Genomic DNA, 52,587 nt, shown 5'->3' on the forward strand with positions numbered 1-52,587 from the left:
CGCCCCAATCGCCGCACGGCGGGTCGGGAACCTCATTGGGATCGGCAAGCGCTTTCAGTTCTTTCGCATAGGCGGCGTCTGGGCTGAAAGTGTAGCGTTTGACGCCGGCGGGCACGGTTCCCTCGGTGTAAGGCGCCAGCACGCAGCGGGCGCTGACGGTTTTGTCGGTCTTTTCCAGGAACAGCCGCTGCAATGCTGCCTCGGCGGTCTCGCCGGGCTGGATGTCGAACAGTTCGACCAGAGGGTCGGCCGCGCCGCCGTCGCTGTATTTGATGGCGAGAGCGTTGCCGGCGAACTCGAAATGGATCTGGCGGAAGCCGAAGTCGCAGCGCTGCACCCAGGCGGCAAGACCGATCGTTTTGTCGGCCAGTCTTTCCCAGGCACATTTGTCGACCGGCGGGCGCGACGGCGCCGGCTCGTCCGCACGTGCCATGGCGGATATCGTCAGGGATGCCAACAGGGCGCTGATCCAGCTGATCGATCTCATGGCGCTATTCATCGCTGCAACCTGTCAAGGTGAAGGCATCCCACGCCGAGCCTTCCGGATTGGCCTTGGCGAAATCGGCCCCTTCGGTGAAAGCTGCGCCGAAATCGGGCAACAACAGCCCTTTCGGCGCCGGTGTCGCTTCGCGCGAATTCAACTGCTCGGCACCGCCGCCGGTCAAGGCATAGACCTGCCCATCCCATATCCTGCACAGTCCGCTGCCGTCCTCCAGTCCCGCTTCGCGATCCTCGTCGGTGCAGGTGTGGCGGATGGTGCCGAGCGGAAACGAATTCTTGCCATTGGTCCAGGTGATGTCGGCCGGCAGGCGGATATCGGTATGCGGCACGGTCAGTGAAAACACCTCGGACGTCAGGGCCGCCGGTTCGTTATCGAGCGGCCGGAACTGCATCACCGCGCCCGAGCGCGGTTCCCGATAGGTGGCGTGGCTCAGCAGGCAGTTCTTTGCGCCCGCTGCCTGCGTCGGGCCGAGCAGCCCCAGGAAAACCAACGCCAGTCTGCGAATGATCATCAATTTCCCTGGGAAAGCGTTATGCGGCCTGGGTGCGTGCTGGCTATACAGTCGCATCAATCCGCGCAAAAGCATAAGCGAAATCCGGAACAGCTGCGTTTGTCGCACCTCGAACGAAACTTGCCCGCACGGACCCCAACAGTCTGTATGGTCGAGCACAGTGGCCCAAGGAGACAAATGATGCGGCGTTTGGTGATGACGATGGCAATGTCCGCATTCGCGGGCGGCACGGCACTGGCGGCGCCGCCCTATGTCGGGACATGGTCCAGCGAACGCCTGAACTGCAGCGCGGCAGCGGATGTCCAGCGCCAGACGGTCTTCACCGTGGATCAGTCGGCCCTGTCGCTTCCCGAATTCGGCTGCGAGCACGCGACGTTTCACAAGTCCGCCACCGGCTGGGTGGTGCATGCGAGCCAGTGCTACGGCGCCGACCCATCGCTCGCGGAACCGTTTTCCCGTATCGTCCATATGGTCAGGCACGGCGCCAGGGTGCGGTTCACCTGGCCTGGCTTCGACAGCGGCCCTCTCGCCCGCTGCTGAAGGAAGCCGGCCTCAGACCAGCCCGACCAGCAAGGCAGCGCCGCCGAGAAAGCCGACGGAACAGACCCAAAGCACCCAGAGCCCGCGCACCCGGCATTCGAGCACCGCCGAGGCGGGGTTGGCGGGATCATAGTGCACGTCGACCTTGCCGCCCTCGACATAGCGCGCCGCCTGGCCGCCGACGAGGCCAGGCAGCGAAGCCGTCACGGTGGCGCCGAAGGCGACGCGGTCGGCGCTGTAGCGCTGGCCGGCGACGCCATAGCTGTAGACGATGCGCGACTTGAAAACAGTGCGCCAGGGTCGATAGCCTTCGAACCGGTCGCGGGTCTTGATTGCCTGCAGGCCCGACGCATCGATGCGGCCGGCGGCGACCGGCCATTTCGCCGCCTGCTCGGCCATCGCTTTCTGGACGAAGCCCATGCGCAGCACGAACAGGCCCATAAACAGCAGCAGCGCTGCCGCGCCGAGGTTTTGCGGCTTGGGCAAATGCGGGCCGATTGCCTCCAGCACACCGCCGACGGAGAACACCAGCACCAGCGCGCCGATCACCAGCCCCGCCGAAAGCTGGACCATGAACTTGAAGGCGCCGTCCGGCATGGTGCGCTCGATCACCGCCTTGGCCGGATCGGACGGGTTATAGAAGACGGTCACCTTGGCGCCGCGGGGAAACCGCGCCAGGGTCTCGGTGACTTCGAAATTCCCGAGGTTCTCCTGCACGCTGTAGTGCGAACTCTGGAAAGTCTTGCCGCCCACCTTGTATTCGTAGGTGATCGCCGGAAAATTCCTGATCTCGGTGGCATCGCTGCTCTCCGAGCCGGAGCCCGAGCTTCGGACCTCGCGCGCCTCGACGCGCGAGGAGATGATCTTCCCCGGCGCCGGCAACCAGCGGCTGACCGCCTTCACCTCTCGCCATTTCAGGAAAGTAACGATCGACAGCCCGCCGGCGACCGCGCAGGCAAAGCCGACCAACAGGAACTTGAGCTCCACCTCGTCTCCAATGCCCCAGGGAGTGCAGGAGCCTGCACATAGACAGCAAGGCGACGGCAATGTCTTGTCCAATCGCAAAGGCCGCACTATTCGGTTGATCCAGGTCAACGCGCATCGAGCGCTCGTCCTGTCTCCTCGGCAATCCTCGGCAATCCTCGGAGGGAGAACAACATGTCGACTTACGACCTCATGGTTACCACCGCTGTCCTGCTCAGTTTCGGGTCATTTTCCGCGGTTCTGGCCTATGCCACCATCGACGAGTCGTACCGCCGGCAACCAAGATAGGATCCGGCCGTGGCGTTGGCAGCGCTGCTAACGTCGGATTGCGCTGTTTCAGTTGGCGTCGGCGACGGTCGTTTGTCCGCCGGCGAAAGCGCGCCACTGCCGTTCATCGCCCTGGAAGACGTTGAGATCGATGCGGCCGGTGACGCCATGCGACAGGCCGGAGCCGGAATACTGCCAGAACAGCCACTTGCGGCCGGGATAGACCTTTGACGGGTGCGCCGCCACCGCGCGCAGCCAGAACGGGTAGTCGAGGAATTCGCCCCTGAGATTGTCGCGATAGAAATCGGGCGAGGTGTAGATGATGGGCCTCTGGCCGTAGTGGCGCTCCAGCTTGTCCATGAACACCTGCATCTTCTCCAGCACCTTTTCGCGCGACGGCCGCCGCTTGCAGCTCGATTCGCCGTTCCACTCGACGTCGATTACCGGCGGCAGCGCGCCATCCATCTTCGGCACGTTGCGGATGAACCAGTCGGCCTGCTCGCCCGCCGTGCGGCACCAGTAAAAGAAGTGATAGGCGCCGCGCTTCAGGCCGGCGGCGTCGGCGTTGCGCCAGTTCTTCATGAACATCGGATCGAGATGGTCGCCGCCATCGGTCGCCTTGATGTAGGCGAAGTTGGCGCCTTGCGCGCGCAGCTTTTCCCAGTTGACGTTGCCTTGCCAGCGCGAGACGTCGACGCCATGAACGGCGAGGTGCCGGGGCGAAGCCTTGCCGAAATTGATCGGCTTGGCGTCGCGAAAGCCGTAGCGGGTGAGCGGCCCGGCAAGCATTGGCGGGGCGGCGCGGCTCAACAGCCTTGGCTTCGATACCGCCGCGGCCGGCTCGACCGGCAGCCCGCCGACATCCGACACTTCAGGCGCCGGAAACGCCACCGTCTCTTCCTCCGCCAGGCCGAAAGGCCGTGCATTGTCGTCCACCGGCGCCTTTTCGGCCCTCGGCGCCCTGCTGGCCATCGCCGCCGGGACTGACGTCAGCGGTGCCGGCGGGCGCACCACGGAACTGGTGGTCTCGCTCGACGGTTTCTGCAAATCCAGTGCATCGATGCCGGCCGTCGACGTGCAACCGGCAAGGCAAAGCCATGCGATCAAGAAACTGATGACGCCCGGTATCCGCATCTGGACCTGTACTCAAAACACAACAGACCGAGGGCAAAACGGCAGCCGACGGACAAACCAGATCGAGTTATGAACGAGAAATTACCAATAAAGTTTGAATCAAGTTTTTTCGTGCATGCCGGGCGGCGAAATCCGGCCTTCGGCACCAACGGCCAAGCCAGCCTTGACAGCGCCACGATGTCCCTGTTGAGACGATACGCACCGTCTCGCGCTTGCCGCCGACACGATCCCCGCAAAGGCACCCGATGATTGCATTGCAGCGACTGGACCCTGCCCTCCTGCTCGCCATCCCTGCAGGCGCCTGCTCGACAGTGGCAGCTGAGTAGCGTTTTCATCACGGAGCCGGCGTGCAATCCTTCATCGATCAAAGTGTTTCTTTCATCGAGACGCACCAGGCCTGGGCCGGTGTCATCGTAGGGCTGCTGGCTTTCGGTGAATCGCTGATCCTGATCGGCATCTTTTTGCCTGGCACCACCGTGCTGGTGATCGTCGGCGGCTTGGTTGGTGCAGGCATCGTCGCGCCGTTGCCCGTTCTGCTCGCCGCAATGATCGGGGCAGCACTTGGCGACACTATCTCCTATCTTCTCGGCAAATGGCTGGGACGCGGTGTCGTCCACAAATGGCCGCTCAACCGCTACCGCCGCGAGATCGCCAGGGCACGCCTGTTCTTCCGGCGCTATGGTTTCGCCGCGATCTTCGCCGGCCGCTTCTTCGGTCCGGTGCGCGCCACCGTGCCGCTGGTCGCGGGCATGATGGGCATGAACCGGCGCCTGTTCCAGATCGCCAACATCCTGTCGGCGATCATCTGGGCGCCGGTCGTGCTGTCGCCGGGATGGCTGGTTGCCAAGGGCGCCGGCGGTTTCGCGGAGCCCGGCGCGACCAGCCGGTTCGGCATGGCGGCGATCGCGGCCGTGACGGTGATCATCGTCGCCGTGGCCGTCGTCAAGCTCCGCGGCAGGCGCGACGCGCGACACTAGCCCTTCCTGAAGACACCGATCATCGGCCCCAGGTTCCAGTAGTCATCGTTGCGGCCGATCGCCGGCGCAAGCAGGCTTGATATCGTGCCGTCGAGGAACAGCGCGTTGTCGCAGCCGAGCGCATCGCGAAACAGGCGGGCGAACGCATGGAAGGTCACCGTGCCGTTCGAAATCGCGAAGATGGCGACACCGTCCTTGCGCACCCCGACACCGTCGCGGATCTTGCGCGAGGCGCTGTCGGCCAGGAACTTTGGATGCAGACGGCCATCGATCACCAGCATCGGCCCGGATTGCGTCGCGTAGTCGACGGGCGGCCGTGCTCTGAGGAAATCCCTGGTCGAACGGACCGCGGCCTTGCCGCCGCTCATGTAGAAAATGCCGTTCGGCTGCATGGAAAAATTGCCACGAACCGACCTTCGCGGATGTGATTTCCTGGCCATGCTCGACATAGAGACCAACCGGATCAAGGTTCGGGTGATACATGCCGGCATTGATGGCAAACAGCATCGTGCGCCCTGCCGCCTGTTGCGAGGCATGGAGATTGTGCAGCGACTGAAAGGGCTTGCCCGCCGGATCCTTCCAGAACAGTTCGATCGCATAGCGTTTCGGGTCGACCTCGCAAACAAGATAGCTGGTCGCCTCAAAGGCCACGTCCCGGCATGGCGGCAGCGAGGCGACCCATTGGCCAAAGCCCATGCCGAGTGCCGCCACCGACGGCAGCGCGCCCTTGGCCAGCGCCAGCAGCAGCGGCATTGATTGGAGGAGGGTCAAGAGATCCATGCGCGTACCGGGATCGAACTTCAGGGTCCGGTACGGGTATAGCCCGTTTCAAGCGATACTGTGGAAGCCCTAGACGAGCCACCCCATGGCGACGCTCAACAGCAGGACGACACCAAGCACGCCGCGATAGATGACGAACGGCCAGGCCGAGAAGCGCTCCAGCACGCGCATCAGGCCCCATATGGCGAAGAAGGCGGAAACCGAGGCGACGACCAATCCCACCGACAGCACCGACCAGCCGTGGGCGTCGAGATGGACCTTGTGCAGTTCCCAAAGTTCCTTGAGACCGGCGAGTGCAATGGCGGGCAGCCCGAGCAGGAACGAGAAACGCGCCGCCTCGGCCCGCTTGAAGCCGAGCCCCAGTGCTGCCGTCAGGGTCGAGCCCGAGCGTGAGACGCCGGGAATCAGCGCGCCGATCTGGGCGACGCCGACAAGCAGCGCATCGGTTAGCGACGCTTCGCCGATGGTGCGCCGGTGGCGGGCGAAAATCTCGGCCAACGCCAGCAGGATCGCCATCGCGATGCAGGCCCAACCGATGACCGTCAGGCTGCGCAGCGGCGAATTGCAGGCGTTGAGCACGCCCGACAGCGCCACTCCGGCGATAACGATCGGGATGGTCGCCAGCACGATCCACAGCGCCAGCCTGAAGTGCTGGTTGGCGAAATCGCGTCGCGTCAGAGCGTTGAGCGAACCAAACAGGATGTCCCTGACATCGCTCCAGAAATAGCTGACCACCGCGGCAAGGGCCGCCAGCTGCATGGCGGCGGAAAAGGCGGAACCCGGATCCTGCCAGCCGAGCACGGCCGGCACGATGCGCATATGGGCGGTCGACGAAATCGGCAGCAATTCGGTGATGCCTTGCACCACGCCGAGAAACGCCACCTTGGCGAATCCCAAACCGACGAAGCCGGTGTCCACGCCTTGAGTACACATTCCGGCCATGTCGAATTCCGTGCGAGAGATCGAACTTGCGCGGGACCAACCGGTGCCGGTCAGCCCCGCGGGAGCCTTACCGTCATGCAGCGGAGAATCAATTTACGGATTTGTAAGCTTGGCGCCGCCGCGCCGAAATACGCGTCATTCCACAGCGGAGGCCCACGGGCCGGCCGTGTTTTCATTGGGGGACAATCGCAACGCGATTACGGGCACAACCAGAGTTTCTGGCAGGTCCTGGCGATCACATGCGCCGGCGGCACAACCGGCTCATCGACGGAAGGCCGGCGAACCCGTTCGAGCAGCATGCGCACCTGTTCCGGGCGCACACGGTCGCGCTCCATCACAAGCAGGACCATCGGATCGCTCAAAAGCTCGTCCAGGGTGCTGATGCTGTCGTTCATCCGTCGTCTCCTCGAATGCCGGGCCCGCACCTGCTAGATAGGGAGACAATGATGGCCCGCCAATGACGCTTTGCCGGCTATCTCGTGTCTCTTTGGATCAAATTTTGGTCAGACTTGCGCGCTCCCTTCCCACCTCGCGAGAGAAAGCAAGAACCTAGTTCGGCGGCGGTGCGCCGTCATATTGCGGCAGGCCGTCATCGAGCATCACCCAAGGCTGCTTCGAAGCCGTGAAAATATGCATTTGCGGCTTGAAGACCGTGGGATCATCGAGCGAACCGGTGGTGATGCCGATGATGCCGACGGAATCGCGCCGGGAAAACATCGTTGTGCCGCAGCTTGGACAAAAGCCCCGCTTGAGGTCCGGCGACGTGTTCACCGTCGCCAGCGGCCCCTCGATCGTCACATCGTCGATACGAAACAGCACGCGCGCGTTGAAGGCGGCGCCGATCGCCTTCTGGCACAGCCGGCAGTGGCAGATGCGTTCGTTGATGGGGTCGGCGTCCGCGCGATAGCGCACCGCCTTGCACAGGCATCCGCCCTCATATCTTGCCATTGCCCGGATCCATTGGTGGAGTGAATGAGCGGCAAGGTAGCGGCGGGGCCGATTGGGTCAATTGAAAAGCTTTGATACAACGTCATCGATTATCGTGATGCGGAGGACCTGAAGCCATGACGCCAGACATCGAAACCTTGGGCATCGCAGCCCTGTTCGGGCCGCCCTCGCCCGCCCGCGACCACACCGACGCCAGGATCATGGCCGCCGCCGCTGGCATCGGCTTCATGGCGGTCCGGAACTTTCCCGGCGATGACTGGCTGACGCCGGACAAACGAGCACAATTGCTGCGCATCTTCGCGCTTCCCGACGCGGAGAAGCAGAAATTGCTGCGTTGGAATTTCGACCGCACGAAGAAGAACGTCTATCGCGGCTGGTTCCCGCTGCAGCCGACGGCCGTTTCCTACAAGGAAGGAATCGACATGGGACCGGATCTTGCCCATGCGGCTGATATCCTGGCGTCCGACGATCCGCTCCGCGAGCCGACACCCTTGCCGGCCGAAGAGGCCCTGCCCGGCTGGCGCACGGCGGCGGCGGATTACTATCGCGCGATGGAAGCGGTCGGCAACGCGCTGATGCGCTCGATCGCCCGCGGGCTTGGCCTGCCGGAAACGATCTTCGATGGCTATTTCGAGCACGGCATCTCGACGCTGCGCCTGATCCGCTATCCCCTGCGTGACGCCAACGCGGGCGTCGATACCAGCGGGCCGGAATTCTCGATCGTCCACAAGGGCGAGACGCGCACCGTCATCGGCCGCGAGCATGCCGATTCCGGCTTCGTCACGTTGCTTGCGCAGGACGGCGTCGAGGGTTTGCAGGCAAAGAACCTGGCCGGCGAATGGATCGACGTGCCGCCGGCCGACGGCACGCTGGCGGTCAATTTCGGCCAGTTGCTGGAGCGCTGGACCGGCGGGCGTGTCCGGGCGACGCGGCACCGGGTGATTGCGCCGAAGACAGCGCGGTTCTCGATCCCGTTCTTCTACGAACCGCGCGTCGACGCCGAGATCGCGCCGTTGCCGCTGAGCGATACGGAGCCCTTCGAGCCGTTTCTCTATGGCGACTATCTCTGGGACTCGGCGACGAACTTCGTCGAGATGAGTGGCATCAAGCATCTCAGGCAACCGCGCCGCGCCAAGGCTTCCTGAGCCGGGCGCGGCCGTCGGGGCAGTCCTGTATCAAAGCGTTCTGGCGAGCTCTTCAAGCTGGTCCGTGCACTGGCCCCAGCCCACGTGGAAACCCATCTTCTCGTGCTGTTCGCGGTCAGCCACGCTCCAATGCCGAACGCGGGCGACGTAGCGGGTCCTGCCCTCGCCTTCATCCTCGAAGGTCAGCACGCCGGTCATGAACGGGTTTTCCGATGGTTCCCAGGCCTGGGTGTAGGCATCGGTGAACACGATCTTCCTGCCGGGAATGACGTCCAGGAAGACGCCGGGATTGGGAAACTCATTGCCGTCGGGGCCAGCCATGACGACAAGGCTCGAGCCGCCGGTGCGCACATCCATTTCGGCGCGCGGCGTCGTCCATGGTTTCGGCGCGAACCACTGCGTCAGGAGCCTGGTGTCGGTCCAGCAGCGATAGACGTTCTCGCGCGGCGCATCGATGATGCGGGCGAGAACCAGTTCGCGATCATTGGCAGGGGCGATGTCGAGCTCGGTGGTCATGACGGTATCCTCGTATCTGGTTGACCTGGCTTGCGCCCCAAGGACGAGCCGACAAAACGCGAACCGACACCGTCAGCGAACAAATTTCGCGACAACATCCTTGCCGCGTCGATCTGGTGGGGAAGAGGGAAGCGTCAGTGGCGCTTGGCTTGCACCAGGTAAGCGTCGATCTCGGTCTCGCCGAGCCACTTGGCCGCTTCCAGCCGATGCAGGCCTTCGACGAGGATATGGCGCTTGCCGTCATGGCGGACCTGGATCGGCGTCTTCATGCCATTCTCCAGCATGTCCTCGGCCAGATGCCGAACCGTCTCCGGATGCAGCGTCTTCTTGCGCGCTGTCGGCACGTAGATATCGTCGACCTTGACCTTCTGGACTCTGAGCATGCCTATCCCCGTGGCGGAAAACGCCGCCCCTCTGAGATAGTCCGTTTGCGGGAGCCGGCCAAGGGCGCGGCTAACGAATACCTAGCCCATATAGTCGGTTTGCCTGTCGTCGCGCATTTCGATATTGCGTGTCCGCAATCGCGGACGGCACGATCCGGCATGGCCACGGAGCAATCCCCATGAGCAAATCTCTCGTTACCTTCGTCGGCGTCGCCCATCCCTGGATGTGCGATGTGATGGGGCACATGAATGTGCGTCACTACGCGGCGATGTTCGACGATGCCAGCTTCCAGCTTCTCGGCCATATCGCCGGGCAGGACGGCAACCAGCCACCGCAAACCGGATGGGCCGATGTGCGCACCGAGATCGACTATCGGCATGAAACGAAGGCCGGCTCGCTCATCACCATCCGTTCGCATATCGTCAAGATCGGCCGTACGTCCGTCACCTTCGAACAGGTGATGTCGGGATCGCTCGACGGCATTGTCCATGCCTCGAGCCGGACGACCTGCGTGCGCTTCGATCTTACGGCGCGTGCCTCGGTGGCGCTGGACGAGCCGATGCGGAGCCGCGCGGCGGCCTTCCTGATTGAGCAGCCAGAAGTTACGGCCGGTCAACCGTTGTAGATGCGGTCCTCGATCGGCGTTTCGGCGATCAGCGCCTGCAGTCCTGACAGCAGCGCCTTCTCGGCGCGATTCATCGCCTTGTCGGGATTGACCAGCAGGAAGATGTCGATAGCGGGTGGCGCGTCGTAGGGCGGCAGCCGCCACAGCGTCCCGTCGGCCACGTCGCGCCGCGCGACATGCAACGGCAGCGGACCGATGCCGAGCCCGGCGACGATCATTCGCCGTACCTCCTCCAGGCTGGAAGACACGCCGACAACATCGGCGTTCAGCCGGGCCTCGCTGCGCAGCAGCGCGACCGGCCGCAGCGCGTCCGAAATATGGTCGGTCTGGAACGATACGGAGGGCTCGCCCCGCAGATCCGCCAGCGTCAGTCCGGTTTGCCCGTAGAGCCTGTGCTGCGGACCGCAGAAGAAGCCGAAGAACTCGCGATACACCATTGCGTATTCCAGCGCCGGATCGCGCTGGCTGACCAGGCAGATGCCGAAGGAGGCGCGGCGCTCCCTCACCTGCTTGGCCACTTCGGTGCTTGCCGCGACCGAGATGGTGATGCTGGCGCGCGGGTAGTTGCGGTGAAACTCCGAAAGCGCCTGGTCGAACAGCGGCGAAACGACATGGCTGGCGGTGGCGATCATGACGTGGCCGGTGACGTCGTCGCTTATGCCCCGCATCAGCAGCGGCAGCTGCGATATGGTGCCGAACACCTCGACGCTTTGCTCATAGAGAAGCCGCCCGACCTCGGTGAGTTCGAAGCGTGTCGCATCGCGTTCGACCAGCCGCCGGCCAACCCGGTCTTCCAGCCGCCGTAGCGCATTGCTGACGCTTGGCTGCTTGAGGTTCAGCCGCTCGGCGGCGCGCGTGATGCTCTTTACCTCGGCGATGACAACGAATGTCCGCAGAAGGTTCCAGTCCAGATCCCAGACCAGCCGTTCGGGGCGAGGCAAAGCCATTCCTGATATCTATGCTCCCTATTCCCATTATCTATTTGCGCAATGCATGCGCAAAGGCAATCATTGAAGTCAGGAAAGCGTCCCCGCGCCTCCCAAGAACAAGACTTCGCGCTCCATCCAGAGGACAAGGACACCAGATGAACAGAGTATTTTCCGGCATCGCGGTTGCGGCACTGCTGCTTGCGTCGACCTTCACGACAGCGTCGGCCAGGGCCGACGACCTTGAGAAGATCAAGGCGGCGGGCGAACTGAAGATTTCCATGAGCGGCCAGTATCCGCCGTTCAACTTCGTCAATGACCAGAATAAGGTCGTCGGCTTCGACGCGGATATCGGCAAGGCCATCGCCGAGCGCATCGGCGTCAAGGGCACCATCATCACCACGGCCTGGGACGGCATCATCGCCGGGTTGCTTGCCAACAAGTACGACACCGTCGTCGGCTCGATGACGATTACGCCAGAGCGCGAGAAGGTGGTCGATTTCGTCGGCCCATACTACCACGCTGGCCGCGCCGTTTTTGTGAACGAGGATTCCAAGGTGCAGGGCCTCGACGATCTCAAGGGCAAGACCCTTGGCGTGACGCTGGGCGAGACGCATGAGAAATGGGCCCGCGAACAGGGTGGATGGGACATCCGCACCTACAAGGGCCTGCCGGAACTACTGCTCGAATTGAAGGCCGGTCGCGTCGACGCCATCGTCGTCGACAACATTCCGGTCATGGTCGCCGTCAAGGAGACGGGCGAGAAGGTCCGCAAGCTCGACACGCCGAACATTGAAGGCGGCAGCGTCGCCATCGGCATCGCCATCCGCAAGGACAATCCGCAGCTGAAGGCGGCCATGCAGAAGGCGCTGGACGACATGATGGCTGACGGCACCTACAAGAAGATCTCCACGCAGTGGGTCGGCAGCGACATCCGCTGACCCCTATGGGCTCCTGGCGGCCCCAAAGCCGCCGGGAGCACTCCTCTTGCTGGGCTATTCCATGGATTTCTCCTTGATGCAGCGCGTCTTCCCGTTCTTCGTGGAAGCCGCGCTGGTGACGATCGAGATCACAGTGCTGGCCCTGATCCTGGGCCTAGCAGCCGCGGCACTGGCCGCGGCCGCCAAGATGTCGAGGTCCGCGATCCCGCGGGCCATCGGCACCCTCTATGTCAGCCTGTTTCGCGGCACGCCCTGCCTGATCCAGCTCTTCGTGCTCTATTTCGGCGGCCCGCAAATCGGCATCAATCTGGATCCGTTCGCGGCAGGCGTCATCGGCCTCGGCCTCAACATCGGCTCCTATATGGCGGAATCGATCCGCGGCGCGCTGGTCGCGGTCGACAGAGGCCAGACCGAAGCCGCGCGCACAATCGGCTTCAGCCGTTTGCAGACGTTGCGCAAGGTCGTGCTGCCGCAGGCCGCGCGGCTGATGATACGGCCGCTCGGCGTCAATACGGTCGCTCTGTTGAAGGGATCAGCACTGGTGTCGACAATTTCGGTCGTGGAACTCACCTACACGGCCCAACGCTTTATCGGCTCCACCTATAAGCCGTTCGAGATCTTCGGCGTTGCCGCCCTGCTCTACATGATCATGGTCTACGCCGTCTCCCGCATCGTCGATTTGCTCGACAAGCGCTTCGCAATCGTCTGATCGGAGAGCGCGATGCAAGGTCTCGATTTCACCGTCGTCGCGCCCTACTGGGACCTCTTGCTGACTGGCGCCTGGTGGACCGCGCTGCTCACGGTCTCGGCAGGAGCGCTCAGCTTCGTCTTCGGTATTCTGTTCGCGGTCACAGTGCTCTACGCGCCGTTGATCGTCGCCTATCCCGTGCGTGTCTTCATGTGGGTCTTCATGGGCACGCCGCTGCTGCTGCAGCTCTTCCTGATCTATTTCGGCCTGGTGCAGATCGGCATCGACATTCCCGCCCTTGCCGCCGGCATCGTCGGGCTTGGCCTGCATTTTGCCGTCTACAATGCAGACGTCATCCGCGCCGGCATCGTCGCCGTCGATGTCGGCCAGACGGAAGGCGCACGCAGCATCGGCTTCGGCAAATGGCGGACGCTGCGCTACGTCGTGATACCGCAGGCTATCCGCAACACGGCCCCGCCGATCGGAAGCAACCTGATCGCGCTGCTGAAAGAATCCTCCATCGTCTCGGTCATCGGCATCGCCGAGCTGGTTCATTCGGCCCAGCAGGCGATCAGCGAAACGTTCCGGCCGTTCGAATTCTACATCACGGCGGCGGCGCTCTACTATATTCTCAACCTCGTGCTCGAAGCAGGTCTGCGTCGGTTCGAACGGAACGTGGAGGTTTCCCGATGAGCTTGCGCCAGCCAATGGTCGAGGTTCGTGGCGCGCGCAAATCGTTCGGCGCCGTTGAAGTCCTCAAAGGTATCGACCTGTCGGTCGAGCGTGGGCAGATCGTGGCGATCATCGGGCCAAGCGGCTCCGGCAAGAGCACGCTGCTGCGGTCCATCAACCATCTGGAATCGCTCAACGGCGGCGAAGTCTGGCTCGACGGCGTTCAGGTCAACCAGCCGCTTCGTGGCCAGGCTTTCGAACGGCACATCAACAAGGTGCGCCAGCAGATGGGCATGGTGTTTCAGCACTTCAACCTGTTCCCGCATCTGACCGTGATCGAGAACATCACGATGGGACCAGTGATCCTGAAAGGCATGCCGAAAGCCGAAGCCCGTGCGCTGGCGCTTGCTCTCTTGTCCAAGGTCGGGCTTGCCGACAAGATCGACGCCTATCCCTCGCGGCTTTCGGGCGGACAGAAGCAGCGGGTGGCGATAGCCCGTGCGCTGGCGATGCAGCCCAAGGTGATGCTGTTCGACGAAGCCACCTCGGCGCTCGATCCCGAACTCGTCGACGAAGTCAACGCGGTGATGAAACAGCTTGCCGCCGAACACATGACCATGCTCATCGTAACGCATGAGATGCGCTTTGCCGGCGAAGTGGCGGACAGAGTACTGTTCATGGACGGCGGCGTGGTGGTGGAAGAAGGCCCGCCGGCCGACATCTTCCGCGCGCCGCAGAAAGAACGCACCCGCACCTTCCTCAAGAAATACCTTTCCGCCTGAGTACGATGATGACCAGATTGATCACGGAATTTCCCGATTTCGGACTGACGCCGGAGCAGCGCCGGCACGCGGTACGCGGCCACTATTATGAATGGCCGGGCATGGATGGCGAGCGCGGCGAGATCTGGTGCTACAGCGACCGCTTTTCCTATCGCGCTGGCGAAACGGTGGCGTTGCATGTCAGTTCAACGGCACCGGCGTTCAGCATGACGATTGTCCGCGACGGCGGCAGCGAAACCAGGGTGTTCGAGAAAACGGGCATCGCTGCGCGCTGGCAGGACACGCCCGACCAGTGCTCGGCCGAGGGTTGCGGCTGGGAAGTTTCGTTCGAATTTCCCGTCGGGAGCGATTGGCCGTCCGGCGCCTACCGGGTGACGCTGACCGCCGATGGCCGCGACGGCAAGCCGATCCAATGCCACCATATTTTCATCGTCGCTCCCCTGCCCGGCAAGAAACCCGGCCGTGTGCTGCAAGTGGCGGCGACGGGAACCTGGCTTGCCTACAACACCTGGGGCGGCTCCAACCACTACCAGGGCATTACCGGACCGGATCGCAACCAGTATTCGCCCATCGTGTCGACGCAACGCCCTTGGTGCCGTGGCTTCGTCGTGCTGCCGAAAGATGCACCGCGCGTGCCGCTGGAAGTCGCCGTGCCGCCGAAGACGATACCGCGCTATCCGCATATGGAGTGGGCGCTCGCCACCGGTCATTCGAAGAAATACGCCTCGTCGGGCTGGGCCAGCTACGACAGCCACTTCTTCCGCTTCGCCGAACGGGCTGGCTATGCCGTCGATCTCGTCAGCCAGCACGATCTGCATTTCTCGCCTGATATTCTCGACGGCTACGACTGCGCGGCTTTCGTCGGTCACGACGAATACTGGACATGGGAGATGCGTGATGCCGTCGACCATTATGTCGAACGCGGCGGCCATGCGGCGCGCTTTGCCGGCAATTTCATGTGGCAGACGCGGCTGGAGGACGAGGGCCGTCGGCAGGTCTGCTTCAAATACCGCGCCCGTGCCGAGGACCCAGCCTATCTCCAAGGCGGCGACGTCACCCGCGCCACCAATTCCTGGGAGGCGCCGGAAATCGGCCGGCCGGGTTCGGCGACCTTCGGGCTCAACGCGACGCGTGGCGTCTACACCGGCTGGGGCGGCTGTGCGCCGCGCGGCGTGCGCGGCTTTCCGGTCTACAGGCCGGAGCATTGGGCCTTCGCGGGCACCGGCATCTATTATGGCGACCTGCTCGGCTCCGACAGCCATGTCTATGGCTATGAGGTCGACGGGCTCGACTTCGAGATCCGCGGCGGCCTGCCCTACCCCACCGCCACCAGCGGTGCTCCGGATGGCCTGCAGGTTCTCGCCGTCGGCATGGCCAGCCAGGTGGAGGAAAGCGCCGATATCCCGATCGAGGACCAGTTCCTCACCGACGAGGATGGCCGCTTCACCGCCGAGACGCTGTTCGGCGAGGCGAGCGACGCCAACCTGGAAAAAGTCAAACGCGGCAATGGCATGATCGTCAATTTCCCGCGCGGCAAGGGCGAGGTGTTCCATGCCGGAAGCTGCGAATGGGTGGCGGGCCTGCTAAGACAAGATCCGATGGTCGAACGCGTCACCCAGAATGTCCTCGATCGTTACCTCAGAAAGTCCTGACATGTCCAAAGCCCTTCCCCAGACCGCCGCCGCCAACACCGACGCCCGGCCACCTTCGCATCTGTTCTACCTGTCCAGCCTGCGCCGGCCGCTGATCGACCGCGCCGAAGGCATCTATATGTGGACGCAGGACGGCCGCCGCTTCATCGACGGCTCGAGCGGCCCGATGGTCGCCAATATCGGCCATTCCAACCGCAACGTGCTCGACGCGATGAAACGGCAGATGGATCGTGCCACCTTCGCCTATCGGCTGCATTTCGAAAACGAGCCGGCGGAGGAATTGGCGCGGGAACTGGCCGGCAAGCTGCCGGAAGGCATGGACCGTATATTCTTCGTTTCGGGTGGCTCGGAAGCGACGGAGTCCTGCATCAAGCTGGCGCGGCAGTGGGCGGTCGCCACCGGCCGGGCAAGCCGCTGGAAAGTGATCACGCGCTTCCCCTCCTATCATGGCGGCACCTTGGGTTCGCTCTCCATTACCGGCGACGATGCGCTGGCCGAGACCTTCACGCCGATGATGCGGGTGATGCCGACCGTGCCGGCGCCGACCGCTTGGCGTGACCGCGACAATCTTTCGATGGAACAGCGCGGCATCCGCTATGCCGACATGCTGGAGGAGAAGATCCTGGCCGAGGGTCCAGACAGTGTGGTTGCCTTCATCATGGAACCGATCGGCGGTGCGGCCACCGCGGCGCTGGTGGCGCCGGACAGCTACTATCCGCGCATTCGTGAGATCTGCGACCGCTACGGCATCCTGCTGATCCACGACGAAGTGATGTGCGGCGCCGGCCGCACCGGAAAATTCCTCGGTGGCGACCACTGGAACTGCAAACCCGACATCGTCGCACTGTCGAAGGGGCTGGGCTCGGGCTACGCGCCGCTTGGCGCGCTCGCCGCACCGATGCGGCTGGTGCAGCCGCTGCTCGCCTCGGGCGGATTCCAGCACGGCCACACCTACGCCGGCAACCCGCTGGCCTGTGCCGCCGGGCTTGCCGTGCTCGGCGAAATGGATCGGCTCGACCTGATCGCCAATGCGGCTGCCATGGGCGACGTGCTGATGGACGGGCTGAAGGGGCTGGCGAAGCGGTTTCCGTTCATCGCCGACGTGCGCGGCAAGGGCCTTCTCACGGGCGCCGAGATGGTTGCCGATCCCGAGACCTTGAGACCGATCGACCAGAACAAGAAAGCCACGCAGCGGCTGCTCGACCTCGCCTATGAGCGCGGACTGATCATCTACGGCCGCAGGGTCAAGGGCGGCGTCGACGGCGACAATTTCATGGTCGCGCCGCCGATGATCGTCACCACGGAGCAGGTCGGCGAGATCGTCTCCATTATCGGCGACTCGCTGGAAGTTCTGGCCGCCGAACTCGACCTGCCGGTCGCAGGCCAGGGGTAAGAAATGGCGCCGCGTAAAGTCATCATCACCTGCGCCGTTACCGGCTCGGTGCACACGCCGTCGATGTCGCCGTATCTGCCGGTGACGCCGGACCAGATCGCCACCGAGGCAATCGCCGCCGCCGAAGCCGGTGCCTCCATCCTGCATCTTCATGCCCGCGATCCCAGGGATGGGCGGCCGACCGCCGATCCGGACGTGTTCATGCAGTTCCTGCCGCGCATCAAGCAGGCTACCGACGCGGTGATCAACATCACCACCGGCGGCTCCTCGCTGATGACGTTGGACCAGCGGCTGGCGGCGCCGCTTCGGGCCGAACCCGAAATGTGCTCGCTCAACATGGGCTCGATGAACTTCGCGCTGTTTCCGATGCTCGACAAGCCAAGGGAATGGCAGCATGAGTGGGAGCCGAAGCTGCTGGAAGCCACGCGCGACACCATCTTCAAGAACACGTTCGCCGACATGGAAGGCGTTCTCGAGAGGCTGGGCAAGGGCTGCGGCACGCGCTTCGAATTCGAGTGCTACGATGTCGGCCACCTTTATTCGCTGGCGCATTTTCGCGACCGGGGGCTGGTGACAGGACCGCTGTTCATCCAGTTCGTGCTGGGCATTCTGGGCGGCATCGGCGCCGATCCGGACAATCTCGTCCACATGAAGCGGATCGCCGACAAACTGTTCGGCGACAGCTACCAGTTCTCGGTGCTGGCCGCCGGCCGCAATCAGATGCCGCTGATCTCGATTGCCGCGGCAATGGGCGGCAATGTCCGTGTCGGGCTGGAGGACAGTCTCTATGACGGCCGCCAGTTGGCGAAATCCAATGCCGATCAGGTGCGCCGCATCCGTGGCATTCTCGATGGTCTGTCGCTGGAGGTTGCCACGCCCACCGAAGCGCGCGACATGCTGGCTCTCAAGGGTGGCGACCGGGTGGCGTTCTGAGATACGATCGTGATCAAACCAACATCCAATGACGTCCTCATCCGCCCCGGCCGGATCGACGATGTCGAAACGATCCACGCGGCGATCCTGAAACTCGGCACGCACATCGGCGCGCCCGAGGAAATCATCTCGACAGCGGACGATCTCAGAACCTACGGCTTTGGTGAAAAACCGGCCTTCTCGACACTGATTGCCGAAGTCGGCGGCGAATTCGCTGGCCTGTGCCTCTATTTCCCGATCTTTTCGACCTGGATGGGGCGGCCTGGCGTCTATGTGCAGGACCTCTATGTCGAGGACCGGTTTCGCGGCCGCAAGATCGGCGAGCGCCTGCTGCGGCGCGTCGCGGCGCAGTGCCGAGAGGAAGGCGGCGTTTATCTCCGACTGTCCGTCGACAGCGACAATGAGGGCGCCAAGGCCTTTTACGAAAGGCTGGGCATCGCCTGGTCGAGCTATGAGCAGACGCAGAAGATCGTCGGCAAGGCCTTTTTTGCCTTCGCCGACGCGCCGGAGAATGGGGAGCAGGAATGAAAGCCTTCTATGCGGAGGAGCAAAAGCGCCATGACCCCAAGGCGTTCCTTTCGAGCGGTGCCGCGCAGCCCAATCCCGAAAAACCGGAGCGGGTCGAAAGATTGTTAGCCGGTGCAAAATCCGCCGGCTGCACGATCGAGCGGCCGCGCAGGCACGGGCTCGGTCCGGTCGCGGCGGTGCACACGCCGGAGTATCTCGATTTCCTCGAACACATCTATACGCGCTGGCAGCGCATCGAGGGCGCGTCGGCGGAAGTGATCCCCAACATCCATCCGATCGCGCGCAGTGGCTCCTACCCGGCCTCGGCAGTCGGCCAGGCCGGCTACCACATGGCCGACACCGCCTGCCCTATCTCGGGAGAAACCTGGCAAGGCGCGCTGTGGAGCGCCTGGAGCGCGGTCGAAGCCGCTGAAGCCGTGATGGCAGGCGCACCGGCCACCTATGCGCTGTGTCGCCCGCCAGGCCACCATGCGTTTGCCGATGTCGCCGGCGGCTTCTGCTTCATCAACAATTCGGCGGTTGCGGCCCAGGTTCTGCGCAAGACGGCATCGCGCGTGGCGATCCTCGATGTCGACCTGCATCACGGCAATGGCACGCAAGGCATCTTTTATGCACGGCCGGATGTGCTCACCGTCTCGCTGCATGCCGACCCGGTGCGTTTCTATCCATTCTTCTGGGGCCACGCCGACGAACGCGGCGAAGGGCCGGGCCTCGGCTACAATTTCAACCTGCCTCTGCCGCGCAAATCTGCCGACGCCGCGTTTCTCGGGGCGCTTGAGGTTGCGTTCCAGCGCATCCGTGCCTTCTCACCAGACGCGCTGGTCGTGGCGCTCGGTCTTGACGCGTTCGAGGGCGACCCGTTCGGCGGGCTTTCCGTAACCACGCCAGGCTTCTCGCGCATCGGCGAGGTCATCGCCAAGCTCGGCCTGCCGACGGTCATCGTGCAGGAAGGTGGCTATCTCTGCGACGAACTCGGTGACAACCTCACCGCATTCCTCACCGGCTTCGGCGGCAAGGCGCGGTGAAGATCCAAGCTGGCCTCAGGAGCGCTGCTGCCTGAGCATGGCGATCACCCGGTGCACGCTCTCCAGCGTCTCGTCGATTTCGGCTGCCGTGTTGTAGTGGGCGATGCCGATGCGCACGACGCCATGCTCGGCCGGGATGCCGAGCTGGTGGACGATCTCCCACGCGTAGTTATGGCCGGACCACAGGAAGATGTTTTCGGCGTTCATCTGCCGAACGATCGTCTCCGGCACGATGCCGTCGACGGTGAAGGAAACGGTCGGTACGCGATCACTGACCCGCTTCAGATCGGTGATGCCATGGATGGTCAGGCCTGAAATATCGGACAGGCCATCGATCAGCCTTTGCGCCAGCGGGTTCTCGTAGGCGATCGACACTGCGAACGCCCTGGCAATCTTCTGCCTTCGCGATCCCTTCTCGCCTGCCGCCGCGCCCAACTCGGCAAAATAATCGACCGCGGCCGTGAGGCCGGCCATCAGTTCGATCTGCGGTGTTCCGAGTTCGAAACGCTCTGGCAGGCCGTTTGACGAGCAGCGGCATTTGTAGGGCTTCAGACCATCGATGATGTCACGCCGGCCCCACAATATGCCCATGTGCGGACCGAAGAATTTGTAGGCCGAGCAGATCAGGAAATCGCAGCCGAGGTCCTGCACATCGATCAGGCCATGCGGCGCGAACTGCACCGCATCGACATAGACCAGAGCGCCTGCCTGTTTTGCGATCGCGGTCAGCGCCTTCACGCGATTGATCGAGCCGGTCAGGTTGCTGGCATAATTCAAAGCGACCAGCCGCATCTTCTGCGACAGCAGCCCGGCCAGCGCCGCCTCCTCGACCTGCCAGCTCCTTTCGTCGAAAGGCAGCCAGCGCACGACGAGACCAAGGTCCTCGGCAAGTTGCAGCCAGGGCGACACATTACCCTCATGGTCCATGCGGGTGAGGATGATCTCGTCGCCCGGCTTCATCGTCCGGCCGAGCGTACGCGACATGTGGTAGGTCAGCGTCGTCATGTTGGCGCCGATGATGATTTCCTCGGGGCTCACCGCACCGAGGAAATCGGCCATCGCCTGATGCGCCTCGTCGACGACAGCTTGAGCGGCGATCGTCGTTTCGAAATAGCCGCCGAGATTGGCATTGGTGGTGAGCAGGCAGCGCGACACCGCATCGGCCACCGCCTGTGGCACCTGCGTGCCGGCGGGGTTGTCGAGGTAGATGCGCCGCCGTCCTTTGTCGTTCAGGGAGAGAGCGGGAAACTTTCCACGCACTGCCTCGATAGGAAAGTCCACCATTGTCTCCACCCCTTTGTTACTCCTCTTCAATTCCGCACTCTGGTCCGATCAGGGACAGGGATTGCCGACCCGCTGGTGAATGGCATCCACCGCCTTCTGCATCTCTTCGGTCCAGGCGACGTCCACGGAAGACAGCGCCATGTCGAGCTGCTCGACACTGGTGGCCCCGACAATGTTCGACGTGACGAAGGGCCTGCTCGACACATAGGCATTGGCAAACAGCGCCGGTTCCAGACCAAAGGAGCGCGCCAGTTCGTTGTACTCAAGCTGTGCCTCGGCGGCATTCGGCGTCTCGTAGCGCTGGCCGCGGTTGAACAGCTGCGAACGCGAGCCCTGCGGGCGCGCGCCATGGTCGTATTTGCCGGTCAGGTAGCCCTGCGCCAGCGGCGAATAGGCGAGCAAGGACACCCGTTCGCGCTCGCAGACTTCGGCGAGGTTCACCTCGAAGGTGCGGTTGACGAGATTGTAGGCGTTTTGGATCGACGCGACGCGCGGACCGATCCCTTTGTCGGCCTCGGCAAGAAACCGCATCACGCCCCAGGAGCTCTCGTTCGACAGGCCGAAATGACGGATTTTTCCCGCCTTCACCAATTCATCGAAGACGGCAAGCGTCTCGGCGATCGGCGTTTCGTTGGTCGGGGCGCCGTCGGCATCGGCGCGCCGAGCCACCGCCCCGACACGCGTCGGATTGGCGCCCCAGGGAATATCCCGTTCCGGCCAGTGGATCTGGTAGAGGTCAAGATAGTCGGTGCCGAGCTTGGCCAGCGACTTGTCGATGGCATCAAAAATATCCGCACGCACCAATTGCGAGGGTCGGTCGCCACGAAACCAGCTGTTGGCCGTGCGGCCGACGACCTTGGAGGCAAGGATCACCTTGTCGCGATTGCCCTTGGCCTTCATCCAGCTGCCGATGATCCTTTCCGTTCGCCCTTGCGTCTCCGCCTTGGGCGGGATCGGGTAGAGTTCGGCGGTATCGATGAAGTTGACGCCGCGCGAGAAGGCGAGGTCCATCTGGGCGTGGCCTTCGGCCTCGGTGTTCTGCTGGCCCCAGGTCATCGAACCCAGGCATATCTGGGTAACAAGGAGATCGGTCCGACCGAGACGGCGTTTGTGCATGGAATTCTGCTCCGGAGGGAAGGCTGGCGCGGCTGCGCGGGGAGGAAGCCGCACCTTACAGGAAAGCAGAGGCGCTCTCCAAGCCTTGGCAAGCCGACTTTTGCGTGAACCGAAGCGTTTAGCGGCGAGTGCCGGCCAGCGCGCGGCGCTTGGCCTCGTCGATCAGCATGTTGGCCACCTGCATCCGGATCATAGCGCGCTGGCGCAGATGCGGCGCGACACGATCGGGGTGGTTGGCGAAGGCAAAGCTGCGGCGCATGCGGCCGAAATCGGCGAGCTGTTTCGGCTGATCAAGGCCGAGTTCGACGGCGATCGATTCCGGATCGATCGGCGGCAATTTTTCCTCGGGCTTTGATTCTTCGCCTGCGAGAGCCAGCTTGGCGTGGTCGAGCAAGGCGGCGAATTCGGTCGCCAGATCAGCGCCAGCCTCGCGATATTCGGTGGTAAAGCCGCTGCCCGAAACCTTGATGCGGCCGGAATGGAGCTCGTCGGCAACGGAGAGATAATCGAACGGGATCGACGGACGAGCGCCGGCCTCGTCGCCCTCAATCGCCTCGCTCTTGTCGGAGGCGACGAAGAGGTCGTCGAGCAACGAAGCGAAATCCCGCTTGGCGGTGGTAGCGATGTCAGCCTCCCTCTAGCCCGACCATGCGAGCTTCAGAGCATAGAACCGGCTCGTTAAAAATGCATGCCATCGATGTTGACGAATTTAGCCGTCCCCAGACCGCTGCTCGGGCAGTTGTCGTCCTCTAACAAAAAGCCGGACTGCATTTTCATGCAGTCCGGAATTCGCCAGGAGTGGCGAGGAAAAGCCGGCCATGTGCCAGCGTTCAAGCCTACGGTCCGTGCCGGGCAAAAGTTTCACTCGGTCGCGCAAATACGGCCGAAAAAAATCACCAGCACATGGCAGGCATGCAAATGCTGCACTGCACAATTGTCACGATTCATCTATATTGGCAGCCGTGGAGGACCAATCAGGAGCCTGAATCATGGGTTTCTTCACTGAAATGTTCGCCCGGCCGCGCCCGCAGGAACATCTTAGGTATCGCGCGGCACTTGCGTTGCTTCATTCGATGAGCAACGCGGACCGTGCCGACATCGGCATCAAACCCGCCGATTTTCCGCGCATCGCACGCGCAATGTCCATTCGCTAGACGCTTGCCAGGGTTTCCCGGCTGTTGCCGGGAAACCTCGACGGCCCGCAATCGTCAGCGCGTTCCCAGGAATGTCGCCTTGCCCAGCGGTACGCCATTGTGGCGAAGGATGTCGTAGGCGGTGGTGAGGTGGAAATAGAAGTTGGGCATGGCCAGATGCAGCAGATACTGCATGCCAGCCATCGAGGTTTCGCGTCCGCCAAGCTTCAGTTCGATCACTTTGTTATCGGAGCCGTCGATGTCGGCGGCCGAAAAAGTCGCCAGATGCGCGATCGTCTTGGCGATCCTCGCCTCCAGATCGGCGAAGCTCGCTTCATTGTCCTCGTATTTCGGCACTTCGCGGCCGGCCAACCGCGACGGTGCCCCCTTGGCATGGTCGGTGGCGATCTGCACCTGCCTGGTCAGGGCGAACATGTCGGGCGCGAGCCGCGCCGTCAGAAACACCTGCGGGTCGATCTTGCGGTCAAGGGCATTCTGTTCGGCTGCCGCCAGCACGTGGGAAAGCGCTTTCAGTCTTGCCGAAAACACTGGCACGGAGGCCTCGTACATCGATATCGTCACGTCAAATCTCCTGTCCGGTCGGAACGCCGGAGGACAGGACCTAGCGCCTTCATGCACGATTCTTCAAGCGCCCTGACACCGCGTCACCACGCTGCCGCAATCGCCATAGTAGAGTCTCCCTATCGAGCGGAGATTCCCGATGAGACGCGCCCTTTTCGCAGCGACTGCCTTTCTCTCCCTTGCCACCATCGGCCAAAAAGCACTCGCCGCCGAAGATACTACCGAAGCACCCTATGTGGACGATCGGTCGAGCGCCGACGCGGTCATCCGGTCCCTCTACAGCGCCATCAACCGGCATGAATTCGCTCGCGCCTGGGGTTATTTCGGAGAGACCAAGCCGGCGAAGGACTTCGACAGTTTCGTCAAGGGTTATGACGGCACCGACAAGGTCGAGGTCGAGACCGGCAGCGTCTCCGACGAAGGCGCGGCCAGCAGTATTTTCTACAACGTGCCTGTCGCCGTCCGTGCCACGGACAAGACCGGCGGCGAAAAGGTCTTTGCCGGTTGCTACACGCTGCGCCAGGTGAATGCGCAGATCCAGGCGGCGCCGCCCTTCGATCCGATCCACATCGAAAAAGGGGCGTTGAAACCCTCCACTGCCGATTTCGAGGCAGCTCTGCCACCGAGCTGCGGCGACGGGCCACCGCCACCGAAGAAGGACGCGGCGCTGGAGCAGGCCAAGAAGGCCTTTCTGGCGACCTATGGTACCCAGTGCGACAAGAACCTTCTCGCCAATGAGCCGGATACTTTCTCGATCAAGTACAAGGACAAGGATGCGGCGGCCAGCGACCCCGAAAGGGAAACACGGCTTTTCCATTTCTCCTGTTCGGCCGCCGCCTACAATGAAAGCTCCATCTACTACATAAGCGACGATATATCCGGCGTAAGGCAGTTGCAGTTCACCGAACCGGAGATGGATATCCGCTACGTGAACAACGACAGCGAAGGCAAGGTCGAATCCATGCATATCATCGGCTTCCAGACGACTGGCTGGGCGACCAACTCGGACTATGACCAGGATGCGCACACGATCACCACCTTCAACAAATGGCGCGGCGTCGGAGATGCCTCGTCATCGGGCACCTATCTGTTCCGCAATGGCGATTTTTCGCTGGTTCAGTACGATGTCGACGCATCCTATGATGGCGAGGAGAACCCGCAGACGGTCGTCGACTACAACACCGCGCCCTGAAGGTCGGACGGGGCTTCCGGGCAGCGTTGGTCAGGGCGCCTTCGACAGCATCCAGTTCAATGTGCCGCGCCAGTCGGTCATGCGGATCGGCGTGCCGTGCGTGCCCGTCTCGAAACGGACGAAGCGGGTCGGGTAGCTCTTTGTCTTGGCCAGTATCGAGCGAAAGAATGCTTCCTGGGTTGCCACGGGAAAAACCACGTCATGGCTGCCCTGGCCGAAGAACACCGGTACGCGGCGCTTGAAGGCGGGACTGGCGAAAAAACTCTCGTCCCATAGCGAGCCGAGCAGCAGCAAGCCGTTGATACGGCCACCGGTGTCCTTGCGGGCGGCGAGCTTCCAGCATAGAGCGCCGCCCATCGAGCCGCAGGCGACGAAGATTTTCGCGCCCGGCGACTGATGGGCATAGTGATCGATCAGCGCCGCGACCTGCGCGGCGCCGGTATCGCCGAAATCCGGAAAGTCAGGTGACAGATAGAGGCCGCCATTTTCGGCCATCAGGTTCTTGAGGCGATTGAAATTGCCACCGAAGGTGAAGTCGTCGACGCCTTGCTTGCGGCTGCCACCCTGCCCATGCAGATAAAGCACGATGATGCCGGCACCCTCGGTCTTGCCAACGGCAACATGTCTGACATCGCCGGCATCGGTCTTTAGCAGCAGATCCTGCTGCACCTTGCGCACGCCGGTGTCGGTGTATTGAGGGTGCACGCGGCGCTCGGGCACCTCGTCGCGCTGGTTGATGTCGCGCATCTCGCGATAGTCGATGACGGTGTAGGCGCCGTTGGTGTCGGACGAGAGCATGGCCGGATAGGCGAAGAGATCGTCCTTGAAGGGTTTTAGCGACAGCGTCTGACCTTGGGCGGCCGACGACACCAATGCTGCCGCGGTTGCAAGGACACAGAAAAATCGGAACCGGAAAGACATCCAGCAGGCATGCGTAATTCGGCTTGGGTTTGTCAATCCTGTAGGACGCCGCCGGCACCTTCGAGCGCTTCGCGGGTATCGACGTCGACAGACGCCGCTTCGCCGATCTCGACGTCGATGACATCGAGCCCCTCGGCCTCGACCAGATGCCGCGCGCCGGTATCGCCTTCGAGATGGGCGATCGCCGGAAACAGCGAGCGTGGCAACAGCACCGGGTTGCCGCGCTTGCCCTGGTGCGAGGCGCGGACCACCGAATTGCCTCCGGCCTTGCGGAACGCATCGACCAACCTGTCGAGGTCATCAGACGAGACACCCGGCATGTCACCGAGAACGATCATCACGCCGGCGGAGTCTTCAGGCAGATAGGCAATGCCGGCTTTCAGCGATGTGGACAGGCCGTCGGCAAAATCGGGATTGTCGGCGAAGGTCAAATCCAGCCCCGCAAGCGCCGCGCGCACCCGCTCGCGCTGATGGCCGGTGACGACGATCGTGCCCGAAGCCTTCGAGCCGAGTGCGCGCTCGGCGGTGCGGCGCACCAGCGGCTTGCCGTCGAACAGCGCCAGGAGTTTGTTCGGCCCGCCCATGCGGCTCGACCGCCCCGCCGCCAGCAGCACGATCCCGACCTTGAGCTGGCTTTTTTGCGGCAGCGGTTCGCGCGGCTGCGGCCGCGTCGGGATTTCCATCAACAACCCGCCGACGCCCATGCCGGCGATGTCGCTCGCGGTGACGTCGAGGCCGGCAACCAACCGGTCGAGCACCCAGTCGAAGCCGTTCTCCTTCGGGCTGCGGGCGCAACCGGGCGCGCCGATGACGCGCTTGCCGCCAAGCGTGCCGAGCACCAGCAGATTGCCGGGATCGACGGGCATGCCGGCGCGGATAACAGTACCACCGGCCCTTTCGATCGCCGCCGGAACGACGTCGGAGAAATCGCTCATCGCCGAGGCGCCGAAAATCACCACCAGGTCGTTGTCGCGCGCCAGCGAGGCCGCGGCCTCCGCCACCGGTGCGATCTCATGTGGCGTGCGGCGCTCCGCAGTCAGCCTGCCGCCGGAGCGCGCCAGCCGCGCTTCGGTGACGCGAAGCGTCTTGTCGAGCACACTCGGCTTGATCCCCGGCAGCACCGTCTGGATGACGCCGACGCGCACTGGTTGATAGGCGTTGACGGCAAAGATCTCGCCCCCGGCGCAGATTTTCATGACCGCATCGACCAGGGCAGAGCCGACGGCGAAGGGAATGATCTTCACAGTCGCGACCATCTGGCCTTTCTCGACCGGCGCATGCCGAGCCAGCGTTGCGATGGTGATGGTCGGATCGACGGCGTTAATGGCGTCGATCATCGCCACGTCGACGGTGAAGATGCCGGCCGCCTCAGCATGGAGGTTAACCCGGCCGGTGGCCGCGGGCTTTGCCTCGACATTGCGATGGCGCATGCTGGCGGCGATCTTTTCGGCTGCCGCATCCTCGCCGAGATCATCGGGGGCAAGCACGGCGGCGACGACTTCGGTGATCCCGGCGGCTTTCAGCTCCGACAAATCATCCGCGCTCAGGCGGTGCGCCTTGCGGAAGCGCCGCTCTCCGGCGGTGGTGGCATGAGCCAGCACCGCCCCCTCAGCCGCCTCAATCGGTATCGGGCCGAATTTCACGCCGCCGCGCCCTTGACGTCGAGGCCGCGCGAGCGGAAGGCATGGATGGTCTGAGCGAGAACGGCGACAGCGATCTCGGCCGGGCTGGCGGCACCAATGTCGAGCCCGATGGGGGCGTGAATACGGGCGATCTGGTCGGCGGTCGCGCCCAGCGCCAGCAAGCGTTCGACGCGCTTGGCGTGTGTCTTGCGGCTGCCAAGCGCCCCGACATAGAAACAGTTGGCGTCGAGCGCCGCCTTCAGCGCGAAATCGTCGATCTTCGGATCATGGGTGACGGCGGCAAGTGCCGTGTAACTGTCGAGCGGCTGGCGCTTCAGCACATCCTCCGGCCACTCGGCATGCAAGGCAATATCGGGAAAGCGCTCGGGCGTGGCGAAGGCCGTGCGCGGATCGATGATCTCGACAGGGTAGCCGGCGATTTTTGCCATCGGCGCCAGCGCCTGGCTGATATGGACCGCGCCGATCACCACCAGGCGCGGCCGCGGCAGGTGCGCATTAAGAAAGAAGGTCCGCCCTTCGGCCCCGACCGAACCGGAATTACCGGTGCGGAACGCCTTGGCGATCGCGGCGCCGAGATCACCGGCGACCTGATCGCCTTCGCGCACGATGCGGTCGCGTCCATCACCAAGGTCGGTGACAAGGATCGCCGCGCGGCGGGCGCGGCGTTCCGCGTTGAGGGTTTTCAGCGCATAGGGATCCATCGCAGATCAGCCCAGTCTTTCCACGTACACCTTGATGCGGCCGCCACAGGACAGGCCGACCTGCCATGCGGTTTCATCGGCAACACCAAATTCCAGCATCCTGGCCTTGCCGCTGTCGATCACGTCGATCGCTTCGGCCACCACCGCGCCTTCGACGCAACCGCCCGAAACAGAGCCGTGGAAATTGCCGTCGGCGTCGATGACCAGATGGCTGCCCACGGGGCGAGGCGCCGACCCCCAGGTCTCGACCACCGTGGCGATGGCCACGTCCTTGCCGTCCTTCATCCAGCCCTCGGCTATGACAAGTGGGTCGCGGGCTTCATCGAGATAGATGCTGTTTTCCATGACCGTTTCTCTAAGAGTCTGTTTTTCGGGTAGGAAAGATATGGCTATGCGGCGTGCCTCGCGCCAGCGTCCATCCATCGGCGTGGATCCACGGATTGCGCCGATGTCTTGTCGAGCGACGCGCAGAGATCGGCAAGCGCATCAAGGTTGTGCACCGAGCGGAATTCGTCGACATGCGGCAGCATCGCCTTGACGCCGCGGGCACGTGCCTGGAAACCGTCAAAGCGCAGCAACGGGTTCAGCCAGATCAGCCGCCGGCAGGACTTGTGTAGGCGCTCCATTTCTTCCGACAGGCCGGCGACATCGTCGCGTTCCAGCCCGTCGGTGATCAGAAGCACCACCGCGCCCTGCCCCAGCACACGCCGCGACCACAGCCGGTTGAACTCGGCCAGCGTGTCACCGATGCGCGTGCCGCCCGACCAGTCCTTCACCGCCGCCGAACAGTCGGCAAGTGCGGCATCGGGATCGCGGTGGCGCATCTGCCGGGTCAGATTGGTCAGCCTGGTGCCGAAGACGAACGTGTGCACGCGCCGGCGCTTTTCGGTCAGCGCATGCAGGAAATGCAGGAAGATGCGCGTGTATTGGCTCATCGAGCCGGAAATGTCGGCCAGCACAACCAGCGGCGGGTGAACTTCGCGCGGTGAGCGGAATTTCGGCAGGATCAGGTCGCCGCCGGTTCGCGCCGCCGAGCGCATCATGGCGCGCGGGTCAATGCGGCGGCCATGCGCGTCGGCTTTGAAACGCCGGGTCCTCACCATGTCGAAGGGCAAGCGCAGCCTAGCGATTGCCTTCCTGGCATCCGCCATCTCGGCGGCGTTCATTTGGGCAAAGTCCTTGCCGCGCAGCACCTCGTTGCCAGAGAAGGTGAAGCGGGCATCGACCTCGATCTCCGGGATTTCCTGGGCCGGCTGGTTCTTCTGATGGCCCTCGAACATCGCCTGGCTGACGCGATTCTCGGCGGCGCGCGGCTTCTGCTTCTCCCTGACGTCAGGCGCCACCGGCGAAAACATCGCCAGCATCTTTTCGATCAGTTCGCGTGACTTCCAGAACAGCCGGAAGGCTTCATCGAAAATGGCGTGATCCTCGTGCCGCGAAACAAGCACGGCGTGCAGCGTCCAGTAGAAATCGTCGCGCGAGCCGATGCCGGCAACCAGCACCGCCTCGATGGCGTCCTTGACCGAAGCCGGCCCGACCCGCATGCCGGCCTTGCGCAAGGTGCGGGCGAAATAGACGATGTTGTCGGCGATACGTCCGTCCGGCCGGGCTTCCTTGGGTTCGGGGCGGGACACCGGCATGGCGCTACCCTATTCCGCCGCCGAAAGCTCGGCCTTCACCTCGTTGAGGATGCGCCGGCCTTCGCCCTGTTCGATGCGGGCAATGTCGTCCTGGTATTTCAACAGCACGCCGATCGTGTCGGACACGGTTTCCGGATCGAGCGCGACCTTGTCGAGTTCGGTCAGCGCGCCGGCCCAGTCGATGGTTTCGGCGACACCCGGCACCTTGAACAGTTCGATCTGGCGCAGCTTCTGGATGAAGGAAACCACCTCGGCCGAGAGCCGCTGGTTGGCTTGCGGCACCTTTCGGCGCACGATCTCCAATTCGCGCTCGGCGTTGGGATAGTCGACCCAGTGATAGAGGCAGCGCCGTTTCAGCGCGTCGTGGATCTCGCGGGTGCGGTTGGTGGTGATGATGACGATTGGCGGCTCTTCCGCCTTGATGGTGCCGAGTTCGGGCACCGTTACCTGGAAGTCGGACAGGATTTCCAGCAGGAAGGCTTCGAAGGCCTCGTCGGTACGATCCAGCTCATCGATCAGGAAGACTGGGGCAGCACCAGCCTTGCCGGTGAGCGCATCGAGCACCGGACGGCGGATCAGGTATTTTTCGGAGAAGACGTTGCGCTCCATGTCGGAGCGATCGACCTTGCCCGCCGCCTCCTCCATACGGATTTCGATCATTTGCGCGGCGTAATTCCACTCGTAGACGGCGGACGAGACGTCGAGGCCTTCATAACACTGCAGGCGGATCAGGCGGCGGCCAAGCGCCTGCGCCAGCACCTTGGCGATCTCGGTCTTGCCGACGCCGGCCTCGCCCTCGAGGAACAGCGGCCGTTTCATGCGCAGCGACAGGAAAAGCACGGTCGCCAGCGACCGGTCCGCCACATAGTCCGCACCGGTCAGGAGATCGAGTGTCTCGTCGATCGTCCGCGGCGCGGCGCGCGGTTTCAGCTCGCTCATTCTTTCTCCGTGAACGCCGCCGCTCCGCTGTCCAGAACGTGGTAGCCGCGGGCGTGGTAGATCAGCGGCCGCAAATTATCGCCCATACGCAGACCTGTCACCTTGCCAAAAAGCACACGATGGGTGGCCAGATCCTTGGTGTCGATCAGTTCGCAGTCGAAAACGGCGAGCGCACCCTTCAGCGTTGGCGCGCCGGTCGAGATCACGTCCCATTCGCCGAGCGCAAAACGCTCTTCCACCGACAGTCCGGTGATACCGGAAAAGCCGATCGACAGTGGCTCCTGATGCGACGCCAGCGTGTTCAAGGCAAATCTGCCATTCTCCACGAACAGCTCATTCTTGGCATTTTCGCGGTTGAGACAGACCAGAATGGTCGGCGGCGTGTCCGACACCGAACAGGCCGCGATGACCGTCGTACCACGCTTGCCGGCCGGCCCGTCGGTGGTAACCACATGGACGTGGCCGGCAAAATGGCTCATCGCGTCGCGATAGGCCTGTGGCCCAATGTCGTTTTTCTTCAGCACCGGAAATTTTCCACAGCCAGAACCCTACCGCTATATATGGCTAGACATGACATGCCACAAGCGAAGTGCTTGGCCCATCTCCTGAAATTCGCGTGTTGCACCAAGGCCAGCCAGCCTTTAGGTCTTGGCGGGAACTGGCGCCAGCGAGATGTCGCCAGCTTGGAGGAACTCTTCAACAGGATGCGATCCGGGGCAACGATATCTGCCGCACTGGTCTGGCTGTTCCTGGCCAGCGCCGCCAGCGCCCAGACGCTGCTGGTCGGCGTCGCAGCACCCTTGTCCGGCCCATCGGCAATCCTCGGCAAGCAGATCGAGGCCGGCACCAGCCTGGCGGCCGAAGCGAATGGCATCGAGCTCAAGATCACGGATGATGCCTGCACCGCTGATGGCGGCAGCGCCGCGGCTAAGGAATTCGTAGCGGCCAAGGTCAATGTCGTGGTCGGCTTTCTCTGCACCGATGCGATCGAGGCAGCAATGCCGATCCTGAAGGACGCCAACATTCCGGTCATTACCGTTGGCGTACGAACAGAAAGCCTGACCGACCGCCGCGCCAAGACCGGCTGGCCGATCTATCGCCTCGGGCCACGCGGCGACGATGAGCGCAATGCCGTCGCCTCTGCCCTCACCCGTCTGTGGCAGAACGAGCTGTTCGCCATCACCGACGACGGCACCATCTATGGCCGCGAGATCGCCGAGACGCTGCGGGCGGCGGCCGAACAGGCGGCGCTGAAGCCGGTGTTCGTCGACACGTTCCGACCACAGCTCGACAACCAGATCGGGATGGTTGGCCGCCTGAAGAAGGCCGGCGCGACGCATGTCTTCGCCGGCGGCGACGGCGAGGACATCGCCATCATGGACCGCGATGCCGCGCAACTCTCTGCCGGCATCGTCTTTGCCGGCGGCGAGAATTTGCGCACGCCACCCGGCGACGTTCCATATGCCACCGGCACGCTGATGATCGCTCCGCCTGAATGGGCCGATGTCGCCGATCCAAAAGTGCTGGAACGCTTCTCTGCCCGAAAGATCGTGCCGGACGGTTACACGCTACCGGCCTACGCGGCGGTCGAGATCGCCAAGGCGGCGTCAAGCCTGTCCGAAACCTCGGGCAAGCCGCTGACCGAAGCCCTGACCGGACCGGATTTCACCACTGCGATCGGGCCGGTCCGCTTCGACGCGAAAGGCGACCTCAGCCAGAGCCCCTACCGCGTCTTCCGCTTCGATGGCACGCGTTTCGTCCCCTTGGAAAGCAACTGATGTTTCGCACCGGCCCGCGCAATCTGATCACGGACGTTGCCGGCCTGCGCGTCGGCAATGCTTCCGATGCGAGGCTGAAATCCGGCGTCACGACCATCCTTTGCGATGAACCGGCGGTGGCCGGAGTGCAGATCCTGGGCGGTGCGCCCGGCACCCGCGAAACCGATTTGCTGGAACCGCACAATTCGGTCGAGGCGGTCCACGCCGTGGTGCTTTCGGGCGGTTCGGCTTTCGGCCTCGACGCGGCGTCCGGAGTGCAGGCGGCGCTGCGTGAACGCGGCATCGGTTTCGAGGTGGGCGGCTTCCGCGTGCCGATCGTGCCGGCGGCGATCCTGTTCGACCTGCGCAATGGCGGCGACAAGGATTGGGGCCGCTATCCACCCTATCGCGACCTCGGCTATGAAGCAGCGCAAACCGCCAACGCCGATTTCCAGTTCGGCACGATCGGCGCCGGCACCGGCGCTTTGACCGCGGGACTGAAGGGTGGCCTCGGCTCGGCCTCGACGCTGCTGGAAAGCGGCGTCACGGTTGGCGCACTGGCCGCCGTCAACCCGACCGGCTCGGTGACCGTCGGCCGAACCCGTTATTTTTGGGCGGCCCCGTTCGAAATCGGCGACGAATTCGGCGGACTTGGCTACCCCTCGCCAATGCCGGATGACGCCAAAAAGATCCTGCTGAAATTCCGCGACAAGGATCTCGGAAGGCAGATGGAGACCGGCGGCAGCACCACCATCGCCGTCATTGCCACGGACGCGGTTCTCACCAAGGCCGCCGCGAAACGCCTGGCGATATCAGCGCATGACGGCTTCGTGCGCGCCATCTGGCCGACACATACGCCGGCCGATGGCGACCTCGTGTTCGCGCTGGCAACCGGCCGGAGTGGCGTCGAACTCACCGCCGACGCGGCAATCGATCTCTATGCCGCGGCCGGTGCCACCATGGCGCGCGCCATCAGCCGCGGTGTCCACGCGGCGAGGCCAGCCGACGGCGACCTGTTTCCCGTCTGGTCGTCACGACTGGGGTGAAGTGGTCGATCAGACCGGACTTTTCTTCCTCGAACGTCACCGCGACATCCGAATTCGCGGACAGCCACACCTTCTTGCCATCGACCTCGGCAACAAGGCTCAGGGGAATGTAGTGGTGATGGCCCTTGTGGGCGCCCTCGCCGCTGTCGACCTTGGTCAGTTTGATGCGCTTGCCATCGACCTTGTCGACGGTGCCGACATGCACGCCGTCGGCGCCGACGACTTCCATATGCTCACGAATTTTGCTGGTGTCGGTCATGGTGGTTCTCCATTGGGACTGCCGACAATAACAAATGACGGGCCGATTGGATGCATCGGCTTTCAGACCGCACGACGTTTTGATTCCGTCGTGGTAGGGGGATCGCAACGATCACCGGCTGCCGGAGTGACGAATCGATGCGAATGCTTTTTCTGTTTGCCGTTTTCCTGCTTGCGCAGCTTACGACGTCGGTCGCCGGCGATGTCGCCGAGCTGGAGATCCTCGGTTTCACCAAGGATGGCGGTGTGTTCGCCTTCGAGGAATACGGCGTGCAGGACGGCTCTGGCTTCCCCTATGCCAACCGCTACTACATCGACACCAGCACCGACAGTTTTCTCAAGGGCACCCCGATCCGGGTCCGGCTCGACGACGAGAATGCCAAGCTCGACGCGGCGCGCCTTCAGGCACGGCAGAAAGGCGAGGCCATTGTCAGCGAGGCGGAGTTGACCGCCAACAAGGGCATCACCGCAGGTTTCAACCCGGTGACCGAGCTTTCGGCCGATCCGCATCGGATGGCGGTCAATCCGCGTCCGATCTTTTCGCCGGTCGACCCACCCCTCGAGTTTCGACTCGATGAGATCGGCATGAACAACACTGGAGGCTGCGAGAGCCAGGGCGAGATCAACGGCTTCCGGCTGCTGCGCATCGAGGCGCAGGATGGCGGCGCGACCAAGCTGCTGCACGAGGACAAGTCGATCCCCAAGAGCCGGGGATGCCCGAACGGCTACCGGATCGGCGCGGTGCAGACGTTTTCAATGAACAGTCTCAGCGCCTATGCGGTGCTGATCGCGGTGCGCCAATATGGCTTCGAGGGGCCGGACTTTCGCTGGATCGCGGTGACTGGCCGCCTGTGACACCGCACGCCGCCATTCCCAGCCGCGCCCCGAGCTACATCCGCCGCGCCTTGCCAGGGTGGCGGACAGCGTTTTTCGGCGCCTTGTTGTGGGCCATGACGATGGGCGCCAGCGTGCTCGTCAACCTGGACGCCTGGGAGACGCCGGAGAAAATCCGCACCGTGTCGTTGCTGTTTGCTGGTGGCGGAGCCCTCGCCTTTCCGGTTGGCCTGTTCGCCGCGCGGCTGGTCTCACTCGGAAGGCACTGGGAGGTCGCCTTCGCGGCGGCATTCGTGTGCCTTGCCGCCGCGACCATCGGCCTGACTAGCGGACTGTTTGCGCTGCAATACCGATCCTACTATGCCGAATGGCATGCGCCCGCTTTCACCCTCACCTGGGTCTTCCAGTTCGTCTTCACGACGCTGGTGGCGCTCTACCAGTTTGTGGTGCTGGGCATCCGGCTGTATTTCCCGACTGGTTTCGTCGCCTTGTTTGCCGCGAGCGTCTGGTTTGCGCGGCAGCAGCGTTGAGCATTTTGTCTGCCTCTGTTAGGACGCGGGCAAACTCCTCGACACGTCAGGACTGACCGATGATCCCACGCTATTCCAGACCGGAAATGGTCGCCATCTGGTCGCCGGAAACCCGGTTCCGCATCTGGTTCGAGATCGAGGCTCATGCCTGCGACGCGCTGGCCGAGCTCGGTGTCATTCCGAAAGAGGCCGCGAAGACCATCTGGGAAAAAGGTGGCGCGGCAAAGTTCGACGTCGCGGCCATAGACGAGATCGAGCGCGTTACCAAGCATGACGTCATCGCCTTCCTCACCCATCTTGCCGAATTCGTTGGACCGGACGCCCGCTTCATCCACCAGGGGATGACCTCGTCGGATGTTCTCGACACCTGCTTTGCCGTACAGCTCACCCGGGCCAGCGACATCCTGCTCGCCGACATCGATGGCCTGCTTGCCGCGCTCAAGCGCCGAGCCTTCGAGCACAAGGACACCGTCACCATCGGCCGCAGCCACGGCATCCATGCCGAGCCGACCACCTTCGGCATCAAACTGGCGCAAGCCTATGCCGAGTTCTCGCGCTGCCGCGAGAGGCTGGTGCATGCGCGTGAGGACATTGCCACCTGCGCGATTTCCGGCGCGGTCGGCACCTTCGCCAACATCGAACCCTATGTCGAGGAACATGTCGCGGCAAAGCTCGGGCTCAAGCCGGAGCCGGTGTCGACGCAAGTGATCCCGCGCGACCGCCATGCCATGTTCTTCGCCACGCTCGGCGTCATCGCCTCGTCGATCGAGCGGCTGTCGATCGAAATCCGCCACCTGCAGCGCACCGAAGTGCTTGAGGCGGAAGAGTATTTCTCGCCGGGCCAAAAAGGCTCGTCGGCGATGCCGCACAAGCGCAACCCGGTGCTGACGGAAAACCTCACCGGCCTTGCCCGCATGGTGCGGTCCATGGCGCTGCCGGCGATGGAGAATGTGGCGCTCTGGCACGAGCGCGACATTTCGCACTCCTCGGTCGAGCGCATGATCGGGCCGGACGCCACCGTGACGCTCGATTTTGCCTTGTCACGGCTGACCAGTGTCGTCGACAAGCTGCTCGTCTATCCCGAGAACATGCTGAAGAACATGAACAAGTTCCGCGGCCTGGTGCATTCGCAGCGCGTGATGCTGGCGCTGACGCAGGCCGGCCTGTCGCGGGAAGACTCCTACCGGCTGGTGCAGCGCAACGCTATGAAGGTGTGGGAGCAAGGCGCTGATTTTCTTGAAGAACTGCTGGCAGACAAGGAAGTGACCGCTGCCTTGCCGGAAGCCGAGATCCGCGAAAAATTCGACTTGGGCTACCACACCAAGCATGTCGACACGATCTTCAAGCGGGTGTTTGGCGAAGCTTGAGCCACCCCAGAAAAGAGGCCCGTCCCGGCCACTGGCCGGCGGGCCTCTTTGCTTGGTGTGGTCAGGGCCCGATCAGGCCTTGCCGGGAACGGTCCTGATCACCGTACCCCACGGGTCCTCGCGGGTCGTTTCGCCGGTCACATTGTCCGAACGCATCTCGACCCAGGCCAGGCCCGAGCGAGCGGCGTCGCGGCGGCCGGCGCCGGCGCTCTGCCAGGCATTGGCGCCGATGTGGTGGTGATAGCCGCCCGACGACAGGAACACCGCCTGGCCGCCATATTTCGCCACCGTGTCGAAGCCGAATTCCTTGTTCCACCAAGCTTCGGCGTCTTCCGGCCTGCCAACACGCAGGTGGACATGGCCGACAATGCTGTTTTCCGGCGCGCCTTGCCAACCAGCGTCACCCGCCGGCACTTCGGCGACAACGGCCGGGATGTTCAGCCGCTCCGTCGCCATGGCCACCTTGTCGCCATTCCATTTCCAGTCCTGCGGACGGCGGTCTGAATAGATCTCGATGCCATTTCCCTCGGGGTCGGTCAGGTACAGCGCTTCGCTGACCAGATGGTCGGATGCGCCATCGATGGCGATCTTGTTGGCGATGGCATGGTTGATCCAGCGGCCGAGATCCGCGCGGCTGGGCAGCAGGAATGCGGTGTGGAACAGGCCGGCGCCGCGCGGATCGTCGGGCTTCGCCGAAGGATCCGGCTCGAGGACGAGCAACGGCCGGTTGGCGGCGCCCAAGGTGATCGCGCCATCGGTACGGCTAAGCTCCTGCAGTCCGACGACTTTGCGATAATAGGCGGCCATACTTTCGGCGTCGCGCGCCTTCAACCCGACGCGGGCAACGCTGACCGGGGTGGTGGCGGCAAAAGGCAATTCGCTCATCAAATGCTCCGTTCGGCCGGTCCGCGGTGAAACTCCCAAGGCCAAGAGTCCCGCGCCGCCAATCATCCTACGTCGTGCCGGTCACAAAAATCGGGGTTTTCGCACACGGCTGTTTCTTTTCCTTACGACAAATCGTCCATCGGCATCGTTCACACAAGATGGCAAGAAGCGAACATCGTGTTCACCATTGTGATCAAGAGCGTGACCTATGACCGTTGCACGAAGCGGCGCCGCTCGCTATCTCAGCGCCATGAAGGTCAAGGAAGCAGATATTCTCATCGTGCCGGGCTACACCAATTCCGGTCCCGATCATTGGCAAAGCCGCTGGCAGTCGAAATTGTCAACGGCGCGCAGGGTCGAGCAGGCGGAGTGGTCGAAGCCGGTGCGCGACGACTGGACGGCGAACGTGGCCAAGGCGGTCAACGAGGCCGAGCGGCCGGTTGTCATCGTCGCTCACTCGCTCGGTGTCGCCGCGGCGGTGCAAGCCATTCCGCAATTCAAGAAACCGGTCGCAGGAGCCTTTTTCGTGGCACCGCCCGACGTCGCCAATCCCGATATGCGCCCCAGGCACCTGATGACCTTCGGCCCTTACCCGCGCGAGCCGCTGCCGTTTCCTTCCCTGGTGATCGCCAGCCGCAACGACCCGTTCTGCGCGTTCGATGTCGCCGAGGACATTGCCGGCGCGTGGGGCTCGCTGTTCATCGACGCCGGCGAGACCGGTCATCTCAACGCGGATTCGGGCTTCGGGCCGTGGCCCGAAGGCTCGATGACATTCGCCAAGTTCCTGACGGATCTGAAGGCCTGAGTTGTCTGGCCAACGGCTCCCTCACTCAGGAGCCGATCGAATCCCTGACGCTCTTCAGCAGGGTTTTGGCACCGAGCCCGATCAGTGCGTGTTCGGAGCCCATGGCCAGCAGCCGGTAGCCCATCGACACGACGCGGCCGGCGATCGCTGGCTCGACAACATAGATCGCGGCGTGCTTGCCGGCCTTGCGGGTGCGCTCGGCGACCGAGGCGACGGTCTCCATCATGCTTTCCAGCGTTGAATTGACCGTGGCGCCGTTGCTCCACGCGATCGAGAAGTCGGAGGGCCCGAGGAAGATTCCGTCGATGCCCGGCGTGTCGAGGATGCCGTCGAGCGCGTCGAGAGCCGCGCGGGTCTCGACCATGGCGAAGGCCATGGTGCGCTGATTGGCGTCGCGCAACCATTCGGCCTGGTCGCCCTTGCCATGGCGCGGAAAGGCATAGGTCGGCCCCCACGAGCGCTCGCCGAGTGGCGGATATTTCATGGCGGCGGCGAACAGCTTCGCATCGGCCACCGAATTCACCATCGGCGCAATGACAGCCTCGGCGCCGAAATCGAGCGCGCGGCTTGCCATGTCGAAGCGGCCGACGGGAATGCGCACCAGCGCCGGTTTGCCTGTGGCGAGCACCGGCACGAGGCCGCGCAAGACGCTGTCCTCGTGGTGGCCGCCATGCTGCATGTCGAGCGTGACGGCATCAAAACCCTGCTTGGCGACGATCTCGACAGTCAAGGCATCCGGCACGCCGGACCATGCGGTGAACAGCGTTTCATCGGCCGCAAGACGGGACTTCAGGGACATCTAATCTTTCCTTTGTTAACGCCAGCAGTTTCAGCCGGAAACCGCTGCAAAGGCAAAGAAAAACCGCCTGGATAGCCCAGGCGGTCGATTGGTCCAGCGTGTGGTTGGATCAGGTGTTCTTGATCTGCTCGATCGCCTGCGCCATCAGCTCGTCCATGGTGCGGCGGATCTGATGGTCCGACTGCTCGACACCGGCCGCATCGAAATCCTTGCGGATCTTGCGGAACACGTCGTGGTCGCCGGCTTCCTCGATGTCGGAAACAACCACTTCCTTGGCATAGGCATCGGCATCAGCGCCCGACTTTCCGAGTTTTTCGGCGGCCCACAGGCCGAGCGCCTTGTTGCGGCGCGCCGCGGCCTTGAACCGAAGTTCCTCGTCGAATGCGAATTTGCGCTCAAAGCCCTCTTCGCGGTCCTTCATGCTGCTCATGGCATCCCTCCGATGGAAATCGATTCGCTGGTGATGATCTATATGTGTTGACGAAGCACAAACCAAAAGGTCACGAGCCGGTCAATATGCTTCGTCGCATGCTGCGCTGCGGCATTTCGGTCCCGAAAGCGGTTGATTGGAAGGATTTGCCGATTGAGCAAATGGTGTGATTGGGATAGACCCGGCATTGAACCCTACCGTAGCCGCACTATTTCAGGCAGACGGACAGGAAATGGTCGCTTGCCGCCTGTCCGGAAATCCAGAGAAAAATCAGATGAAAAATCGCCGCCGCATTTATGAAGGCAAGGCCAAGATCCTCTATGAGGGACCCGAGCCGGGTACGCTCATCCAGTTCTTCAAGGACGACGCAACCGCGTTCAACAAGAAGAAACATGAGGTCGTCGACGGCAAGGGCGTGCTCAACAACCGTATTTCCGAGCACATCTTCAACCATCTCAACCGCATGGGCATCCCGACCCACTTCATCCGCCGGCTCAACATGCGCGAGCAGCTGATCAAGGAAGTCGAGATCATTCCGCTAGAAGTGGTGGTGCGCAATGTCGCCGCCGGTTCGCTGTCCAAGCGCCTCGGCATCGAGGAAGGCACCGTCTTGCCGCGCTCGATCATCGAATTCTATTACAAGGCCGACGCGCTCGACGATCCGATGGTGTCGGAAGAGCACATCACGGCGTTCGGCTGGGCGAGCCCGCAGGAGATCGACGACGTCATGGCGCTTGCCATCCGCGTCAACGACTTCCTCTCCGGCCTGTTCATGGGCGTCGGCATCCAGCTCGTCGACTTCAAGATCGAGTGCGGCCGCCTGTTCGAGGGCGACATGATGCGTATCGTGGTCGCCGACGAGATTTCGCCGGACTCCTGCCGCCTGTGGGACGTGGCGACGCATGACAAGCTCGACAAGGATCGTTTCCGCCGCGACATGGGTGGCCTCGTAGAAGCCTACCAGGAAGTTGCCCGCCGCCTCGGGATCATGAACGAGAACGAACCCGTGCGCCCCACGGGTCCGGTGCTTGTCGCCTCGACCGAAGGCGTCAAAGGCAAGCCGCACTGATTGCGGCTTGCGCCCCGATACCCAGAACAGGAGCATGTCCAGCGTGATCAAGGCCCGCATTACCGTCACCCTCAAGAACGGCGTTCTCGACCCGCAAGGCAAGGCGATCGAACACGCCCTGTCCGGTCTGGGCTTTGGCGGCGTCGGCGCGGTGCGGCAGGGCAAGGTGTTCGACGTCGAACTGGCGGAAAGCGACAAGGCCAAGGCCGAGGCTGACCTGAAGGCCATGTGCGACAAGCTGCTGGCGAATACGGTTATCGAGAATTACGCGGTGGAGATTGCCTAACGTGAAATCAGCCGTCGTTCTTCTTCCTGGCCTCAACCGTGACCGCGACATGATCGCGGCGCTGACCAAGATTTCGGGAAAACCGCCGGTCACCGTCTGGCAGACCGACACCGAGATCCCGGATGTCGACCTGATCACCATTCCGGGCGGCTTTTCCTTCGGCGACTATCTGCGCTGCGGCGCGATCGCCGCGCGCATGCCGGTCATGCGGGCGGTTGCCGAAAAGGCGGCCAAGGGCGTGATGGTCATCGGTGTCTGCAACGGCTTCCAGATCCTGGTCGAGGCCGGCCTGCTGCCTGGCGCCTTGATGCGCAACACCTCACTGAAATTCGTCTGCCGGCAGGTCAAGCTGCAGATCGCCAACGCCAACACCATGTTCACCCGCCGCTATCAGCCGGGCCAGATCATCCGGTCGCCGGTCGCGCACCACGACGGCAACTACTTCGCCGACGCCGAGACGCTTGCCCGTCTCGAAGGCGAAGGCCAAGTGGTGTTTCGTTACGCCGAAGGCACCAATCCGAACGGCTCGATCAACGACATCGCCGGCATCATCAACGAGCGCGGCAACGTGCTCGGCCTGATGCCGCATCCGGAAAACCTGATCGAAGCAGCCCATGGCGGCAACGACGGCCGCGCGCTGTTCGAGAGCGCGCTCGGCATTGCCGCCTGACATCGTCGAGGCGAACGCCTTGAAAACAGCCGGACATTCCAGCCCGCTTTATTGGGCAAGTCCGCTTCATTGGGGAGAGAGACGGTCATGAAACTCTATTCGCGGCCGTTGTCGCCCTATTCGTCGATCGTGCGGGCGCTGGCCTACATCAAGGACGTTCCGCTCAAGATCATCGCGCCGCCGCCGGGCTTTCCGATCCCGGAAGAGTTTCGCGCCATTTCACCGCTGAACCGGATTCCGGTGCTGATCACCGGTTCTGGCGAAACGATCCTCGAATCCGTGGTCATCGCCGAGTATCTCGAGGAGCGGTTTCCGGAACCGGCGCTGCTGCCGCCCGATTCCAAGGATCGCGCGCTGGTGCGCATGTTCGCCCGTATCACCGATCTCGATGTGCTGACCCCGACGATGAAGCTTTTCGAGCTTCATTTCGTGCAGAAGCGAAACACTACCGAGATCGAAGCCCAATTCGCCCGCCTGCACCACGGACTGGCGGCAATCGAGGCGCGCATGGCGCAAGGCCCCTTCGCGCTCGGCAACGACATCAGCTTCGCCGATGCCTGGCTGACGCCGACGCGGTTTATCTTCAACAATTTCCGGGCGATGACAGGCCGCCACGACCTGCTCGACGCCTATCCCAAATTCGATGCTTACGAACAAATCGCCTTGCAGCACCCGGCATTGTCGCGGGTGTGGGGCGAGATGACCGACGGCTTGAAGATCTTTCTGTCCGAACTTGAGATGGGTGCCGCTTGATCAAGAGCAAGACGATCGCCTTCGTCGCCGCGGCGGGCTTTGCCCTGGCGTCCTGCCAATCGACCCCAAAGAGCGCGCCTGTTCCCTCGGGCAAAAGTGCGGCGCTGCTGGCCATGGAACAAGTGGCGATATCAGCCCATAAATGCTGGATCGCCAGCAAGGACCCGGCCTTCAAGCAATACCAGATGGCCAACGAACTGAACTCGTTCAGCGGCACGCCGCGTTTCCTGCTGGTGCCCGCCAAGCATTATGGCGGCAAACCATTGCTGGTCGTGCAGGCGCAAGGCAATTCAAGCCGCGTCGACGCGTTCGGACCGCTGATGAACGACCCGCTCGGCGCGCGCATCGGCTCGGACATCGCCCGCTGGCAAGCCGGCAACCCGGCCTGCGCCGCGACCGCCTAGCCATGGGTCGCTTGCTGCAGCTAGCGGGCCTGGTCATAGGTCTGGCCGGGCTCGTCCTGCAGTTCTGCATCACCATTCCGGCATCGATGGAAGCCGGCCGCAGCCTGCTCGGCTCGATCGTCTTCCTGTTCAGCTTCTTCACCATCCTGACCAACATCGGCGCGGTCTTGGTGCACACATCGCTGTTGTCGTCCACCGGCTATGCCTGGCTGCCGGCCTTCGCCGGGCCACGCATGCGGGCGGGTGTCGCGGTTTCGATTGCTTTGGTCTTCATCGTCTATGCGACGGTTCTGGCACAGCTCTGGCAGCCGCAGGGGCTGTTCCTGCTCTGCGATGTGCTCCTGCATTATGTGACGCCGGTGCTGTTCGTTCTGTGGTGGCTGACATCAGGCGCCGACGGCAGGACACGGTGGAGCGATATCTCCTGGTGGATGCTCTATCCCGTGGCCTATCTGGTCTATGCGCTGGCGCGGGCGCCGCTTGCCGGCGAGGTGCCCTACCCCTTCCTCGATGTCGCCAAGAACGGCCCAGCCAGCGTCGCCATCTCGGCGCTTGCCATCACCGGGCTTTTTCTCGTGCTGTGCATCATCGCAGTCCTCGCGGACCACAGCGTTTCACGCCTGCGCGCACCGGGAGGCAAGCGTTAGCTGATGTTCCAGTTCGAGATGATGGCTTTTCGCTCTTGGCGATGGTCTTTTCGAAAACCCGTTCGCGCTAGTCCCAGAAAGGCCTGAGCCCCTCGTGATGGGCGTCGCAGCGCGAGATGCCGATATCCTTGAGCTGATCGTCGGTCATTTCCAGCAATGTCAACCGGCTGCGCCGGCGCTCCAGCAGATTGTCGATCCATCTCGCCAGCGACCCGACCACACGCACCAGACGGCTGACAAAGCCGCGCCGGCCCGCCGGGCGTGCCGTTTGACTTGATAACTCGGCCCTCGAATGAGGGATTGTCACGATTGTATTCATTTTCTTTCCACCAGAGCTCTTAATTGTACCCTTTTTTCATGCCGTTGATATGTATTGACTCCCATATCGGTGCAATATAGAAAATTGTCACCATGACAAATTGGCTCCCAGATCTCACCGACGGCGCCGGCCCGCTGTATCAACGCCTGGCTGATTCCATCGAAACCGACATCGACCGAGGCGTTATCGATGCTGGTGCAAAACTGCCGCCGCAACGCGATCTCGCCTACGACATCGGCACCACCGTCGGTACGGTCGGCCGCGCCTATCAATTGCTGCGCGAGCGCGGACTGGTGAGCGGCGAAGTCGGGCGTGGAACCTATGTGCTCGGCGAGCGCGCCGGGGGTGTGACGCCGGGCTTGCTGGTTCCGGACGTCAGCGCGGAAGGCACGCGTTACATCGATGCGCCCAGGGACAAGCTGCGGTTCGACAGCACGGCAGCGCCAGACATCGGCCAGGGCGCGATTGTCGCCGATGTCCTGTCGCGCACGGCACAGGATCATCCGCACGAGATTTCAAGCTACACGCGGGATTTTCCAGACCGCTGGTACGAAGCCGGTGCCCGCTGGTTGTCGCGAAACTCCTTCCGGCCTACCGCCGACACCATCGTTCCGACGCTCGGCACCCATGCCGCTGTGATGGCGGCGATCGCAGCGCTGACCACACCCGGCGATTATGTTGCCTTCGAGCACCTCACCTATTCGCAGATATCGCGTAGCGCCGGCCTGATCGGCCGGCGCACCGCGCTGGTGGCATCGGACGACGAAGGCCTCGACCCGGCCGATTTCGAGCGCGTCTGTGCGCAAAAGCATCCGAAGATGATCTTCCTGATGCCGACGGCCAAGAATCCGACGCTGGTGACGCTGTCGGCCACGCGCCGCGAGGCAATTGCCCGGGTGGCGCGCGAGTACAATGTCATCCTCATCGAAGACGACCTTTACGGCGACCTCACCGACGACCCGACGCCGCTGCTTGCCGAGTATGCGCCCGAACGCACTATCGTCGCCGGCGGCCTGTCGAAATCGGTGGCGGCCGGCATTCGCGGCGGTTGGCTCTCCTGCCCACCCGCCTATCGCCATCGCATCCGCGTCGCCCACAAGATGATGACGGGCGGCATGCCCTTCCTGCTGGCGGAGGTGAATGCCCGGCTGGTGCTGTCCGGCCAGGCCGCTGAGATACGCAAGCGCAGCATCGCCGAAATCGGCGCCCGCATCGCCATCGTACGCGGGACTTTGGCCGGATTTGAATTCAAGACGCACGACAAGGTGCCCTTTGTCTGGCTCACCCTGCCCGATCCGTGGCTTTCCGGCACATTCAAGAACGCCTGCCTCGAACATGGCGTGCTGCTCGACGACGAGGACGAGTTCAAGGCGGGCCGCTCCGAGCAGGTTTTCCATGGCGTCCGCTTCGGCATTTCGCAGCCAAGACAACGCAAGGATATTGCCGAAGGCGTTGCTGTCATCCGGCGGCTTCTCGACGAGGGCCGTGCCGGCTACGACAGCTTCTCCTGAACTCCGAGGGGCCTCGCACGCGCAGGATCGCCGCTGCCGAGGACTGCCCTGTGGCTTTGTCCGGCTTTCCTGCGTTTTTCGTCAATCCATGGGTGTATCGGCCTTAAAGCTTGCGATAAGACGGGACTCAAATCCCAACGCCCCGGACAAAAATCGCGACCCATGACCATTTCCAATTCCGTGCCGATCACCCCCGAGCTCATCGCCGCGCACGGGCTGAAGCCCGATGAGTATCAGCGCATCCTCGACCTTGTCGGCCGCGAGCCGAGCTTCACCGAACTCGGCATCTTCTCGGCGATGTGGAACGAGCATTGCTCATACAAGTCCTCGAAGAAGTGGCTGCGTACCTTGCCGACCACAGGCCCACAGGTCATCCAGGGTCCGGGCGAGAATGCCGGCGTGGTCGACATCGGTGACGGCGACTGCGTCGTCTTCAAGATGGAGAGCCACAATCACCCCTCATATATCGAGCCCTACCAAGGTGCAGCGACCGGCGTCGGCGGCATATTGCGCGACGTCTTCACCATGGGCGCGCGGCCGATAGCGGCGATGAATGCGCTGCGCTTTGGCGCGCCTGACCATCCCAAGACCAGGCACCTCGTTTCAGGCGTGGTTTCCGGCATCGGCGGCTACGGCAACGCCTTCGGCGTGCCGACTGTGGGCGGCGAGGTCAATTTCGACGCCCGCTACAACGGCAACATCCTGGTCAACGCTTTTGCAGCGGGCCTTGCCAAGACCGATGCGATCTTCCTGTCGGAAGCCAAGGGCGTTGGTCTGCCGGTCGTTTATCTCGGCGCCAAGACCGGCCGCGACGGCGTCGGCGGCGCCACCATGGCCTCGGCTGAATTCGACGACAAGATCGACGAGAAGCGCCCCACCGTGCAGGTCGGCGATCCCTTCACCGAAAAGTGCCTGCTGGAAGCGTGCCTCGAACTGATGGCCTCGGGGGCGGTCATCGCCATCCAGGACATGGGCGCGGCCGGCCTCACATGCTCCGCGGTCGAAATGGGCGCCAAGGGCGACCTCGGCATCGAGCTCGATCTCGACAAGGTGCCGGTGCGCGAAGAGCGCATGAGTGCCTATGAGATGATGCTGTCGGAAAGCCAGGAGCGCATGCTGATGGTGCTGCGCCCCGAGAAGGAAAAGGAAGCCGAGGCGATCTTCCACAAATGGGGCCTCGACTTCGCCATCGTCGGCAAGACCACCGACGATCTGCGCTTCCGGGTTCTGCACCAGGGCGACGAGGTCGCCAACCTGCCGATCAAGGACCTTGGCGACAAGGCACCCGAATACGACAGGCCCTGGGTCGAGTCCAAGAAGCCGGCGCCGCTGGCCGCCAATGACATTCCGCAGGCCGATGTTGCCGATGCACTGCTGAAGCTTCTCGGCGGACCGGATCTGTCGTCACGCCGCTGGGTATGGGAGCAATACGATACGCTGATCCAGGGCAATTCGCTGCAGCTTCCGGGCGGTGACGCCGGCGTGGTGCGCGTCGATGGCCATGCGACCAAGGCGCTCGCCTTCTCCTCCGATGTGACGCCGCGCTACTGCGAAGCCGATCCCTATGAGGGCGGCAAGCAGGCGGTGGCCGAATGCTGGCGCAACCTGACGGCGACGGGCGCCTTGCCGCTCGCCGCCACCGACAATCTCAATTTCGGCAATCCGGAACGGCCCGAGATCATGGGTCAACTGGTCGGCGCGGTGAAAGGCATTGGCGACGCCTGCCGCGCGCTCGGCTTCCCGATCGTTTCCGGCAACGTCTCGCTCTACAACGAAACCAACGGCCAGGGCATCCTGCCGACACCGACGATCGGCGGCGTCGGCCTGATCGCCGACTGGTCGAAGATGGTGCGCACCGGTTTCGCCGCCGAAGGGCAGATGATCCTGCTGGTCGGCGCGCCCGCCTCATGGGGAACGCATCTCGGCCAGTCGGTCTATATGCGCGACATCCACGGCCGCACGGATGGCCCGCCGCCACCGGTCGATCTCGAACATGAAAAGCGCGTCGGCGACCATGTGCGTGCCTTGATTGCGTCCGGTATCGTCACGTCGGCGCATGACGTTTCCGATGGTGGCATCGCGGTTGCTCTGGCCGAAATGGCGATGGCGTCCGGCATCGGCGCGACTGTCCCCGGGCTTGTCGGCACCGATCCGATCCCGGTCTGGTTCGGCGAGGATCAGGGCCGCTATCTGCTGACGCTGTCGATCGACCCGCATGGCGATGAATGGGATGCCATCCGCAAGCAGCAAAGCGAGCTCGGCATTTTCGCGCCATGGATCGGCTCGACCGGCGGCAGCACGCTGAAACTCGGCGAGGCGCGAGCGATCCCGGTCAGCGAACTGACCGCCGCCCACGAAGGCTGGTTCCCCCGTTTCATGGATCAGGCCAGTTGACCAGACTGACTGCCCGGGCACTGCTTGCAGTCGTTTTCTGGCCGTCGCTGTTCTTCTTCTGGTGCCTCGGGCCATTCGTCTTTTTCCTGCTGTCGACGACCTCAAGCGAGGTTTGCGCCCGGCTGGAAACGCGCGCGGAGTTTCTTGCCGCGGCCAACGGCACCCTTCCGATGCTCGCCGTGCAGAACGTCATCCATGCGGTTCCGATCTTGTGCCTGGTACTATGGGACCGCCTTTCACCGGAGCCGGCGCGGGCGAGGCATATTGTCACCTGCATCAAGCTTTTTGCCGTTGCGGTGGTCATAGGGGGACTGTGGGAGTACGGCTCCTCGCTTGTCTGCGACGGCTACGGCCAGGCGTTCTTCTCGCCGCTCTGGCAGATGACCAGCTATCTCCCCATCGTCAGCCTGATCATCAACGTTCCGCTCTATGTGCTGGCCTTCAGCCTCGGCCGCGCTTTCTCGACCCGCGAGGATGTTGCCGAGGACGAAGCAAGCCCACCGGCTTAGGCCCGCTCTGAAGCCGTCTTGCCCGTGGCAGGACGGAACGGCTTCAATCCGGACCGGAAAGGCTCTAGGCTCTGGCGAGTCACATCGCATGGCCGCCGGCCGGCCGCTCGAACAGGATTTTGCCATGGCAATGGATGCCCACGACATCGAAAAACTGATCAAGGACGGCATTCCGGACGCCAAGGTGACGATCCGCGATCTGGCCGGTGACGGCGACCACTACGCTGCCGAGGTGGTGGCCGAGAGCTTTCGGGGAAAAAGCCGCGTCCAGCAGCACCAGATGGTCTATGACGCGCTGAAGGGCAATATGGGCGGCGTGCTGCACGCACTGGCGCTGCAGACCAGCGTTCCCGATTAAGGCATTTGCCACCCGACCCACAGAGAAGGCCAGGGATGCGCCTCAAGCCACTTGGCCCAAGACGGCCCATCCTTTGCGCCATTTCAGCCACGGCACGGCTAACGTCTTGTTTCGGGCAATCGATGGGTTTATTTGAAAGGGTATGTTTCGAGCCTGACTCCCACAGGTGGTAAAGGATATTCCATGAGCGGTATCAACGACTACATCGACAATGAAGTGAAGGGCAACGACGTCGTCCTTTTCATGAAGGGCACACCCGGTTTCCCGCAGTGCGGATTTTCCGGCCAGGTCGTGCAGATTCTCGACTATATCGGCGCCGACTATAAGGGCGTGAACGTCCTGGATTCCGCCGAACTGCGCCAGGGCATCAAGGAATATTCCAACTGGCCGACAATCCCGCAGCTCTACGTCAAGGGTGAATTCGTCGGCGGCTGCGATATCGTCCGCGAAATGTTCCAGGCTGGCGAGTTGCAGACGTTCCTCGTCGAAAAAGGCGTGAGCGTCAAAGGCGCCGCCTGATTTCGATTTGCGCGTGTCGCTATCGACATGCGCTGAACACCGGGGCAGCCCCACCCGGCAACTTTATGTCCCGAATGCTGGGACCAAGACGAGCCAATGCGCCGGCCCGCCGGCGCGTTTTCGTTTGAGAGATCGGACTTGCCGTGGACCAGCCAGCAGCAGCGACGCAATCGGCAAGCAAGCTGCCTATTCCGCGCTGGGAATTCATCGCGCTGTGCGCGGCGCTGATGGCGCTGAATTCGCTGGCCATCGACATCATGCTGCCGGCCTTGCAGCAGATCGGTGCCTCGCTCGGCGTCGAGAATGAAAACCACCGGCAGTACGTGGTCACCGCCTACATTCTCGGCTTCGGCGGTGGCCAGCTGTTCTTTGGGCCGGTATCGGACCGTTTCGGCCGTCGCGCACCGCTTGTCGCCGGGCTGATCATTTACGTGGCGGCGGCTGCCGCTGCCGCCATTGCGCCAAGCTTTGAAACGCTTCTCTTGTGCCGGGCCGTGCAAGGCATTGGTGCGGCCGCCACACGCGTCATCGCCGTCTCGATCGTGCGCGACACATTTGACGGCCGACGCATGGCCGAGGTGATGTCGCTGATCTTCATGGTGTTCATGGCCATCCCGGTCATTGCTCCCGGCATTGGCCAATTCATCATGCTGTTTGCAACCTGGCACTGGATCTTCGTCACCATGGCCGTCGGCGCCCTGATCGTCTCGGCGTGGTCGCTGCTGCGCCTGCCGGAAACGCTGCATCCTGAATATCGGCGACCGCTGACCGCCAACTCCATCATCGGTGGTTTCCGCATCGTGCTCACCAACCGCATCGCGATCTGCTATGCCTTCGCCAGCACATTCATTTTCGCCGCCATGTTCGGCTTCATCGCCTCGGCGCAGCAGATTTATGTCGACATATTCAATGTCGGCGAGATGTTCCCGGTCATCTTCGCAGGGGTTGCCGGCGTGCTCGCCTTCTCCAATTTTCTGAACTCACGCCTTGTCGGCCGTGTCGGCATGCGTCGCCTGTCGCAAAGCGCGCTGCTGCTATTTCTGGTCATCAGCCTTGTCTGGCTGGTTGTTTCGCTTGAAATGAAGATGCCGCTCTGGCTTTTCGTCACTTTCTTCGCCTGCGCCATGCTGCCGTTCGGCGCGCTCGGCGCTAACTTCAACGCGCTTGCGATGGAGCCGCTCGGGCAACTGGCCGGCACGGCGTCGTCCATCCTGGGTTTCATGCAGACTTTTCTCGGCGGCATTCTGGGCACGCTGATCGGCCAGGCCTTCAACGGCACGGTAACGCCGCTGGCCGCCGGCTTCTGCAGCGTCTCGGTCGCGGCACTGCTGATGATCCTCATCGCCGAGCGCGGCAAAATGTTCCAGCCGCAAAACGCACCCGTTTCAGGGCACATCACGGATCTGCACTAAATCATTGTTTTTCCAAGCACGCCGGACGGGCCCAAACGCCGATCGTGGAAAAAATCCTATTCCGCCCAGAGTTCGCGGCGCAGCTCGCGCCAGCTTTCCTGGTCAGGCGCGACAAGCAGGCCACCACCCAAATGCGACGGCAGATAGGCGCTGCCGTCGAAGCGCGCCGCGTAGCCGCCGGCCTCGGCATGGATCAGCACGCCGGCCAGATGATCCCACGGCATCAGCTTGTTGTAGACGACGAAGTGGGCATGGCCGCTGGCCAGCAGGCGGTATTCGTGCGCCGCGCAGCGGTAGGCGAATTGCGAAAGGATCTTCGTCTGGTTGCGGGCCAGCCGTGACCGTTCCGGTTCGGGCATGTATTGCCAGGAGACAGAGCCGGTCATTTCCGGGAGCGGCGCGGGTGCCGTGACGCGCACCTTCTCCAGACCGCCATGCGCATGCCTGATATGGCTGCCGGCGCCCTTGGCGCTGATCAGCCAGTCCTTGCCGACAGGGTCATGAATGATGCCGGCAACGGTCTCGCTCTTGACCACGACGGCCAGCATGACACCGAAAAGCGGCACGCCCGAAGCGAAGTTGAAGGTGCCATCCACCGGATCGATGACGAAAGCCAGATCGGCATCGCCCAGGCCGTCGAGCAGCGCCGGATTGTCGGAACAGGCTTCCTCGCCGACGACCATGGCAGAGGGATAGCGCTCGCGCAGCCTGGCGGTGATGAGCCGCTCGGCATTGACGTCAGCCTCCGTCACCAGGTCGGCGGCGGATGTCTTCCGCCTGATATCGCCGTCACCCAGCCGGCGAAAGCGCGGCATGATCTCGGTCTGGGCTGCCTCTGCCAGAATGCCGGCCAGCCAGTCGATCGCGGTGTCGTCAAATATCATCGGAAATGTCTTGCCTGGCGGTGAGGGTGTCATTGAGCGCTGCGAAATCGAACAGTTTTCTGTCGAGCAGATGCGATGGCCTGCTGTTGGACAGCGCGCGCAGCATCGTATCCTTGCGCCCGGGCATGCGCTTTTCGATATCCTCGAGCATCGCCTTCATGGCGCTGCGCTGCAGACCTTCCTGGCTGCCACAGAGGTCGCAAGGGATGATCGGGAACCGCATCGCCGCGGCGAATTTTTCGAGGTCGGTTTCGGCGCAATAGCTCAGCGGCCGCAGCACCATGACGTCGCCCTCGTCGTTGAGCAGCTTTGGTGGCATGGCGGCGAGACGGCCGCCATGGAACAGGTTCATGAAAAAGGTTTCGAGAATGTCCTCGCGATGGTGGCCGAGCACCAGCACCGAGCATCCCTCCTCGCGCGCGATGCGATAGAGATGGCCGCGCCTGAGCCGCGAACACAGCGAACAATAGGTGCTGGCCTCGGGCAGCTTGTCGGTGACGACGGAATAGGTGTCCTGATATTCGATGCGATGCGGGATGGCGTATCTATCGAGATAGTCGGGCAGGATGTGTTTGGGAAAGTTCGGCTGGCCCTGGTCGAGATTGCAGGCCAGCAAATCGACCGGCAGCAGCCCACGCCATTTGAGGTCCAGCAGGACGGCAAGCAGCCCATAGGAATCCTTGCCACCCGACAGCGCGACCAGCCAACGCTGGCCCGGCTTGACCATCGAGAAATCCTCGATCGCCTGACGCGTCAGCCGCAGCAGCCGCTTGCGCAGCTTGTTGAACTCAACGGAGGACGGCACGTCGGCGAACAGCGGGTGGAAGCCGCCTTCGCCATCGGCGATCGGTTCGAGGGTCTCGACGTCTGGCAACATGTTCATGGCGTCAGTTCCAAAATCCTGGAGCAAAGGACGTTCGGCACTTTGTTGGGCCCGGGATTAGCGGACATGGCAGACAAAGAAAAGGCCGCCTCGAGGGCGGCCTTTGGATGGGATCGCAAAATGCGTTCGATCAGCGCGAATAGAATTCGACGACCAGGTTCGGTTCCATCTGCACGGCGAACGGAACGTCCGCCAGGCCAGGGATGCGAGAGAAGGTCGCGACCATCTTGTTGTGGTCGGCTTCGATGTAGTCCGGCACGTCGCGCTCGGCGAGGCCGACTGCCTCCAGCACGATCACCAGCTGCTTCGACT

The 52,587-nt window shown here is 63.0% G+C and carries 63 protein-coding genes and 1 pseudogene (2 of these 64 cut by a window edge); 34 read left to right on the top strand and 30 right to left on the bottom strand.

Annotation, left to right across the window (positions count from 1 at the left end):
* Both AC56QQ_RS20340 and AC56QQ_RS20345 read right to left on the bottom strand, forming a co-directional pair.
* Window positions 1–487 carry the 5' portion of a hypothetical protein gene (locus AC56QQ_RS20340; RefSeq protein ID WP_497123130.1) on the bottom strand. The gene continues 128 nt to the left of window position 1, outside the view, so only the first 487 of its 615 coding nucleotides appear in the window; the start codon lies at window positions 485–487; its stop codon lies off the left edge, out of view.
* Window positions 488–491: 4 nt separating this feature from the next.
* Complete coding sequence (locus tag AC56QQ_RS20345; RefSeq protein WP_497123131.1) at window positions 492–1,013, bottom strand: hypothetical protein; 522 nt, start codon at window positions 1,011–1,013, stop codon at window positions 492–494.
* Window positions 1,014–1,193: 180 nt separating this feature from the next.
* On the opposite strand from AC56QQ_RS20345, the gene AC56QQ_RS20350 reads away from it, so the two are divergent.
* The gene (locus AC56QQ_RS20350) at window positions 1,194–1,553 is read left to right on the top strand and encodes a hypothetical protein (protein WP_497123132.1); all 360 of its coding nucleotides are present in this window, start codon (window positions 1,194–1,196) and stop codon (window positions 1,551–1,553) included.
* A 12-nt stretch (window positions 1,554–1,565) separates the two neighbouring features.
* On the opposite strand, the gene AC56QQ_RS20355 is transcribed toward AC56QQ_RS20350, so the two are convergent.
* The gene (locus AC56QQ_RS20355) at window positions 1,566–2,540 is read right to left on the bottom strand and encodes a DUF3592 domain-containing protein (RefSeq protein WP_497123133.1); all 975 of its coding nucleotides are present in this window, start codon (window positions 2,538–2,540) and stop codon (window positions 1,566–1,568) included.
* 333 nt (window positions 2,541–2,873) lie between these two features.
* Window positions 2,874–3,938 carry a glycoside hydrolase family 25 protein gene (locus AC56QQ_RS20360; RefSeq protein ID WP_497123134.1) on the bottom strand — a complete coding sequence of 355 codons (1,065 nt, stop codon included), beginning with the start codon at window positions 3,936–3,938 and terminating at the stop codon, window positions 2,874–2,876.
* 347 nt (window positions 3,939–4,285) lie between these two features.
* On the opposite strand from AC56QQ_RS20360, the gene AC56QQ_RS20365 reads away from it, so the two are divergent.
* Window positions 4,286–4,915, top strand: a complete 630-nt coding sequence (locus AC56QQ_RS20365) for a DedA family protein (protein ID WP_497123135.1) — start codon at window positions 4,286–4,288, stop codon at window positions 4,913–4,915.
* Here the strand turns inward: AC56QQ_RS20365 and AC56QQ_RS20370 are convergent.
* Window positions 4,912–5,307, bottom strand: a complete 396-nt coding sequence (locus AC56QQ_RS20370) for a phosphodiester glycosidase family protein (RefSeq protein ID WP_497123136.1) — start codon at window positions 5,305–5,307, stop codon at window positions 4,912–4,914. The two genes, AC56QQ_RS20365 and AC56QQ_RS20370, sit on opposite strands and share 4 nt — an antisense overlap.
* Here AC56QQ_RS20370 and AC56QQ_RS20375 point away from each other — a divergent pair.
* Window positions 5,306–5,671, top strand: coding sequence for a hypothetical protein (locus AC56QQ_RS20375; protein ID WP_497123137.1), 366 nt, complete (start codon window positions 5,306–5,308; stop codon window positions 5,669–5,671). The genes AC56QQ_RS20370 and AC56QQ_RS20375 overlap by 2 nt on opposite strands.
* Window positions 5,672–5,764: 93 nt before the next feature.
* On the opposite strand, the gene uppP is transcribed toward AC56QQ_RS20375, so the two are convergent.
* From uppP to AC56QQ_RS20390, 3 genes are all read right to left on the bottom strand, one after another.
* The gene (gene uppP / locus AC56QQ_RS20380) at window positions 5,765–6,637 is read right to left on the bottom strand and encodes an undecaprenyl-diphosphatase UppP (RefSeq protein WP_497123138.1); all 873 of its coding nucleotides are present in this window, start codon (window positions 6,635–6,637) and stop codon (window positions 5,765–5,767) included.
* Between the two features lie 197 nt (window positions 6,638–6,834).
* Complete coding sequence (locus AC56QQ_RS20385) at window positions 6,835–7,032, bottom strand: hypothetical protein (RefSeq protein WP_111542483.1); 198 nt, start codon at window positions 7,030–7,032, stop codon at window positions 6,835–6,837.
* A 154-nt stretch (window positions 7,033–7,186) separates the two neighbouring features.
* The gene (locus AC56QQ_RS20390) at window positions 7,187–7,585 is read right to left on the bottom strand and encodes a GFA family protein (RefSeq protein WP_497123139.1); all 399 of its coding nucleotides are present in this window, start codon (window positions 7,583–7,585) and stop codon (window positions 7,187–7,189) included.
* Between the two features lie 116 nt (window positions 7,586–7,701).
* On the opposite strand from AC56QQ_RS20390, the gene AC56QQ_RS20395 reads away from it, so the two are divergent.
* Window positions 7,702–8,730: an isopenicillin N synthase family dioxygenase gene (locus AC56QQ_RS20395; protein ID WP_497123140.1), complete on the top strand. Its 1,029-nt coding sequence runs from the start codon at window positions 7,702–7,704 to the stop codon at window positions 8,728–8,730.
* Window positions 8,731–8,760: 30 nt separating this feature from the next.
* Here AC56QQ_RS20395 and AC56QQ_RS20400 read toward each other — a convergent pair whose 3' ends face one another.
* Together AC56QQ_RS20400 and AC56QQ_RS20405 are read right to left on the bottom strand one after the other, a co-directional pair.
* A complete protein-coding gene (locus AC56QQ_RS20400; RefSeq protein WP_497123141.1) occupies window positions 8,761–9,246 on the bottom strand; it encodes an SRPBCC family protein in 486 nt (161 codons plus the stop codon).
* Between the two features lie 134 nt (window positions 9,247–9,380).
* The gene (locus AC56QQ_RS20405; RefSeq protein WP_489861054.1) at window positions 9,381–9,629 is read right to left on the bottom strand and encodes a ParB N-terminal domain-containing protein; all 249 of its coding nucleotides are present in this window, start codon (window positions 9,627–9,629) and stop codon (window positions 9,381–9,383) included.
* A 179-nt stretch (window positions 9,630–9,808) separates the two neighbouring features.
* Between AC56QQ_RS20405 and AC56QQ_RS20410 the strand changes: the two genes are divergently transcribed.
* Window positions 9,809–10,255: an acyl-CoA thioesterase gene (locus AC56QQ_RS20410; protein WP_497123142.1), complete on the top strand. Its 447-nt coding sequence runs from the start codon at window positions 9,809–9,811 to the stop codon at window positions 10,253–10,255.
* Here the strand turns inward: AC56QQ_RS20410 and AC56QQ_RS20415 are convergent.
* A complete protein-coding gene (locus tag AC56QQ_RS20415; protein WP_497123143.1) occupies window positions 10,243–11,202 on the bottom strand; it encodes a LysR family transcriptional regulator in 960 nt (319 codons plus the stop codon). The two genes, AC56QQ_RS20410 and AC56QQ_RS20415, sit on opposite strands and share 13 nt — an antisense overlap.
* A gap of 137 nt (window positions 11,203–11,339) precedes the next feature.
* Here AC56QQ_RS20415 and AC56QQ_RS20420 point away from each other — a divergent pair, with 137 nt between their 5' ends.
* From AC56QQ_RS20420 to AC56QQ_RS20460, 9 genes are all read left to right on the top strand, one after another.
* Complete coding sequence (locus AC56QQ_RS20420) at window positions 11,340–12,122, top strand: ABC transporter substrate-binding protein (RefSeq protein ID WP_497123144.1); 783 nt, start codon at window positions 11,340–11,342, stop codon at window positions 12,120–12,122.
* A 61-nt stretch (window positions 12,123–12,183) separates the two neighbouring features.
* A complete protein-coding gene (locus tag AC56QQ_RS20425; protein WP_497129068.1) occupies window positions 12,184–12,831 on the top strand; it encodes an amino acid ABC transporter permease in 648 nt (215 codons plus the stop codon).
* Between the two features lie 12 nt (window positions 12,832–12,843).
* The gene (locus tag AC56QQ_RS20430) at window positions 12,844–13,503 is read left to right on the top strand and encodes an amino acid ABC transporter permease (RefSeq protein ID WP_497123145.1); all 660 of its coding nucleotides are present in this window, start codon (window positions 12,844–12,846) and stop codon (window positions 13,501–13,503) included.
* Complete coding sequence (locus AC56QQ_RS20435; protein WP_497123146.1) at window positions 13,500–14,264, top strand: amino acid ABC transporter ATP-binding protein; 765 nt, start codon at window positions 13,500–13,502, stop codon at window positions 14,262–14,264. The genes AC56QQ_RS20430 and AC56QQ_RS20435 overlap by 4 nt, the downstream gene beginning before the upstream one ends.
* Before the next feature lie 8 nt (window positions 14,265–14,272).
* Complete coding sequence (locus AC56QQ_RS20440; RefSeq protein ID WP_497123147.1) at window positions 14,273–15,916, top strand: N,N-dimethylformamidase beta subunit family domain-containing protein; 1,644 nt, start codon at window positions 14,273–14,275, stop codon at window positions 15,914–15,916.
* Between the two features lies 1 nt (window position 15,917).
* Complete coding sequence (locus AC56QQ_RS20445) at window positions 15,918–17,309, top strand: aminotransferase family protein (RefSeq protein WP_497123148.1); 1,392 nt, start codon at window positions 15,918–15,920, stop codon at window positions 17,307–17,309.
* A 3-nt stretch (window positions 17,310–17,312) separates the two neighbouring features.
* The gene (gene kce / locus AC56QQ_RS20450) at window positions 17,313–18,242 is read left to right on the top strand and encodes a 3,5-dioxohexanoate:acetyl-CoA acetone transferase (protein ID WP_256750914.1); all 930 of its coding nucleotides are present in this window, start codon (window positions 17,313–17,315) and stop codon (window positions 18,240–18,242) included.
* 12 nt (window positions 18,243–18,254) lie between these two features.
* A complete protein-coding gene (locus tag AC56QQ_RS20455; protein ID WP_489863703.1) occupies window positions 18,255–18,770 on the top strand; it encodes a GNAT family N-acetyltransferase in 516 nt (171 codons plus the stop codon).
* Window positions 18,767–19,795, top strand: coding sequence for a histone deacetylase family protein (locus AC56QQ_RS20460; protein WP_497123149.1), 1,029 nt, complete (start codon window positions 18,767–18,769; stop codon window positions 19,793–19,795). Before AC56QQ_RS20455 ends, AC56QQ_RS20460 begins: the two co-directional genes overlap by 4 nt.
* Window positions 19,796–19,810: 15 nt before the next feature.
* Here the strand turns inward: AC56QQ_RS20460 and AC56QQ_RS20465 are convergent, their stop codons facing one another.
* The 3 genes from AC56QQ_RS20465 to AC56QQ_RS20475 all read right to left on the bottom strand — a co-directional run bounded on the left by AC56QQ_RS20465 (window position 19,811) and on the right by AC56QQ_RS20475 (window position 22,787).
* Window positions 19,811–21,079 carry a cysteine desulfurase-like protein gene (locus AC56QQ_RS20465; protein WP_497123150.1) on the bottom strand — a complete coding sequence of 423 codons (1,269 nt, stop codon included), beginning with the start codon at window positions 21,077–21,079 and terminating at the stop codon, window positions 19,811–19,813.
* Between the two features lie 48 nt (window positions 21,080–21,127).
* Window positions 21,128–22,195 carry an aldo/keto reductase gene (locus AC56QQ_RS20470; protein ID WP_497123151.1) on the bottom strand — a complete coding sequence of 356 codons (1,068 nt, stop codon included), beginning with the start codon at window positions 22,193–22,195 and terminating at the stop codon, window positions 21,128–21,130.
* A 118-nt stretch (window positions 22,196–22,313) separates the two neighbouring features.
* Window positions 22,314–22,787, bottom strand: coding sequence for a hypothetical protein (locus AC56QQ_RS20475; protein WP_497123152.1), 474 nt, complete (start codon window positions 22,785–22,787; stop codon window positions 22,314–22,316).
* Between the two features lie 397 nt (window positions 22,788–23,184).
* On the opposite strand from AC56QQ_RS20475, the gene AC56QQ_RS20480 reads away from it, so the two are divergent.
* Window positions 23,185–23,349 (top strand): hypothetical protein, encoded by a 165-nt coding sequence (locus AC56QQ_RS20480; protein WP_081294290.1) that lies wholly within the window; start codon window positions 23,185–23,187, stop codon window positions 23,347–23,349.
* 54 nt (window positions 23,350–23,403) lie between these two features.
* Here AC56QQ_RS20480 and AC56QQ_RS20485 read toward each other — a convergent pair whose 3' ends face one another.
* A complete protein-coding gene (locus tag AC56QQ_RS20485; RefSeq protein ID WP_497123153.1) occupies window positions 23,404–23,910 on the bottom strand; it encodes a DUF1993 domain-containing protein in 507 nt (168 codons plus the stop codon).
* Window positions 23,911–24,049: 139 nt separating this feature from the next.
* Here AC56QQ_RS20485 and AC56QQ_RS20490 point away from each other — a divergent pair, with 139 nt between their 5' ends.
* Entirely contained in the window at window positions 24,050–25,102 is a 1,053-nt protein-coding gene (locus AC56QQ_RS20490; protein ID WP_497123154.1) for a DUF1176 domain-containing protein, read from the top strand.
* Between the two features lie 30 nt (window positions 25,103–25,132).
* Here AC56QQ_RS20490 and AC56QQ_RS20495 read toward each other — a convergent pair whose 3' ends face one another.
* From AC56QQ_RS20495 to AC56QQ_RS20525, 7 genes are read right to left on the bottom strand one after another with little or no spacing between them, the layout of a single operon-like run.
* On the bottom strand, window positions 25,133–26,023 hold the full coding sequence (locus tag AC56QQ_RS20495) for an alpha/beta hydrolase (protein WP_497123155.1): 891 nt from the start codon (window positions 26,021–26,023) through the stop codon (window positions 25,133–25,135).
* Window positions 26,024–26,055: 32 nt separating this feature from the next.
* Window positions 26,056–27,666, bottom strand: a complete 1,611-nt coding sequence (locus tag AC56QQ_RS20500) for an NTP transferase domain-containing protein (RefSeq protein WP_497123156.1) — start codon at window positions 27,664–27,666, stop codon at window positions 26,056–26,058.
* Entirely contained in the window at window positions 27,663–28,367 is a 705-nt protein-coding gene (locus AC56QQ_RS20505; RefSeq protein WP_497123157.1) for an XdhC family protein, read from the bottom strand. The genes AC56QQ_RS20500 and AC56QQ_RS20505 overlap by 4 nt, the downstream gene beginning before the upstream one ends.
* A gap of 6 nt (window positions 28,368–28,373) precedes the next feature.
* The gene (locus AC56QQ_RS20510; protein ID WP_497129070.1) at window positions 28,374–28,712 is read right to left on the bottom strand and encodes an XdhC family protein; all 339 of its coding nucleotides are present in this window, start codon (window positions 28,710–28,712) and stop codon (window positions 28,374–28,376) included.
* Window positions 28,713–28,756: 44 nt separating this feature from the next.
* A complete protein-coding gene (locus tag AC56QQ_RS20515; RefSeq protein ID WP_497123158.1) occupies window positions 28,757–30,007 on the bottom strand; it encodes a vWA domain-containing protein in 1,251 nt (416 codons plus the stop codon).
* Window positions 30,008–30,016: 9 nt separating this feature from the next.
* Complete coding sequence (locus AC56QQ_RS20520) at window positions 30,017–30,946, bottom strand: AAA family ATPase (protein WP_091578306.1); 930 nt, start codon at window positions 30,944–30,946, stop codon at window positions 30,017–30,019.
* The gene (locus AC56QQ_RS20525) at window positions 30,943–31,470 is read right to left on the bottom strand and encodes a flavin reductase (protein WP_489861033.1); all 528 of its coding nucleotides are present in this window, start codon (window positions 31,468–31,470) and stop codon (window positions 30,943–30,945) included. Before AC56QQ_RS20525 ends, AC56QQ_RS20520 begins: the two co-directional genes overlap by 4 nt.
* A 180-nt stretch (window positions 31,471–31,650) precedes the next feature.
* On the opposite strand from AC56QQ_RS20525, the gene AC56QQ_RS20530 reads away from it, so the two are divergent.
* Entirely contained in the window at window positions 31,651–32,724 is a 1,074-nt protein-coding gene (locus tag AC56QQ_RS20530) for a branched-chain amino acid ABC transporter substrate-binding protein (protein WP_497123159.1), read from the top strand.
* On the top strand, window positions 32,724–33,749 hold the full coding sequence (locus AC56QQ_RS20535; protein ID WP_497123160.1) for a P1 family peptidase: 1,026 nt from the start codon (window positions 32,724–32,726) through the stop codon (window positions 33,747–33,749). Before AC56QQ_RS20530 ends, AC56QQ_RS20535 begins: the two co-directional genes overlap by 1 nt.
* Window positions 33,750–33,765: 16 nt before the next feature.
* Here AC56QQ_RS20535 and AC56QQ_RS20540 read toward each other — a convergent pair.
* A pseudogene (locus tag AC56QQ_RS20540) lies at window positions 33,766–34,008 on the bottom strand (DUF2171 domain-containing protein); the annotation flags it as partial.
* 137 nt (window positions 34,009–34,145) lie between these two features.
* Between AC56QQ_RS20540 and AC56QQ_RS20545 the strand changes: the two are divergent.
* The 3 genes from AC56QQ_RS20545 to purB are packed head-to-tail and all read left to right on the top strand — an operon-like array spanning window position 34,146 to window position 36,738.
* Window positions 34,146–34,862: a DUF2259 domain-containing protein gene (locus AC56QQ_RS20545; RefSeq protein WP_497123161.1), complete on the top strand. Its 717-nt coding sequence runs from the start codon at window positions 34,146–34,148 to the stop codon at window positions 34,860–34,862.
* Entirely contained in the window at window positions 34,859–35,371 is a 513-nt protein-coding gene (locus tag AC56QQ_RS20550) for a hypothetical protein (protein WP_489861028.1), read from the top strand. Before AC56QQ_RS20545 ends, AC56QQ_RS20550 begins: the two co-directional genes overlap by 4 nt.
* Before the next feature lie 59 nt (window positions 35,372–35,430).
* Complete coding sequence (gene purB, locus AC56QQ_RS20555; RefSeq protein ID WP_497123162.1) at window positions 35,431–36,738, top strand: adenylosuccinate lyase; 1,308 nt, start codon at window positions 35,431–35,433, stop codon at window positions 36,736–36,738.
* Window positions 36,739–36,810: 72 nt separating this feature from the next.
* Here the strand turns inward: purB and AC56QQ_RS20560 are convergent, their stop codons facing one another.
* Window positions 36,811–37,623, bottom strand: coding sequence for a VOC family protein (locus AC56QQ_RS20560; protein ID WP_497123163.1), 813 nt, complete (start codon window positions 37,621–37,623; stop codon window positions 36,811–36,813).
* A 250-nt stretch (window positions 37,624–37,873) separates the two neighbouring features.
* Between AC56QQ_RS20560 and AC56QQ_RS20565 the strand changes: the two genes are divergently transcribed.
* On the top strand, window positions 37,874–38,428 hold the full coding sequence (locus tag AC56QQ_RS20565) for an RBBP9/YdeN family alpha/beta hydrolase (RefSeq protein WP_489863702.1): 555 nt from the start codon (window positions 37,874–37,876) through the stop codon (window positions 38,426–38,428).
* 25 nt (window positions 38,429–38,453) lie between these two features.
* On the opposite strand, the gene AC56QQ_RS20570 is transcribed toward AC56QQ_RS20565, so the two are convergent.
* Window positions 38,454–39,227 (bottom strand): HpcH/HpaI aldolase family protein, encoded by a 774-nt coding sequence (locus tag AC56QQ_RS20570; protein ID WP_091578296.1) that lies wholly within the window; start codon window positions 39,225–39,227, stop codon window positions 38,454–38,456.
* Between the two features lie 109 nt (window positions 39,228–39,336).
* Window positions 39,337–39,657, bottom strand: coding sequence for a DUF1476 domain-containing protein (locus tag AC56QQ_RS20575; RefSeq protein WP_091578294.1), 321 nt, complete (start codon window positions 39,655–39,657; stop codon window positions 39,337–39,339).
* A gap of 274 nt (window positions 39,658–39,931) precedes the next feature.
* Here AC56QQ_RS20575 and purC point away from each other — a divergent pair, with 274 nt between their 5' ends.
* The 6 genes from purC to AC56QQ_RS20605 all read left to right on the top strand — a co-directional run bounded on the left by purC (window position 39,932) and on the right by AC56QQ_RS20605 (window position 43,486).
* The gene (purC, locus tag AC56QQ_RS20580) at window positions 39,932–40,726 is read left to right on the top strand and encodes a phosphoribosylaminoimidazolesuccinocarboxamide synthase (protein WP_256750894.1); all 795 of its coding nucleotides are present in this window, start codon (window positions 39,932–39,934) and stop codon (window positions 40,724–40,726) included.
* A 43-nt stretch (window positions 40,727–40,769) separates the two neighbouring features.
* Window positions 40,770–41,012, top strand: a complete 243-nt coding sequence (gene purS, locus AC56QQ_RS20585) for a phosphoribosylformylglycinamidine synthase subunit PurS (protein ID WP_023810342.1) — start codon at window positions 40,770–40,772, stop codon at window positions 41,010–41,012.
* Between the two features lies 1 nt (window position 41,013).
* Window positions 41,014–41,682 carry a phosphoribosylformylglycinamidine synthase subunit PurQ gene (purQ, locus tag AC56QQ_RS20590; protein WP_256750893.1) on the top strand — a complete coding sequence of 223 codons (669 nt, stop codon included), beginning with the start codon at window positions 41,014–41,016 and terminating at the stop codon, window positions 41,680–41,682.
* Between the two features lie 87 nt (window positions 41,683–41,769).
* The gene (locus AC56QQ_RS20595) at window positions 41,770–42,435 is read left to right on the top strand and encodes a glutathione S-transferase family protein (RefSeq protein WP_497123164.1); all 666 of its coding nucleotides are present in this window, start codon (window positions 41,770–41,772) and stop codon (window positions 42,433–42,435) included.
* Window positions 42,432–42,839, top strand: coding sequence for a hypothetical protein (locus AC56QQ_RS20600; RefSeq protein WP_489861022.1), 408 nt, complete (start codon window positions 42,432–42,434; stop codon window positions 42,837–42,839). The genes AC56QQ_RS20595 and AC56QQ_RS20600 overlap by 4 nt, the downstream gene beginning before the upstream one ends.
* Window positions 42,840–42,841: 2 nt before the next feature.
* Window positions 42,842–43,486, top strand: coding sequence for a Pr6Pr family membrane protein (locus AC56QQ_RS20605; protein ID WP_497123165.1), 645 nt, complete (start codon window positions 42,842–42,844; stop codon window positions 43,484–43,486).
* A 67-nt stretch (window positions 43,487–43,553) separates the two neighbouring features.
* Here the strand turns inward: AC56QQ_RS20605 and AC56QQ_RS20610 are convergent, their stop codons facing one another.
* Window positions 43,554–43,805, bottom strand: coding sequence for a DUF1127 domain-containing protein (locus AC56QQ_RS20610; protein WP_497123166.1), 252 nt, complete (start codon window positions 43,803–43,805; stop codon window positions 43,554–43,556).
* 92 nt (window positions 43,806–43,897) lie between these two features.
* On the opposite strand from AC56QQ_RS20610, the gene AC56QQ_RS20615 reads away from it, so the two are divergent.
* The 6 genes from AC56QQ_RS20615 to AC56QQ_RS20640 all read left to right on the top strand — a co-directional run bounded on the left by AC56QQ_RS20615 (window position 43,898) and on the right by AC56QQ_RS20640 (window position 50,508).
* Complete coding sequence (locus AC56QQ_RS20615) at window positions 43,898–45,316, top strand: aminotransferase-like domain-containing protein (RefSeq protein WP_497123167.1); 1,419 nt, start codon at window positions 43,898–43,900, stop codon at window positions 45,314–45,316.
* 162 nt (window positions 45,317–45,478) lie between these two features.
* Complete coding sequence (gene purL / locus AC56QQ_RS20620; RefSeq protein WP_497123168.1) at window positions 45,479–47,710, top strand: phosphoribosylformylglycinamidine synthase subunit PurL; 2,232 nt, start codon at window positions 45,479–45,481, stop codon at window positions 47,708–47,710.
* Window positions 47,707–48,219: a hypothetical protein gene (locus AC56QQ_RS20625; protein WP_489861017.1), complete on the top strand. Its 513-nt coding sequence runs from the start codon at window positions 47,707–47,709 to the stop codon at window positions 48,217–48,219. Before purL ends, AC56QQ_RS20625 begins: the two co-directional genes overlap by 4 nt.
* Window positions 48,220–48,343: 124 nt before the next feature.
* Window positions 48,344–48,577: a BolA/IbaG family iron-sulfur metabolism protein gene (locus AC56QQ_RS20630; RefSeq protein WP_010909092.1), complete on the top strand. Its 234-nt coding sequence runs from the start codon at window positions 48,344–48,346 to the stop codon at window positions 48,575–48,577.
* A gap of 183 nt (window positions 48,578–48,760) precedes the next feature.
* Window positions 48,761–49,096 (top strand): Grx4 family monothiol glutaredoxin, encoded by a 336-nt coding sequence (gene grxD, locus AC56QQ_RS20635; protein WP_013532137.1) that lies wholly within the window; start codon window positions 48,761–48,763, stop codon window positions 49,094–49,096.
* A gap of 143 nt (window positions 49,097–49,239) precedes the next feature.
* On the top strand, window positions 49,240–50,508 hold the full coding sequence (locus tag AC56QQ_RS20640; protein WP_489861016.1) for a multidrug effflux MFS transporter: 1,269 nt from the start codon (window positions 49,240–49,242) through the stop codon (window positions 50,506–50,508).
* Between the two features lie 56 nt (window positions 50,509–50,564).
* Here the strand turns inward: AC56QQ_RS20640 and AC56QQ_RS20645 are convergent, their stop codons facing one another.
* The 3 genes from AC56QQ_RS20645 to rpsD form a co-directional block, all read right to left on the bottom strand.
* The gene (locus AC56QQ_RS20645; protein WP_497123169.1) at window positions 50,565–51,392 is read right to left on the bottom strand and encodes an inositol monophosphatase family protein; all 828 of its coding nucleotides are present in this window, start codon (window positions 51,390–51,392) and stop codon (window positions 50,565–50,567) included.
* Window positions 51,382–52,275 carry a tRNA 2-thiocytidine(32) synthetase TtcA gene (gene ttcA / locus AC56QQ_RS20650; RefSeq protein ID WP_497123170.1) on the bottom strand — a complete coding sequence of 298 codons (894 nt, stop codon included), beginning with the start codon at window positions 52,273–52,275 and terminating at the stop codon, window positions 51,382–51,384. The genes AC56QQ_RS20645 and ttcA overlap by 11 nt, the downstream gene beginning before the upstream one ends.
* Before the next feature lie 130 nt (window positions 52,276–52,405).
* On the bottom strand, window positions 52,406–52,587 hold the end of the coding sequence (rpsD, locus tag AC56QQ_RS20655; RefSeq protein ID WP_497123171.1) for a 30S ribosomal protein S4. Its footprint extends 436 nt past the window's final position; the window shows 182 of its 618 coding nt (coding positions 437–618); the start codon falls outside the window, past its right edge; its stop codon occupies window positions 52,406–52,408.

The sequence above is a fragment of the Mesorhizobium sp. RCAM 05099 genome (genome assembly GCF_059683685.1).

What these genes read in the sequence shown, in the direction of transcription:
- AC56QQ_RS20510 (WP_497129070.1), bottom strand. Translation starts at nt 28,712, where the DNA reads ATGGAAAACAGCATCTATCTCGATGAAGCCCGCGACCCACTTGTCATA.
- AC56QQ_RS20570 (WP_091578296.1), bottom strand. Translation starts at nt 39,227, where the DNA reads ATGTCCCTGAAGTCCCGTCTTGCGGCCGATGAAACGCTGTTCACCGCA.
- AC56QQ_RS20405 (WP_489861054.1), bottom strand. Translation starts at nt 9,629, where the DNA reads ATGCTCAGAGTCCAGAAGGTCAAGGTCGACGATATCTACGTGCCGACA.
- AC56QQ_RS20385 (WP_111542483.1), bottom strand. Translation starts at nt 7,032, where the DNA reads ATGAACGACAGCATCAGCACCCTGGACGAGCTTTTGAGCGATCCGATG.
- AC56QQ_RS20420 (WP_497123144.1), top strand. Translation starts at nt 11,340, where the DNA reads ATGAACAGAGTATTTTCCGGCATCGCGGTTGCGGCACTGCTGCTTGCG.
- AC56QQ_RS20505 (WP_497123157.1), bottom strand. Translation starts at nt 28,367, where the DNA reads ATGGATCCCTATGCGCTGAAAACCCTCAACGCGGAACGCCGCGCCCGC.
- AC56QQ_RS20530 (WP_497123159.1), top strand. Translation starts at nt 31,651, where the DNA reads ATGCGATCCGGGGCAACGATATCTGCCGCACTGGTCTGGCTGTTCCTG.
- AC56QQ_RS20615 (WP_497123167.1), top strand. Translation starts at nt 43,898, where the DNA reads ATGACAAATTGGCTCCCAGATCTCACCGACGGCGCCGGCCCGCTGTAT.
- grxD (WP_013532137.1), top strand. Translation starts at nt 48,761, where the DNA reads ATGAGCGGTATCAACGACTACATCGACAATGAAGTGAAGGGCAACGAC.
- purL (WP_497123168.1), top strand. Translation starts at nt 45,479, where the DNA reads ATGACCATTTCCAATTCCGTGCCGATCACCCCCGAGCTCATCGCCGCG.
- AC56QQ_RS20470 (WP_497123151.1), bottom strand. Translation starts at nt 22,195, where the DNA reads ATGCACAAACGCCGTCTCGGTCGGACCGATCTCCTTGTTACCCAGATA.
- AC56QQ_RS20370 (WP_497123136.1), bottom strand. Translation starts at nt 5,307, where the DNA reads ATGCAGCCGAACGGCATTTTCTACATGAGCGGCGGCAAGGCCGCGGTC.
- AC56QQ_RS20515 (WP_497123158.1), bottom strand. Translation starts at nt 30,007, where the DNA reads ATGCCGGTGTCCCGCCCCGAACCCAAGGAAGCCCGGCCGGACGGACGT.
- AC56QQ_RS20400 (WP_497123141.1), bottom strand. Translation starts at nt 9,246, where the DNA reads ATGACCACCGAGCTCGACATCGCCCCTGCCAATGATCGCGAACTGGTT.
- AC56QQ_RS20520 (WP_091578306.1), bottom strand. Translation starts at nt 30,946, where the DNA reads ATGAGCGAGCTGAAACCGCGCGCCGCGCCGCGGACGATCGACGAGACA.
- purB (WP_497123162.1), top strand. Translation starts at nt 35,431, where the DNA reads ATGATCCCACGCTATTCCAGACCGGAAATGGTCGCCATCTGGTCGCCG.
- AC56QQ_RS20460 (WP_497123149.1), top strand. Translation starts at nt 18,767, where the DNA reads ATGAAAGCCTTCTATGCGGAGGAGCAAAAGCGCCATGACCCCAAGGCG.
- AC56QQ_RS20375 (WP_497123137.1), top strand. Translation starts at nt 5,306, where the DNA reads ATGGAAAAATTGCCACGAACCGACCTTCGCGGATGTGATTTCCTGGCC.
- AC56QQ_RS20430 (WP_497123145.1), top strand. Translation starts at nt 12,844, where the DNA reads ATGCAAGGTCTCGATTTCACCGTCGTCGCGCCCTACTGGGACCTCTTG.
- AC56QQ_RS20560 (WP_497123163.1), bottom strand. Translation starts at nt 37,623, where the DNA reads ATGAGCGAATTGCCTTTTGCCGCCACCACCCCGGTCAGCGTTGCCCGC.
- AC56QQ_RS20435 (WP_497123146.1), top strand. Translation starts at nt 13,500, where the DNA reads ATGAGCTTGCGCCAGCCAATGGTCGAGGTTCGTGGCGCGCGCAAATCG.
- AC56QQ_RS20575 (WP_091578294.1), bottom strand. Translation starts at nt 39,657, where the DNA reads ATGAGCAGCATGAAGGACCGCGAAGAGGGCTTTGAGCGCAAATTCGCA.
- AC56QQ_RS20440 (WP_497123147.1), top strand. Translation starts at nt 14,273, where the DNA reads ATGACCAGATTGATCACGGAATTTCCCGATTTCGGACTGACGCCGGAG.
- purC (WP_256750894.1), top strand. Translation starts at nt 39,932, where the DNA reads ATGAAAAATCGCCGCCGCATTTATGAAGGCAAGGCCAAGATCCTCTAT.
- AC56QQ_RS20565 (WP_489863702.1), top strand. Translation starts at nt 37,874, where the DNA reads ATGAAGGTCAAGGAAGCAGATATTCTCATCGTGCCGGGCTACACCAAT.
- AC56QQ_RS20545 (WP_497123161.1), top strand. Translation starts at nt 34,146, where the DNA reads ATGCGAATGCTTTTTCTGTTTGCCGTTTTCCTGCTTGCGCAGCTTACG.
- AC56QQ_RS20490 (WP_497123154.1), top strand. Translation starts at nt 24,050, where the DNA reads ATGAGACGCGCCCTTTTCGCAGCGACTGCCTTTCTCTCCCTTGCCACC.
- AC56QQ_RS20345 (WP_497123131.1), bottom strand. Translation starts at nt 1,013, where the DNA reads ATGATCATTCGCAGACTGGCGTTGGTTTTCCTGGGGCTGCTCGGCCCG.
- AC56QQ_RS20535 (WP_497123160.1), top strand. Translation starts at nt 32,724, where the DNA reads ATGTTTCGCACCGGCCCGCGCAATCTGATCACGGACGTTGCCGGCCTG.
- AC56QQ_RS20595 (WP_497123164.1), top strand. Translation starts at nt 41,770, where the DNA reads ATGAAACTCTATTCGCGGCCGTTGTCGCCCTATTCGTCGATCGTGCGG.
- ttcA (WP_497123170.1), bottom strand. Translation starts at nt 52,275, where the DNA reads ATGAACATGTTGCCAGACGTCGAGACCCTCGAACCGATCGCCGATGGC.
- AC56QQ_RS20395 (WP_497123140.1), top strand. Translation starts at nt 7,702, where the DNA reads ATGACGCCAGACATCGAAACCTTGGGCATCGCAGCCCTGTTCGGGCCG.
- AC56QQ_RS20425 (WP_497129068.1), top strand. Translation starts at nt 12,184, where the DNA reads ATGGATTTCTCCTTGATGCAGCGCGTCTTCCCGTTCTTCGTGGAAGCC.
- AC56QQ_RS20465 (WP_497123150.1), bottom strand. Translation starts at nt 21,079, where the DNA reads ATGGTGGACTTTCCTATCGAGGCAGTGCGTGGAAAGTTTCCCGCTCTC.
- AC56QQ_RS20495 (WP_497123155.1), bottom strand. Translation starts at nt 26,023, where the DNA reads ATGTCTTTCCGGTTCCGATTTTTCTGTGTCCTTGCAACCGCGGCAGCA.
- AC56QQ_RS20480 (WP_081294290.1), top strand. Translation starts at nt 23,185, where the DNA reads ATGGGTTTCTTCACTGAAATGTTCGCCCGGCCGCGCCCGCAGGAACAT.
- uppP (WP_497123138.1), bottom strand. Translation starts at nt 6,637, where the DNA reads ATGGCCGGAATGTGTACTCAAGGCGTGGACACCGGCTTCGTCGGTTTG.
- AC56QQ_RS20360 (WP_497123134.1), bottom strand. Translation starts at nt 3,938, where the DNA reads ATGCGGATACCGGGCGTCATCAGTTTCTTGATCGCATGGCTTTGCCTT.
- AC56QQ_RS20605 (WP_497123165.1), top strand. Translation starts at nt 42,842, where the DNA reads ATGGGTCGCTTGCTGCAGCTAGCGGGCCTGGTCATAGGTCTGGCCGGG.
- AC56QQ_RS20415 (WP_497123143.1), bottom strand. Translation starts at nt 11,202, where the DNA reads ATGGCTTTGCCTCGCCCCGAACGGCTGGTCTGGGATCTGGACTGGAAC.
- AC56QQ_RS20645 (WP_497123169.1), bottom strand. Translation starts at nt 51,392, where the DNA reads ATGATATTTGACGACACCGCGATCGACTGGCTGGCCGGCATTCTGGCA.
- AC56QQ_RS20390 (WP_497123139.1), bottom strand. Translation starts at nt 7,585, where the DNA reads ATGGCAAGATATGAGGGCGGATGCCTGTGCAAGGCGGTGCGCTATCGC.
- AC56QQ_RS20610 (WP_497123166.1), bottom strand. Translation starts at nt 43,805, where the DNA reads ATGAATACAATCGTGACAATCCCTCATTCGAGGGCCGAGTTATCAAGT.
- AC56QQ_RS20630 (WP_010909092.1), top strand. Translation starts at nt 48,344, where the DNA reads ATGGCAATGGATGCCCACGACATCGAAAAACTGATCAAGGACGGCATT.
- AC56QQ_RS20445 (WP_497123148.1), top strand. Translation starts at nt 15,918, where the DNA reads ATGTCCAAAGCCCTTCCCCAGACCGCCGCCGCCAACACCGACGCCCGG.
- kce (WP_256750914.1), top strand. Translation starts at nt 17,313, where the DNA reads ATGGCGCCGCGTAAAGTCATCATCACCTGCGCCGTTACCGGCTCGGTG.
- AC56QQ_RS20350 (WP_497123132.1), top strand. Translation starts at nt 1,194, where the DNA reads ATGCGGCGTTTGGTGATGACGATGGCAATGTCCGCATTCGCGGGCGGC.
- AC56QQ_RS20410 (WP_497123142.1), top strand. Translation starts at nt 9,809, where the DNA reads ATGAGCAAATCTCTCGTTACCTTCGTCGGCGTCGCCCATCCCTGGATG.